The following is a 49650-nucleotide window of genomic DNA, read 5'->3' on the forward strand; positions in this document are numbered from 1 at the left end:
TATATGCAGGTGCTTGACGAGCTTTATTTGAAAGCCTGCTCTACTCACAAGCTTGTTGCGGTCGGTGAGATAGGGCTTGACTATCATTATGAGGGATATGACAAAGAAAGACAGATAAAGCTTTTTGACAAGCAGGTGGAATATGCTGTGAAGAAAAGTCTGCCTGTTATAGTTCACTGCCGTGAAGCCACTCAGGACTGCCTTGACGTGCTGAACAAATATGCGCCGTCAGGTGTAGTTCACTGCTTTTCAGGCTCGGCGGAGACCGCAGAGATAGTGCTTGGGCTTGGTATGTACATCGGGTTTACAGGTGCGCTTGCTTTTAAAAATGCTAAAAAAGCCAGACGTGCTCTTGAAGTTGTCCCAATGGACAGGCTTCTTCTTGAAACGGACTGCCCTTACATGGCGCCCCCTCCTTACAGAGGACAGAGGTGCGAAAGCCCTATGATAGAAGAAGTGGCAAAGGTCGTGGCTGAGATAAAAAAACTTGATCCGCAGGAAGTGCTTGACATTACAAATAGAAACGCTTGCCGCCTGTTCGGGATCGAATATGAGAAAGGATAAGAGAACAAAATGACAGAAACTATGTATGTAGTAATACCATGCTACAATGAGGAACAAATGTTGCCTATCACAGCGGAAGCGCTTATAAAAAAGTTCGATGAGCTGAAGGCAGAAGGTCGCATCGCACAGAACAGCAAGGTCATGTTCGTTGACGACGGCTCAAAGGACAAAACGTGGGAGATAATACAGAAGCTCCACGAAGCAAGCCCTGTTTTCACAGGTCTTAAGCTCTCAAGAAACAAAGGTCATCAGAACGCACTGCTGGCCGGTCTTATGACGGCGAGAAACTATGCTGATATCGTTGTTTCCATGGACGCTGACTTGCAGGACGATATAAACGCTATTGACGGCTTCCTTGATAAGAGGGCAGAGGGCTGTGATATTGTTTACGGCGTTCGTTCATCGAGAGAAAAGGATACCGCTTTCAAACGTGGAACTGCTCAGGCATATTACAAGCTTTTGGAGCATATGGGCGTTGAGATAACATATAATCACGCTGATTACAGACTTATGAGTAAAAGGGCTATAGACGCTCTGGCAGAGTTTAAGGAAGTAAATCTGTTTCTGAGAGGTCTTGTGCCTATGGTCGGCTTCAAGAGCGACATCGTTAAGTATGTAAGAAACGAGCGTGTGGCGGGCGAATCTAAATATCCGCTGAAAAAAATGCTTTCCTTTGCAGTTGAGGGAATAACCTCACTTTCTGTAAAGCCTATAAGATTTATCACCACTATCGGTATAATAGTATTTTTAGTATCACTTATAATGCTTATATATTTCCTTATAACATGGGCAGTGGGACACACTGTTCAGGGCTGGGCTTCAACTATCACGTCTATATGGGCGATAGGCGGACTTCAGCTTTTGGCTATAGGCATTATCGGAGAATATATAGGCAAGATCTATTTGGAAACAAAGGCTAGACCTAAATTTATAATCGAAACAAATCTTGAAGAAACAGACAAGGAGTAATTAAAAATGGCAGAACTCAAGGCTAACAATCAGAAACCAAATTTCGACAACAACCCTAAGCTTATAGAAGCTATCGCAGAAATGAGAAAGAATTTCTGTGCCGAAACTCAAAACAAGGTAATAAACACAGCACTTGCCTGCACATTTCTCGTGCCTGCAATGGTAGAAAAGACAACAGAGCTTGTTGCCGACGCTGAAAACCATGTTAATTTTGAGGACAAGAGCAAGGCTAAGTTCATTCTTCTCAACAACAACAAAACAAACGGCACATTTTTCCCTGTTTTCACTTCCCCTGAGGAGGCTAAAAAACTTCAGTATGACAAGCCATTCCAGAGCTTTGCAATGAGATTTCAGGATATAGCTGCTCTCACTGAGCAGACGCCAAAGGTACAGGGATTTGTTGTAAACCCATTTGGCGAGAACCTTCCTTTCACTCAGGAAATGCTTGAGTCTATCAAGCAGACTCTCATAAGAGTAGCAAAGGAGCGCAAGGCGGCTAAAGAAGCTGCTGAAAATGGCGAAGCTCCTGACATTGCTGTTACAAACAACGAAACAGCAGAGTAAGATACTTAAGCATATCGGAGGACGGACTGTGTCCGTCCTCTTTTTTTACCTGTCTATAAAAATCTAATTACAGAAGTCCGTGTCTTATTTTTACGAAAACTATGCTTAATATAGTTGACAAAGATCATGCCGTGTGTTATAATTGTAGTAATATGGTGGGAAATAAAGCGTGTTATTTGTGCAGTGTTCACTATCACGCACCACGCAAAAGACTAAAAGATTCTGCTTTTAGAAATTTTTTTCGTGATCTGAGGGAGTATATATGGCTAACGAAACTGAGCTTGAAAAAATTGACCGTGCTGCCGAATACTTTGAAAGATATTTTGAGTTTGAGGACGCTGTAACGGTCAGCAAGGAAAACAAGGAATATCTCAAAACCTATATCCATGACAACGACTATGTTGTCAAAAACTTCAATATAAAAAATAAGATCGTTAAGGCTGTGGGCATAAGTGCGGCTATCGGCGTGGCGGCTTTCCTGCTGCTGTGGCTGCTCCTTGGCACAAAGCTTATTATAGTGGGCATTATTGCAGGTGCACTTATTTTTATCGGTGTAGGCGTTTTCGGTATCGCTCTCAACAAATACAGACTTACTGCTGCTGAACAGAAGCAGGTTGAAGTGAACGAGGGCATAAACGAACAGATAATAATGCTTGATGACAGAATAAAGCAGGTAGAACGTCAGAGAGATGATTATTACAAGGCTCTTGAAAAGAGAGTGCCTTTCATGTCACTTGACTATATGAAGAACGTTCAGCAGATAAAACAGTTTCTTGTGGACGGCAAGGCTGACACCTGCGAGGAAGCTGTGGATATGTTCGAGGAGTCCATGCTTTTACAGCAGATGACGGATATCATGACAAAGAGCGAAACTATCGAACCTGTCAAGGACGATAAGGAACGTTTCGGCGACCCTTTGAAGATAATAAAGGAAAACAAGAAGAAACGCAAAAAGGAAAAGAAAGCAAAAAAATACAAAAAGTAACTTTCGACCGCAGCAGCATTTTACGCCGCTGCGGTCTTTCTGTGAAGATCCACAATTTGCTATAGATAGGATAATGTATGAACGAGAAAAAAGATATTCTGACAAAAACATGGGTAGTGGCTGTCCTTGCGTCCATATGCTGTATGCTGTGGGGAAGTGCATTTTCCTGCGTGAAAATAGGCTACAGCCTTATGAACATAACCACCAATGACAGCGGCTCTCAGCTTGTGTTTGGGGGCATAAGATTTTTTGTGGCAGGGCTAATGGCTCTTGCCATGGGAAGCGGAGCGGAGAGAAAAATTCTCCTGCCAACAAAGACTTCCATACCAAAGATCATGATAATAAGCCTTTTTCAGACAATTTTGCAGTATTTTTTCTACTACATAGGTCTTGCCCACACAACGGGGGTAAAGGCAGCGATAATAGTTGGGGCGAACGTTTTTATTGCGATACTTGTGTCATCGCTTTTATACAAGCTTGAAAAGCTCACCGCTGTGAAAATAGCAGGCTGTATACTTGGATTTTCGGGTATCATTGTTATAAATCTCGGGGGACTTTCTGGGGTAAGCTTTAACTTTCTCGGGGACGGATTTATTTTTCTTTGCACCTGTGCATACGCTTTTTCATCGGTATATATGAAGCGCTATTCCGAAACAGAAGACCCTGTTATGCTTAGCGGCTGGCAGTTCGTTTTCGGTGGAGCAGTTCTCACTGTCATAGGCTTTTTAATGGGCGGCAGGCTTGGTCACATGAGCGCAAAGGCTTTTTTGATGCTTTTGTATCTTGCCTTTGTATCAGCGGCGGCATATTCTCTGTGGGCAGTGCTTTTGAAGCACAACCCTGTTTCAAAGGTGGCGATTTTCGGCTTTATGAACCCTGTGTGCGGAGTGCTGCTTTCAACTATCCTGCTTGGTGAAAAAGGCATTTTTGGCGTTCAGGGGATAGCCGCACTTATCCTTGTATGCTCGGGTATCTTTATTGTTCAGAGAAAAGGGAACAAATAATATTGTAACTATGCTCATATGCTTTTGCATATGAGCTTTTTTATTCAAAATCGTTCTAAAGACTGTTTAAAATGTTGATTTTTATATGTAGCTGTGTTATAATGAATTGTGTATGGTTTTTTACCAATATATTATCAGTAAAGAAAAAGAGGACAAGACAATGTTTAAGAAAAACGGACTTCTAAAAAGCCCTGACAGCAAGCCAAAAGAAAAGTATCTGCTGCTGTTTGCGGTGGCTTTTATCGGCATGATGATCTCGTTCATACCGTCAATGATAGTGAACAAGGGCATCTTTCTCTACTATGGCGACTTCAACTCACAGCAGATGATGTTCTATCAGCACTGTCATGACGCTGTTCGCAGCGGAAACATGGGCTGGGACTGGGGAACGGACTTAGGCTCGAGCTTTGTTGGCTCATATGCTTTCTATCTCCTTGGCTCGCCATTTTTCTGGCTCACTACACTTTTCCCGTCAGGTGCAGTGCCTTATCTGATACCATGGCTCCTTGCGCTGAAAACGGCTATCGCCGCAATAACAGCCTACGCTTACATCAGATTTTTTGTTGACAATACAAGCGCCTGCTTTATAGGTGGTCTGCTTTACGCTTTCTCAGGCTTCCAGACCTACAACGTTTTCTTCAACCACTTCCACGACGCAACTGCGTTCTTCCCTCTCATGCTTTTAGGATTTGAACTGTTGGTTCAAAAGAACAAGAAGGGTCCGTTTGCGGTAGCGGTAGCTATATGTGCGACCATAAGCTATTTCTTCTTTGCCTGCGAGGTCGTATTCGTTATTATCTACTTCTTCCTGAGATGCCTTGACAAGGACTTTGAAATTGACATGAAGAAGTTCGGTCTGCTTATCCTTGAGGCTGTTATCGGTGTGATGATATCCGCTGTTATCTTCCTGCCGTCAGCGCTGAGCGTAATGGGCAACTACCGTGTAAACGAAAGACTTTATGGACTTGACCTTGTTATATACGGTGAAAATGTAAGAATACCAAGAATTATCCAATCGTTCTTTATGCTTTCCGATATGCCTGCAAGAATAAATATCCTTAACTCAGACAAGGCAAGATGGGCTTCAATGGCAGGCTATCTGCCTATGTTCTCAATGGCAGGCGTTATAGCGTTTATGAGAACGAGAAAGAAAGGCAAAGACAGTTGGCTTACAAAGGCTATTATCGTATTCGGCATAATGGCTTGCGTGCCTATATTGAACTCCTCTTTCGTCCTTTTCAATGCGTCATATTATGCAAGATGGTATTATATGCCTATACTGCTTATGTGCCTTATGACAGCAAAGGTCATCGCAGAAAACAAGGACGATCTGAAAAAGGGATTTGTGCCTGTTTGTGTAGTATGTGCGATATTTATTGGCATCGGTCTGCTTCCGACAAACGAAAACGGCGTTGTATCCTATGGCAAAGTTCCTGAATATATTGAACTCTACTACATTCAGGCTATCGTTACCATAGTAATGATAATAATGCTTGGCACGCTTATATATGTGGTCGCAGAGAAGAAGCTCGACTACATGAAGATCGCTTCTGCAATGACGGCGGTTGCTGTGGTCATCTGCATGACTTCTTCTATCGTATACGGCGTAACCCAGGGTACTGACAACACCGACTACATCAACAGAGCAATAAACGGTGGCGACAACATCAACATGGATAAGCTGGAGTCTGGATCAGAGAACTACAATGCTGACAACAATTTCTACAGAATAGATACCTCAGAAAATGTTGACAACTGGTGTATGTTCTGGGAGCTTTCATCAATGAGATGCTTCCACAGCGTTGTTTCAACATCTATCATGGATTTCTACAGCTCTATCGGACAAACGAGAGATGTTGCATCAAGAATGGAAACTAAGGTCTATCCACTAAGAAGCCTGTTTTCCGTAAAATACTATTTCAATGAACTTACTGAAAGTGAGAGAAAAGGTATCACAGAGGTATCGAAGCCTGAAACTCTTGCAAATCTCTACGGCTTTGAATATGTTGATACTCAGAATGGTTTCAACATTTACGAAAACAAATATTATGTACCAATGGGCTTCACATATGATTACTACTGCCTTGACAGCGACATTCAGAAGGCTTCAGAGGTAGACAAGACATCAATGCTCATGAAAGCCCTTGTGCTTACCCCTGAGCAGGCTGCAAAATACAATAATATCCTCAGCTACTACAGCTTTAAGGGTACTGACTACTCAACAGATCAGTATTATCAGAACTGCCTTGACAGACGTGCAAACAGTTGTTCATCATTCAGTTATGATTCTTACGGCTTCAACGCCAAGATCGACCTTGACAAGGATAACCTTGTGTTCTTCTCAGTTCCATATGATGACGGCTGGAGCGCAAAGGTGAATGGTCAGGACGTGGAAATAGAAAAGGTGGATTACGGCTTTATGGCTGTTCTTTGTCCTGCGGGTTCAAACGATATCCAGTTCACCTACGAAACAAAGGGTCTTTTCTGGGGCAAGGTAATAACAGCCGTTGGCTTCGGCTCGCTTATCGTTTACCTTGGCGCAGTGAGATTTACAAGCAGGAAGAAAAAAGAAGAAGCTCAGCCTGTTGAAAAGAACGCATAAACCTGAAAGGGAGGATATAAAATGTATCAGAACGAAAAAACTATCAGTGAAAAAGAGATATACAAGGGCAGGGTCGTTCACCTGACTTGTGATGAAGTGGAGCTTGAAAACGGCTACAAGACGCTTAGAGAGGTCATTCATCACCCTGGCGGAGTTTGCATCGTTGCTCTTGACGAGAACGAGAATGTTTATTTTGTGAAGCAGTTCCGCTATCCTTTCAAGACCGCACTTATGGAGATACCTGCAGGAAAGCTTGAATACGGTGAAGATCATTTGGAGTGCGGAAAGCGTGAGCTTAAAGAGGAGATAGGTGCAACCGCAGAAAAAATGACTTATCTTGGCTGTATTTATCCTACAGTGGCTTATGATACCGAGATAATCCATATGTATATGGCAGAGGGACTTGATTTCGGTGAGCAGCACCTTGACGAGGGCGAGTTCCTTGACGTAACAAAAATGCCTCTTGAAGAAGCTTACAAAATGGTCATGGAAAACAAGCTCCCTGACGCAAAGACAACTGCGGCTATACTGAAAACTTATCTCATCAAAAAGGATATGTAGTCCATAATATTTTAACCATGCGATAAAAGAAACGGTCGAACGCTGTTCGCCACTGCATATAAAAAGGGTACTGTCAACGTGGCAGTACCTTTTTTTGTGGTGAAAAAAAAGATCACCCACGCACCGAAGTGCATGAGCGTCTTTTTTATAGTAACTTAGATTACTTTTCCTCAGTATTGTAAAGCTTAGCGTATCTGAGCAGATAATCATATCTGTCCTTAGCGTTCTGAACAGCCTTACCAAAGAGCTTCTCAGCTCTCTCAGGATTCTGTCTAGCAAGTGCGTTGTAACGTACCTCGCCCATGATGAAGTCCTTATAGTCAGCTGTTGGAGCCTTAGAATCAAGGATAAATGGATTCTTGCCCTCTGCCTTAAGACGTGGGTCGAATCTGTACAGATGCCAGTAACCAGCCTGAACAGCCTTCTTCTCCTCTGTCTGAGCAATTGACATACCACCCTTGATACCATGGTTGATACATGGAGCATAACCGATGATGATTGAAGGACCGTGATAAGACTCAGCCTCGTGGATAGCCTTGATGCACTGATTGTAATCAGCACCCATTGCAACGTGAGCTACATATACATAGCCGTAAGACATTGCGATACCTGCGAGATCCTTCTTCTTAACTTCCTTACCAGCTGCTGCGAACTGAGCGATAGCACCTGTTGGAGTTGACTTAGAGGACTGTCCGCCTGTATTTGAGTAAACCTCAGTATCGAATACGAAGATGTTTACGTCCTGACCCTGAGCGATAACGTGGTCAACGCCTGAGAATCCGATATCGTAAGCCCAGCCGTCACCGCCGAAGATCCACATTGACTTCTTTCTCAGATAGTCAGCGTCCTTAAGGATCTCCTCAGTAGCCTTATTCTTTGTCTTCTTAAGAGCAGCGATAAGGTTATCTGTAGCTGGTGAGTTCTTCTCGCCGTCGTCTACTGTTTCAAGATACTCTTCGCAAGCCTTCTTGAGAGCTGCTGCCTTAGTTGTCTTAGACAGTTCAAGAACCTTAGCGATAGTTCTGTTTCTGATAGTTGACTGTGCAAGGTACATACCGTAACCATACTCAGCGTTATCCTCGAACAGTGAGTTAGCCCAAGCTGGACCCTTGCCGTCCTTGTTTACTGTGTATGGAGTTGAAGGAGCAGAACCACCCCAAATTGATGAGCAGCCTGTTGCGTTAGCAATGTACATTCTGTCACCAAAGAGCTGTGTGATGAGCTTAGCATAAGGTGTTTCACCGCAGCCTGCGCAAGCGCCTGAGAATTCAAGCAGTGGCTGCTTGAACTGTGAGCCCTTAACTGTTGTTGCCTTGAACTTCTCGAATACTTCTGGCTTTTCAGCAAGTGTAAGACCATAGTTGAATACTTCCTGCTCAGCGAGCTGAGTTTCAAGTGGCATCATGCTGAGAGCCTTGTTGCCCTTCTTACCAGGACAAACATTTACGCAAGAACCGCAGCCTGTGCAGTCCAGAGCAGACATTGTCATTACGAAGTTGTAACCAGGCATACCTGTCATAGCTACTGCCTTCTCCTGAGCAAGCTTAGGAGCCTTCTTCAGCTCAGCGTCTGTCATTACAACAGGTCTGATAACTGCGTGTGGACATACATATGAACAGAAGTTACACTGGATACAGTTGTCGCCATTCCATGCAGGAACGTCAACAGCGATACCTCTCTTCTCAAATGCAGCAGAGCCCTGTGGGAATGTGCCGTCTGCCATACCTGTGAATGTTGAAACAGGGAGCTTGTCGCCCTCCTGAGCGTTGCAAGGGATCTGAATGTTGTTTACGAAGTCCTGAAGTGTCTTATCTGCGCACTTAGCGGCAGGCATACCCATTGGAGTATCCTTGCACTTCTTCCAAGATGCAGGAACCTTAACTTCGTGAACCTGCTGACATCCAGCGTCGATAGCGTCATGGTTCATCTTAACGATAGCGTCGCCCTTCTTAGAATAAGAAGCTGTAGCAGCGTCCTTCATGTACTTGATAGCGTCGTCGATAGGAATGATGTTAGCAAGCTTGAAGAATGCAGACTGAAGAACAGTGTTTATTCTGTTGCCCAGACCGATCTCCTTACCGATCTTAACGCCGTTGATAGTATAGAACTTGATGTTGTTCTCAGCGATATATCTCTTTACCTGACCTGGGAGGTGCTTATCCAGCTCTTCATGCTCCCACTGGCAGTTCAGAAGGAATGTTCCGCCTGGCTTGATATCCTGTACCATGTTGTACTTAGTGATATAAGACTCGTTATGACAAGCAACAAAGTCAGCCTGATTGATAAGGTATGTTGACTTGATAGGTGTCTTACCGAATCTCAGGTGAGAAACTGTTACACCGCCTGACTTCTTAGAGTCATATGCAAAGTATGCCTGAGCATACAGATCTGTATGGTCACCAATGATCTTGATAGAGTTCTTGTTTGCACCAACAGTACCGTCAGCGCCAAGACCCCAGAACTTACAAGCAGTTGTGCCTGCTGGAGCAGAGTCAAGCTTGCCCTCAGTTTCGAGAGAGAGGTTTGTAACGTCGTCTTCGATACCGATAGTAAATCTTGGCTTATATGTATCCTTCCAGCTTGCATTCCAGTAAACAGCCTTGATCTGTGCAGGAGTTGTATCCTTAGAACCAAGACCATATCTGCCTGAAGCGATAGCTACATCATGGAACTGTGTACCCTTAAGAGCAGCAACAACGTCAAGATAAAGAGGCTCGCCCTCAGAACCTGGCTCCTTAGTTCTGTCAAGAACTGAGATCTGCTCACAAGTTGAAGGGATAGCTTCAACGAGCTTGTCAGCACGGAAAGGTCTGTAAAGTCTAACCTTAACAAGACCGAGCTTTGTGCCTTCCTTCTCGTTGAGGTAATCAATTGTTTCTTCGATAGTGTCACAAACAGAACCCATAGCTACGATAACGTGTGTAGCGTCTGGTGCGCCGTAGTAGTTGAACAGCTTGTAGTTTGTGCCGATCTTTTCGTTTACCTTGTTCATGTAATCCTCTACGATACCAGGGATAGCGTCATAGTATGGGTTACAAGCTTCTCTTGCCTGGAAGAAGATATCAGGGTTCTGAGCTGTACCTCTAAGTACAGGATGCTCAGGGTTAAGAGCTCTCTTTCTGAACTCCTCCACCTTCTCGAAGTCAACCATATCTCTTACGTCTTCCATATCCCATGTCTCGATCTTCTGGATCTCGTGAGATGTTCTGAATCCGTCAAAGAAGTGGATGAATGGTACTCTGCCCTCGATAGTTGAGAGGTGAGCAACTGTACCCAGGTCCATTACCTCCTGTACATTTGAAGAACAAAGCATAGCAAAACCTGTCTGACGGCAAGCATAGATGTCAGAATGGTCGCCGAAAATATTAAGTGCGTGTGAAGCTACACATCTTGCAGATACATGGATAACGCAAGGGAGAAGCTCACCTGCGATCTTATACAGGTTAGGGATCATAAGAAGAAGTCCCTGTGATGCTGTATATGTTGTTGTGAGCGCACCGGCTGCAAGTGAGCCGTGTACTGTACCTGAAGCACCTGCCTCAGACTGCATTTCTGCAAGCTTTACAGGAGTGCCAAACAGGTTTTCCTTACCCTTGGCAGCCCACTGGTCTGTTACTTCTGCCATAACAGATGATGGTGTGATTGGATAGATAGCAGCAACTTCTGTAAATGGGTATGACGCCCAAGCAGCAGCGTTGTTTCCGTCCATGGTTTTCATTTTTCTTGCCATTTTAGAATCATTCCTTTCTCGATATTTCAAGCAAAAGCTCAAAACTCAAATTTCCTTTTTAGCGTACTTTTTCAAGCACGTCTGTTTAAGGACAGCAGATATTTTCTTCAAAAGTAAGCTGTAACAAACTTTCTCAGGATACATCTGTTTTAACTCTTATAGTATACCACTTATTTTTCAATTTGTAAAGACCTTTTACCACATTTTTTCTTGATTTATACGCTGTAAACCCCCTATTTTCGGTTAGTTATGACTTCCTCATATTTCAGACGTGCTGTATTACATAGATAAAAAAAATGCCTGCCGAAACAGACATTTTTCATATATTTAAATTATAAAACTAGCAGTTCATAAGAAGTTCGGCGAGGGCATTGAGTATCTTATCCACGTCAACATCAGAACTGAATTTTACATCAAGCTTTGAGCCGCCTTTTTTATCCTCGCTTAAACTTACACGAAGCTTATCAGTGGCCTGATTTACTCTTATCTCAAACTCAGTGTACATAGGATTTGTGATAGTACGCTTTATTTTCTTTTCAGCTTTTTTATTTGTTTCCAAAGCGGCGATAGCTTTTTCAAGCTCTCTTACCGTCCAGCCATTTTCTATACACTCTGTAGCAAGCTTCTCCTGAGTATCCTTATCCGCAACGCCTGCAAGCACCTTTGCGTGACCCTCGGTGAGCTTTTGGTCACGGAGCATTTCCTGCACACTTTCGCTAAGGGAAAGAAGTCTGATAGAGTTTGCCACAGCGGAACGTGAACGTCCAACAGCTTCTGCCACCTGCTGCTGAGTAAGACCATAGGTTTCCATAAGAGTCTGATAAGCGGTGGCCTCCTCAAGAGGTGTAAGGTCTTTACGCTGGATATTTTCAATAAGGGATATCTCAGCGGCTTCAAGATCTGTAAGCTCCTTTATATAAACAGGTATCTCATCAAGTCCAGCCAGACGTGCCGCACGCCACCTACGCTCGCCTGCAACTATCTTATATCCTCCATTGTCAAGAGGTCTTACAAGTATAGGCTGCAAAACACCATGCTGTCTGATATTTTCCGCAAGCTCATTAAGAGCGTCCTCATCAAACTCAGAACGCGGCTGATTTTTGTCAGGCTCAATAAGAGATATCCTTACTGTGGAAATGCCATTTTCGCCATCATCATTTTTTTCCGATTTACTATCAGATCGTGTGACCTCATCTATAGAATTATCAAAGAACAGGCTATCCAAGCCTCTGTCCATTTTGCTTTTTTTAGCCATTGTATTTTCCTTTCACATTATAAGATACAATGTTCCATGTGGAACATTATTTTTCTTTATTCTTTGCTACTTTTTTCTTTTCTCTTTTAGCTATTTCTTTTGCAAGATTTTCATATGCCTTTGAGCCTTTTGCCTTCTTATCATAATAAATAGCCGGCTCACCAAAGCTTGGGGCTTCCGACAAGGCAACGTTTCTCGGTATGGTAGTTTCAAAGACTTCCTTTGCAAAGTGCTTTTTGACCTCGCTTATTATCTGACCTGTTATCTTGTATCTTTCAACGCACATTGTAAACAAAATGCCCTCAATATCAAGGTCAGGATTGAAAGAAACTTTTACTCTGTTGATAGTATTGTGAAGCTCAACAAGACCCTCCAAAGAAAGAAACTCGCATTGGAGAGGGATAAGTACAGAATCAGCCGCCGCAAGTGCATTTATTGTGAGCATATCGAGAGTTGGGGGACAATCTATAAATATGTAGTCATAAAATTCTTTTGCAGGCATAAGAGCGTTGCGAAGCTTCATTGCTCTGTCCTTTTCATTCACAAGTGACACAGATGCGCCTGAAAGATCCTGAGTTGTCGGCACAACTGAAACTCCACGGCAGGAAGTTGGCACGACAGCCTCAAATATCGAACATTCTTCAAATATTACATCAAACACTGTATTTCTGATACTTTTTTTCTTTATACCAAAGCTTGTGGTAGTATTGCCCTGTGGGTCAAAGTCAACGATCAGAACTTTTTTGCCCTTTAGTCCAAAAACCGCTGCAAGATTTACAACAGTAGTAGATTTTCCAACGCCGCCTTTCTGATTTGAAACGGCAATTATTTTCCCCATATTCTTGACCTCTTTTCTTAGTAGAATTATATCATATTTATTATACTACAATTTTTCACTTTTGAAAAGACCCTTTTACAAATTTTCTTGAAAATGTTCCACATGGAACAAATCAGATTTTTACTTTATCCGACAAAGCCCATGACAATTTAGAAAACAATACAAAGAATAAAGTACCAATATCAAAATCAAGGTCATAAAGAGCAGAAAAGTTTTCTGAATAAAATATAGCATTGAGTTTCGTGAAGTGTTATGATTATTTTAAAACGAAACGGAGGTATAAAAAATGAGCATTTTCCCAAAAACATTAACAAAAGCTTTCAGCGAAGAAACTGACGAATCACAGAGGGCTTCACCCTATCAGACGTTAGGCAAAATAATCGACATTTCCATAGGAGAGATAAGGCCGAACCCTGTTCAGCCAAGGCGATATTTCTCACCTGCCGAACTAACAAGCCTTGCAAAAAGCATTTCTCAGGACGGGATCATACAACCTCTCACAGTGCGGCGTGTAAAAGGCACTTTTGAGCTTGTGTCAGGCGAACGGCGTTTGCGTGCGGCAAAGCTTGCAGGACTAAGGTCAGTGCCGTGTATACTTATCAATGCCACAGAGGAACGTTCGCAGGTCATTGCACTTATAGAGAATATCCAACGTTGTGACCTGAACTTTTTTGAAGAAGCCGAAGCGATCTCTCAGCTCATCACAAAATATGGCATGACTCAGGAATCTGCGGCTATTCGTCTGGGACTTGCTCAATCCACAGTTGCAAACAAGCTTCGTATTCTGAAACTTAACGCTGAGGAACGCAAAATAATTCTCGATAACAATATGTCAGAACGTCACGCAAGGGCTTTGCTAAAGATCACAGATAATGACCGCAGGCTTGCTGTGTTGAACAAAGCGGCTGAAAGTGGGTGGACAGTTGACACATTGGAAAAATATATTGCCAAGCTTCTGAAAGATGATGAAAAGCGTGCAAGCTATCACAAAAGAGCGGCTATGTTAAAAGATGTTAGATTGTTTTTCAACAGTGTCAATAAGGCGATAGATGTTATGAGACTGGCAGGAGTGAACGCTGATGCAAAACGTATCGATCACGAGGATTATATCGAATATATTATAAAGATACCATCGGAAAAGCAGGCAGAATAAAATGTTCCACATGGAACAAAAAAAATTGGACAGGCTCAAAAGTCTGTCCAATTTTTTTATATATCGCTGTAAAAAAGCTGTTCCCAATAGGTGTATTCCCCGTTGTCCGACTTTACAGCTTTTGCGCACGCCATGTAACGCACATCAGGGTTGAGGATATTTTCTCTATGAGGCGGTGAGTTCATCCATGCGTCGAAAGCTTCTTTTACTGTGGTCATGCTGTTCATACCATATGCGATATTTTCAGCTGCCGCACGCCATTCAGGAAGGTCAGTTTCTTCTATAGCTGTGATGTATGAATTGCCGTCAGGTCTGTCATGAGAATAATTTCCTAGAAGTTCGTTTGCTCGCACATCTGCCGCAGAGTCAAGAAGTTCAAGTCCCTCAAGCTCTCTTAAACCATACTGTTTTCTAACCTCATTTACATAGCCAAGCATTTCAGATGTTTCAGCAGAAAGATTTCTATTTGACATATTCGTGCTTGAATCAGGTTCAGTAGGTTCGGCAGGCTGAGGAGCAGAGGGCTGTTCTTCCTGCATAGGCTCGGTAACAGTTTCAGTTTGCGTTTCTGTTTTCTTTTCAGTTTTCTTTGAAGTCGTTGTGGTAGTAGTAGCCGTTGTCGTCGTTGTAGTTACAGTTGTAGTCACAGCTTTTATATCTGCACTGTGAGGTGGCCGCATGGTCTTTCCGTTTATGATAACCTTATCCCCTGACACGCTTATGTAGTTATTGCCTACCACTATGGATTCCATAAGCTCATTATCAGTGTTTGTTATCTCCATGCCCTTATCCATGGTTTCAAGCACATACTTTGAGCCGTTCACATCTTTTACAGTAGCTTTCTTTACTGTCTTGCCGTCTTTTACAATCTCAAACTTATTCTCTGCGATACACCTTATAGTCACCTTGTCAGTTACGTTAAAGCTGCTGAAGCTTTCATCAACATATGTCACCTTTGTGTTTGCATAGTAGACCTCGTTGGCTGATATTATTATCCTTGTACCTTTATAACTGAACGAGTTGACCTTTTTTCCGTTCTTAGTGATAGTGACAGTATTTCCGTCACAGGTCAGTACAAGCTTATCACCGTTATCATCAGTTATCTCAAAAGAGTTCACTATCTCATTTGAACTGTTTATAAGAGTATATCCCCCCTGCACATTTGCAAAAAGGGTATAGCCACCATCAAAAACTATCTTTGTACAAGTCGCTGCTGTTTGTATAGTAGTCACTGAACCCGTGATAATTTCGGCAGACTTTTTATTTGTGGTCACAGTTGTGGTGACTCCTGTGCTGACGCTTGAAAGCTTTTTGGGCTTTTCTTCCCCTGTGCTTCCGCAAGAGGAAAGACAACAGCCTGCCGCACAGACAACACATAATATTTTAACTAACCTATTGCTTTCCATAATATCTTAGCTCTCCTGTTTTATCAAATGTTCCACATGGAACAATACAAAAAAGGCAGCCCTGGGACTGCCTTTGTGAGTTTATTTTGTGTTTGAAAGTGTCCATCTGAAAGGTGCTATTCTCTTTGCCCTTGTGTTGTCTATGTTCCAGTTGTTGAATGTGATAGATGGGTCAAAATAGCGATAATCAGTTTTCATCTTACCTTTGTTGATGCTTAGTCCCATTCCAGGTGATTTCTGGATAACTGCACCTATGCGGTGATGTTCCTTTTCATAATCAATTATCTCTTTTGCCGTTATCAGCCTTGAATCAGCAAGATTGTAGATTCCCTCATATCTTCCTGACGGTACATTGATAATACCATTTATAAAGTCGATAAGATTGAATACACAACAGAATGAAAAACCGTATTCTCCATCATTGAATATGTATGCAACATTTTCCTTTGCGTCAAATACTCTGTCTCTAAGATTTTGTGTATACTCAGCGTCATAAATAGGAGCTACTCTGGCAATAACAGGTATAGTTTCAGACTTTTTAAATTCCTTCTGCATTATCTTCTCAGATGTCATCTTAAGATCCGCATAGTTTGAATTTCCCTTTTCAGGAGCAGTTTCCCTTATTGGTTCTCTGCCTTTCTGTACACCATATATTGCTGTTGTGCTGAGCAGGATAAAGCTCCTTACCTCAGCCTTGTTTGCAGCCGCATATATGAACTTATCACATATCTTGCTCTTTTTCATCTCAGCGTCTGTTACATATGGATCTATATCGTTATCTACAGAATTTGCCAGATGCACGACAACGTCGATCTTGTTACTATCGATTACATTTGTAATAGCGTCCTTATCTGTAATATCACACTGGATAAAAGTATAGTTTGGATCAGTTCCAATAAACTCATTTTTGCGTGTATCTATACCGAATACACGATGCTTTTTGTGCAGTAAGCTGGATGTAAGGTACAAGCCTATCATTCCGCTTGCTCCTGTAACTAAAATTGAAGCCAACTCTGCCACTCCTTCCCCAAGTAGAATTGCACATTTATTTACTATAATTATACCACAGTTTTTATTAATTGCAAATACTTTTTGAAGAAAACTGAAAAATTTAGATTTTCTTTATAATTTTGCTTGCTATATTTAGTGAATTGTGATAAAATTATAGGTATAAATCATAAACAAAAAAATATAAAAAATATTTTACATATAAAAATATTAAGGAGCAATTTATTTTGGTTTATTCCGATCTTATATTTATACTGGGAATGTTCCCGATAATGACCATTATTTCGCTTTTCGACAGAAGTGCAGAATATAAAAACCTCATTCTGATAGTTTGTTCCCTGCTGTTTTTCAGTTGGGGCAGACCTTTTGTGTTCTGTCTTATTTTCCTGTCAGTTATCCTCGATTGGATATTTGGTCTTATTATTTCAAAAAACCGTGAGAACAAAGCCCTTTGCGGGATAGTTTTGGCGCTGGATATTATAATGAATGTATCTCTTATGCTAATATTCGGTCAGAATATCCTTTATAATAAGGTAAAAAAGCTCAGTTTTGACGCCGCCATACTTCCACTTGGTATGGGTTATTATATGCTCAGAGGAATTTCTTATGTCTATGACGTTTTCAAGGGCAACTGCAAAGCAGAAAAAAACATTTTCTGCCTTTTGACTTATATGGTGTCACTGCATTTCATGCTTGTGGGACCTCTTGTGAGATACGGTGATATTGAGCCACAGATAAGGCATCGTGAGATCACAGGAGCAAAGCTCAACCAGGGGCTTAATAAGATAGTTTTTGGTTTTGGCAAGGTGGTGCTTCTTGCAGGCGTTTTTGAACAGATAAAGCTTGCAGGACTTAACGGCAAAGAGATAACTACCCTTGGCTGTTGGCTTGGTATGCTGTCATTCTTGGCTCAGTATTATTTTCTTTTCACAGGACTTTCGGATATGGCAAAGGGTCTTGGTCTTACAAACGGCTTTGTTTATCCTGACAACTACACAAACATTGAGGCTGACGGACTTTTCACTGGTATGATAAAAAGCTTCAATACAACTGTTGTTGACTTTTTCAGCGAGGTTTTCTGCTGCAAAAAAAACATGAACAAGGTCTTTACTTTTGTGTGCTATATACTTTGCGGTCTGGCTCTTTCTATATGGTATCAGGCAAAGGTGAATTTCATTATCGTCGGACTTTGTGCGGCTGTGCTTTGTATCCTTGAAAAGCTGTTTCTTGAAAGACCGCTTTCAAAACTGCCTGACCTTGTGAAGTATATCTATCTTGTACTCACTGCTCTCGTTATTTTTGGCGGACTTTATTTTGACAGCTTCTATGGCTACAAAAAATGGCTCTTTGCACTTGCAGGAGTAAATGTGAAATACACCTTGAGCGTGTCTGTAAAAAGTGCAGTGCTGAAAAATATCACCCTTATAGTAATATCGTTCTTTATTGTCTGCCCACCTGCAAAAAGGGCTTTCTGCAAGATTTTTAAAAAGCTTTCACAGAAGTCTCAGGCGGCTTATGGCAGAGTTATGATAACAAAGACCATTATGACAGTGCTTGTTTTTGCAGTGAGCGTTATAACACTTGCGGCGGAATATGCGGCATAAAAAGAGGAAAATACTAATGGATAAGAAAACTACACGATTCAATATCGTTCACGGTGACGATGAATATGAGATACCGGAGGAATGCGAGGCTGCGGAGGAAGCGGCTGAAGAGCTTGCCAAAACGAATTTGGAGGAGCATTACAGCTTTATAAATCTTCTTTCCATAGCGGTCATAATGCTATTTGCCTGCATATTCTTTATTTCAGTTTCAGGAAGCGACATTGTGGAGGACAACAATCTGTCTTTAACATTCAAGACTTTCTTTTCAGGGGATTACACTCAGGCTTTGGAGGACTCTTATAATAATAGTATACCTTTTCCTGACGCCATGAAAGCTGTTGAGGAGCGTATCTCTCTTATTTATGGTATCGGCAATAAGGTCACTGACCCTATAAAAGAAACGCCTGACAATACTGATTCTAACCACAACAGCTTCGATCATCCGACTAATAATGACAGTGATGATCCTGACGAAAATGTTATCACCACCACTGCAAAACCGCAGGACGGTGAAGTAACTACCACAAAGAAAAAAGAGGACAAGAAAAAAACAACAACTACCACTGCTATTGACAGACCAGAGGAAACTAAAAGCACCACAACGACTTCAACGGCTTCCACTACCACAAATAATGACAAGCCTTACTATACTGTCACCGAAACTGAGCCTATAGTACAGCCTGGTCCTACTACTACCACGACCACAACAAAGGCAACTGAAACCACAACTCAGCCACCAGAAACTACAGAACCTACCACTGAGCAAACTGAGGGACCGTCAGATGAATAGCAGATTTGATAACCCTTTTCCCTATTCTGATGACAATAAAAGATATCATACCTACAATTATTATCTAAGGCACAAGTTCGGCACTAAGGTTTTCAAGATACCGCTTAATATTGACCTTGGCTGTCCGAACAGAGACGGCACAAAAGGTGTGGGGGGCTGTGTGTTCTGCTCGGCAAAAATGAGCGGAGATTTTGCAGGCGACCCTCATGAGGATATCCTTACTCAGTACAGAGAGATAAGGGAGAAAATGAGCAAAAAGTGGAGCAATGGTCTGTGCATACCGTATTTTCAGGCAGGCTCAAACACCTATGCTGACGTTGAAACGCTGAGAAAAATGTTTTATACAGCCCTGTCATTTGAAAATACGGCAGGGCTTTCTATCGCAACAAGGGCGGATTGCATCAACGAAGAAAAAGCCGACCTGCTCGGTGAGCTTGCGGAAAAGACTTTTCTTACTGTAGAGCTTGGCTTGCAGACTATCCATGACGAAACGGCTTTGAAAATGAACCGCTGTCATACTTTTGCGGATTTTCTCAAAGGCTATGAAATGCTGAGAAAACGCAATGTGAATGTGTGCGTGCATATCATCGACGGGCTTCCCGGTGAGGATAGGAATATGATGCTTGAAACGGCTAAAACTCTCGGTCAGTTTGATATACAAAGCATTAAGATACATCTTCTGCACGTTTTAAAAGGCACTGTGCTTGCGCAGATGTATGAGCGTGGAGAGTTCAGAGCGCTTGAAATGTACGAGTATGTTAATATCGTCTGCGACCAGTTGGAGCTTCTGCCTGCGGAGATAGTAATACAGCGTGTCACAGGTGACGGTGCAAAGGACGACCTTGTTGCACCTTTGTGGAGTTTGAAAAAATTCTGCGTTATGAACGAGATAGACAAGGAAATGGGAAGAAGAAATTCATGGCAGGGAAAGGCTCTGTCGGAGTAAAAAGAGGTAAAAATGAAAGATATATGTGCAGTTTCGACACCACTCGCTGAGGGCGGTATATCAGTCATAAGAATAAGCGGAGAAAACGCCATAAGCATAGGTGCAAAGGTTTTTAAACCGCTGTCATGCAAAAGTGTTGAAAACATGGCAGGCTATACCTGTGCATACGGAAAAATAGTTGACAAAAACGGCAGAGAAGTCGATGACGGCGTTCTGACGGTTTTCCGTGCGCCTAAGTCATACACCGGTGAAAACGTCTGCGAGATATCATGCCATGGCGGAATATATGTTACAAAAAAAGTTCTCAGGCTTTGTATTGAGCAGGGTGCAGAGCTTGCTCAGAGGGGCGAGTTCACAAAAAGGGCTTTTCTCAACGGAAAGCTTTCACTTACTCAGGCTGAGGGCGTAATGGAAACTATCTCCGCTCAGGGAGAATATGCACTTAATTCTGCAAATCTCACAAAAGAGGGCAGGCTTTTCAGGCTGATCTCTGATATGTCAAGAAAGTTTGTCACAATACTAGGTGAACTTGCGGCATGGGTTGATTATCCAGAGGAGGACTTGCCTGAGATATCTGAGGATAATCTCAGAGAGAGCCTTAAAAACGCTTTGGCAGGGCTTGATAAAATAATAGCAGATCATGACAGCGGTATGATACTGAAAAACGGTGTTGACACTGTTATCGCAGGCAAGCCGAACGTTGGAAAATCGACACTTATGAATATGCTGTTGGGATATGACCGCTCCATAGTCACAAATGTGGCAGGCACTACACGAGATGTTATTGAAGAAAGTGCAAAGCTTGGCGAGCTTATTTTGAAGCTTTCCGACACTGCAGGTATACATGAAACTGATGATGAAGTTGAAAAAATAGGCGTTGATATCGCAAAGAAAAAGCTTAAAAACGCTATGCTTGTGATAGAAGTTTTCGACATTTCAAGAGAGCTTGACGAGGAAGACTTGGAGCTTCTTGAATATGTGAAAAAGCTTGGAAAGAAAGTTATCATAGTTCTCAACAAGTCTGACCTTGAAAATGTTGTTGAAAGGTCTCTGCTTGAAAAATATTCAGACTATGTGATAGAGATTTCTGCGAAGCTTGACGAGGGCAGAGAAGAACTGCAAAAAGCCACAGAGAAGCTTTTGGGCATTGGCGGATATGACGCTGACAGCACGATTTTTGCAAACGAGCGTCAAATAGCCTGTGCAGAACGTGCAAGAAAATATCTTGCCATGGCTCTTGAAAGCCTTGATATGGGAGAGACTTTGGACGCTGTTACTGTGATGATAGACAATGGCGCAAATGCACTTTTGGAGCTGACAGGAGAAAAAGCTACAGAAGCGGTGGTAGACGAGGTATTTTCAAAATTCTGCGTAGGAAAGTAATTTATATGGTCTTATTTTCAGACAGGTGGTTTTATTATGCAAAAGGACTATTTTGATATTATTGTGGTAGGTGCAGGTCACGCAGGCTGTGAAGCGGCTTTGGCGGCGGCACGCCTTGGACTAAAGACGGCACTTTTTACCATAACACTTGACGGTGTTGCCAATATGCCATGCAACCCCTCTATAGGCGGAACTGCAAAGGGACATCTTGTTCGTGAGATAGACGCTTTGGGCGGAGAAATGGGCAAGGCGGCGGATAAAACTTTTCTGCAAAGCAGGATACTCAACCGTGGAAAAGGTCCTGCCGTTCATAGTCTGAGGGCGCAGATAGACCGTGTTGAATATCATAAGCTTATGAAAAAGACTATCGAAGATACTGACGGGCTTTATCTGAAGCAGGCTGAGATAACTGATATTTTATTTGAGGAGGACGGCAAAACTGTCCGTGGTGTGCGTACAAAGCTTGGCACTGAGTATGACTGCAAGGCTGTTGTGATCTCAACGGGAACTTACCTTAGCGGCACTGTCCATGTAGGTGCAGTATCATATTCAAGCGGCCCTGACGCAACTTTGCCTGCACTCAGTCTGACAGAATGTCTTAAAAAGGCAGGAATGACAATAAGACGTTTCAAAACAGGCACTCCTGCCCGTGTACACAAGCGTTCCATAGATTTTGACAAGCTTGAAGTTCAGTGCGGTGACGATGATATAACACCATTTTCTTTTGATAATCATGAAAAACTTGAAAATAAAGTAAAATGTTATGTGGCTTATACAAATGAAGAAACACACAAGGTAATAAGAGATAACATACATCTTTCACCTATATATTCGGGTAGGATACACGCTATTGGTCCTAGATACTGTCCGTCTATCGAGGACAAAATAATGAGATTTTCGGATAAGCCAAGGCATCAGCTTTTTATTGAGCCAATGGGTCTTGACACTGACGAATATTATCTGCAAGGTATGTCGTCATCACTGCCTGAGTTCGTTCAGCTTCAATTTTTGCACACTATAAAAGGACTTGAACACGTTGAGATAATGCGAAATGCCTATGCCATAGAATATGATTGCTGCGACCCTACAGAGCTTTCTGCTACGCTGGAGTTCAAGGCTTTTGACGGTCTTTACGGCGCAGGTCAGTTCAACGGCACTTCGGGATATGAAGAAGCCGCCGCACAAGGTCTTATCGCAGGCATAAATGCCGCACTGAAAATTCTCGGCAGAAAACAGCTTATTCTTGACAGAGCGTCATCATACATAGGCACTCTTATCGATGACCTTGTTACAAAGGGCTGTTCAGACCCTTACAGAATGCTCACATCAAGAAGCGAATACAGACTTTTGCTAAGACAAGATAACGCTGACATAAGGCTCACGCCTATAGGTCATGAGATAGGGCTTATCTCAGACGAAAGATATCAGCATTTGCTTGACAAAAATGCACAGATAGCCGCTGAGATAAAGCGTGTTTCAAAGATAAATATTGCGCCAAATCCTGAGATAAATGCCTATCTTGAATCTGTAGGCACTGACCCTCTCAACAACGGCATAAAGCTTGCTCAGCTTATCCGCAGACCACAGGTGTCATATGACGGTCTTGCTCCTTTCGATAAGGAACGACCTGAGCTTTCAGCAGAAGTAAAAGAACAGGTAGAATTGCAGATAAAATATGACGGCTATATAAAGATACAGCTTGAACAGGTAGAGGCTATGCGAAAGCTGGAGAAAAAGGCTTTGCCTGCGGATATTGACTATAATGATATAAAAAGTCTTAGACTTGAAGCAATTGAAAAGCTCAATAAAATAAAGCCTGTATCAGTTGGTCAGGCAAGCCGAATCAGCGGAGTAAACCCTGCGGACGTGGGTGTGCTTTTGGTATGGCTCTCATCAAAGAATGACCATAGGGAGGAATAGTATGTCAAAGCTTATTTCTAAGGACGATTTTATAAAGCTTTTTGATAATTATGATATAACAATATCTGACAGTGATTATTCACGCTTTGAAGCTTATGCAGATCTGCTTTGTGAATGGAACGAGAAAATAAATCTTACTGCTATCACTGACCCTGAGGGAATTTCAATAAAGCATTTTTTTGACAGCGTTTATCCTTTCACACTTTTCGAGGTAAAAGAAAATGCAACGGTAATAGATGTCGGCACAGGGGCAGGATTTCCGTCCTGTCCACTGAAAATCGTCCGTGACGATATAAAGCTTACACTTTTGGATAGCCTTAATAAGAGGATAAATTTTCTTGCACAGCTTTCAGACAGTCTTGACCTTGGTGCGACTTGTATACATGGCAGAGCAGAGGAGCTTGGCAGAAGCATGGAGTGCCGTGAACAATTTGATATTGCCACAGCAAGAGCAGTAGCAAACCTCAGCGACCTTTGTGAATACTGTCTGCCTTTTGTAAAAGTCGGAGGATATTTCGTTGCATTGAAAGGCTCAGGAGGAAATGACGAGCTGAAAGAGGCTAAAAATGCTATTAAGATACTGGGAGGAAAGGTCGAAGAGGTTTTTGACTATGAACTTCCAACAGGTGACGGCAGAACGCTTATCCTCATAAGAAAAGTATCTGAAACACCTGAGAAATATCCACGCAACAAGGGTCAAATGAAAAAGAAAAAATTATAATACGAACTAAAGCAAAATACATAGCGGTGTCGGAGAACAAATCTCTGCACCGCTTTTGTAGTTTCTTATACAAAGTAAAATCCGCAAAGAGCGACAGCGATTTTGCAGCGGACAAACTGTAGACACAAATGTGTAGGGGCTGGCGCCCTCGACAGCCCGACATCGAAGCGGCTAGACTTGGATTGGTCACGAATGAAAAGAAGCAGACAATGTTATAAATTTTTGCACCAAACATTTTGTAAAAAAATACAAATGATATTGAAACCGAAACATCGATAAGCGGGACGTCGGGGGCGCCGTCCCCTACAATAAAAACAAGCAAAATAGCAAAAAAACACGCTGAATTTTTGTTCAGCGTGTTTTCTTATTGTCATTTTTAATTTAGAACTCTATCTTTGAGTAAAGACCTGAATCCTTCATTGTGTCCTCAGGCTTTGGCTTCTTGTAGTCCTTTTCAAAGCTTGTTGTGATGTCAAAACCCTTTGAGCGGCGATTGTTGTTTCTTCTTCTGCCGCCGTTCTTCTTGTAGCCGCCTCTGTTGTCATATTTTCTAGGTGTTGTAGAGCTGATTATTACCTTTCTCCATGGCTCTTCACCCTTTGACTGAGATGTTACACCCTCGATCTCTGATACAGCAGCGTGAATGATTCTTCTCTCATATGGATTCATTGGCTCGAGAGCTGATGAACGACCGCTTCTCTTTACGTTGTTTGCTATCTTTCTTGCAAGCTCTTCAAGCTGGGTCTTTCTTCTTGCCCTGAAACCATTGCAATCTGTGGATATTCTGAAATATTCTCTGTCTATCCTGTTGCATACAAGTGATGCAAGATACTGAAGTGAATCGAGGATATCGCCCTTCTTGCCGATAAGCTTCTCGAACTCTTCGCTCTTTATCTCAAAAAGTGCACCGTTTTCAAGCTTTGTTACCTCGATCTCTGTGTCTTCTATGCCCATTGCCTTTATAACATTGAGTATATATTCCTTTGCACAGTCAGCCTTTTTCTGCAAAGTGTCGCTCCACTCTGCCTCTGCCTTGACTTCTTCTTGAACTTCTGCCTTTTCTTCAACAGCCTCTGTTTTTTCAGTTACAGTTTCTACCTTTGTTTCAGGCTCATATTCAGCTTCTACCTTTGCCTCACCCTTAATCTTTCCGAAAAAGCCCTTTTTAGGCTCTTCAAGAACTGTGAAAGTGATCTTTTCTACTTCTGTTCCAAATTCAACTGCCGCCTTGTTCTTTGCTTCGTCTACAGTTGCGGCTGTAAAGATCTGTTTCATTTTTTTCTGCTCCTCTCGCTAAAAAAGTTTAGTCAACAACAGGTCAATCCTGTGAATCGTCATATTCGTCGCCATATTTTTCAGCCATTCTCTTTCTGGCTTCGTTAAGACGTCTTCTCTGCTCATCTTTAAGCTCCGTCTTTGTTTTCTTCTTAGGCTCATCGTAATCCTCATCGTCAGAAAGTGACTTTCTGATCTCAGCAGGATCCTTACCAGCCTGTATCATCTGAGCCTCAGCCATTTTCTCCATAAGAGTAGGCTTGCCCTTCTTTTTCTGCTTTGCTATATCCTTCTGAACAAGCTCTGCAACGTGTTCAGGTGTGTAGATCTTATTGAGTACGATAGTCTGTCCAAGTGCAAACAGTGAAGAATAGCACCAGTAAAGACCAAGACCTGCCGGATAGCTGAAACCGATCCACAGTGAGAAGATAGGCATACCATAAAGCATTATCTTCATTCCCATTCCGCCCATATTAGCAGCGTCAGGATTGTTTTTCTTTGCAAAATGCTGTGAAACGAATGTCACTATAAGCTGCAAAAGTGCTGATACAATAGGGATAATGCAGGAAAGATCCTTCATTGTTGGTATCTTTCCAAGGAAAAGTCCGAAAATGCTGTAGTTGAAATCTTCAGCCGCAGCCTTTACGCTTGTTGGAAGCACATCTGCATACTGTCCGCCCTCTTTTTCAGTGAAAACGAAAGTCATAAGCTCAGGTCTTGACTGAATGAGGTTTGTGGAGAAGTAATTCTCGTTAAGAATAAAAGTATCTATATCATTATGAGCCTTAATAGCATCCATAACGTTCGATATCTTGTTGTCATTAGAAAGTGCCTTTGCAGACTTTGGATACTTGTCCTTATCTGTTAAAAGCTTTTCAAGCTTATCATAAGCTTCGTCCTCAGTAGCACCGTCTTTCTCAAACTTTTCAATAAGCTTTTCTATTGTAGTATCCTTGCTTTTTACCTCAGCACTGACAACATAAAGATTTGATATCATGTTGTTTGAGTCTGTAAGCTCCTCTTTATCTGCGTTTGAAACGTAGGTAAGAGGTCCGTAAATAACAGGGATAAGAGCAAACAGAATAACCATTGTGATGACCATTGGCAAACAGCTTGCCATAGGGTTTACGCCAGCCTTGGCGTAAAGGTTCATCTGCTCTTCCTGCATCTTCTGCTGGTTTTTAGCGTATTTCTTCTTTATCTTTTCAAGCTCAGGCTGAAGCATGGTCATTCTTGCCATGCTCTTCTGCTGCTTGACGTTAAGCGGAAATACTATAAGTCTTGTAAGGATAGTGAAAAGCAGCAGTGCTATTCCGTAGTTCTTGCATACAAAATAGCAGCCCTTCATTATCCAGCCCAAAGGGGTCGCAATAATACCCATTTAATATCCTCCAGATCAATTATTTGTCATATTGATAACCTATATATCTGATTAAGCTCTCAGGCTTATTTTTTTCTGATTTTAAAATACTCAGTGGTAAGCTTGTCAGGAACATAGTCAACCCCTCCCAGACTCCACGGGTTGCACCTAAGCAGTCTCCATACAGTGAGCAGCGTGCCTTTAAAAAAGCCGTGTTTTCTGTAAGCCTCCAGCGCATATGCCGAACAGCTTGGATAATACTTGCACCTTGGTCCGAAAAGAGGACTTATAAATCGCTGATAAAACCTTATCAGCAGCTGAGCCAGTTTACTCATTTTACTTTCTCTTTGCCCTGCCTGACCTGTTATTCTTTGGAACAGGCTTATTCATCTCTTTTATGAGTCTTTTTTTTATAAATCTTTCAATATCCTGAGTTTTCTTTTCCCCTATATCGTTTCTTCCCACAAAAACTATATCATAGCCCAGCGGAAATTCCGCCTCGTTAAGTCTGTAGGCGGCTCTAACTATTCTCTTTATCCTGTTTCTCGTTACTGCACAGCCCTGCTTTTTGCCCGCCGTTATGCCAAGCCTGTTGTATGGGCTGCCGTTGGGATAAAAATATGCTGCTACAAAACTGTCTGCACAAAATCTTCCCTTTTTATAGCACCTTAAAAATGCCTTGTTATCCTTTAAAACCGTTGTGAACAGCATCTTCATTTCCCCATTGTGTACTGTTTTTACTCTTTTCGCCTTTTCACGGCAATTTTGCCAAAAAAAGATAAAGACCCAATACCATGCAAATCAATGAATGGTATATAGGTCATCTGAGGCAGCGTCCAACGACGCTTAAATACAACTGCCTAGGGACATCGATTCAGGCGTAACTAACCGCCTGAATAATGCCTGTCAGACTTATCATCAGAAACTGCCTGTATCTCTTAGTAGCTGAGTCTAGCTCTGCCCTTTGCTCTTCTTCTTGCGAGTACCTTTCTGCCGTTAGCAGTAGACATTCTCTTCATGAAGCCGTGAACTTTCTTTCTCTGAAGCTTTTTAGGCTGATATGTTCTTTTCATCGAATTCTCCTCCTTCCGCTTTCAACACTCCGTCATTTTATACAAAAAAAACGTCCTCGGAGATGTTTAAACTTATAGGGTCACAGCAAATTACAATATCGCTATGAAAAAAGCCCTTGTAATTTAATATTATAGCTCATTCACACACCATTTGTCAAGCCTGTTCATAATATTTTTATATTTTTTTTGATATTATTTTTCTTTGCTTTGAGGGGCTTACTGTCCGAAAAACCTGCCGCTTACGTCCTCCTTTTTTATGAGCATACAATATATTGTGTGCCAAATATAAATTTTATCTGTATTAAGTGTTTTTTCTTATCTTTGAAAAACATACTTTTTATTCTTATTTCTTTCCTTATATATAATATATAGGACTTGAAATTTTAAGTCAAGTGTGCTATAATAGTATAGAATTGATTAATTATGCCTGTTTATATTTTTTTTAAAACTCTGACCTGCCGTCTGTTTGACAGGGGTCACGGCGGACAGCGGAAACACCGCACAGGCAGAGCTATTTTCTAGGAGGTTATGGAGAAACAATGGATTCCTTTAATGACGTATTTCAGGAGGTCCTGAAATATTGCCGAAACTGCAAAAGTATCAGCGAGCCGGGATATAACAAATGGATAAAGATACTTGAACCGATGAAGCTTGAAAACAATGTGGCTTATTTGCTCACTGATTCTGATTTTTCAAGAGATATCACTATGAACGCCTATGAGAATCTTTTAAAAGAAGCTTTTCTCAATACTTTGGGCTTTGAGGTAGATATAAAAATACTTGTTAAAGACAAAGAAGAAGTTAATGAAACTGAGGAAAAGGATATAGAAGTCAAGGTGGCTGACTTTTCTGATGAAGAAAACAACAATCTTACCTTTGATAACTTTATCAAAGGTAAATCGAATGATCTTGCCTATGCTTTCAGCACGGCTGTCGCACATAAGTATGACGAAGATCAGAAAACGCCGTCTAACACAAATACTATATTCAACCCTCTCATCATATATGGTGATTCGGGACTTGGAAAAACTCACCTTATGAAAGCTATCGAGCATGAGGTAAAGAAAAATCACCCTGAGCTGAAAATTATTTACACCACAGGTGAATCCTTTATAAACCAGCTCGTTAAAGCTATCGAGTCAAAGGAAACTAATAAATTTCATGATAAATACAGGAATGCCGACTATCTTATGGTAGACGATATACAGACCATTGCAGGCAAGGAGCGTATGCAGGAGGAATTTTTCCATACCTTCAACGATCTTTACAATGCGGGCAAGCAGATAGTTCTCACATCGGATATTGCACCGTCAAAGATATCGAAGCTTCAAAACAGGATACTTACCAGATTTTCACTGGGCGTTCAGGTAGACGTTACGCCGCCTGATTTTGAAACAAGAATGGCTATCGTAAAGAAAAAGGCTGATATGCTGGACTTACAGCTTTCTGACAATGTCGTAAGGATAATAGCAGAGAAGATAAAGACGAACATACGTCAGCTTGAGGGAACTGTAAACAAAATAAAGGCTCTTACCATTTATACGAATGAAAGCCCGTCCATATCTATGGCTCAGAGGATAATCAAGGAAATAATCATTGAAAATCACCCTGCTGAGATAACGGTTGACAGGATACTTCAGGAGGTAGCAGCGGCATTTGACGTTACTGCTGACGACATAAAGTCAACAAACAGACGTGCAAACGTATCCCTTGCAAGAAAAATAGCGATCTATCTCTTCAAGGACGTAAAGGGCATGACCTTTATACAGATAGGAAATGAGCTTAACAAAAATCATTCAACTATGACCATACACTATCAGGACGTTGTTAAAAATCTTAAAGAGAATAAACAGCTAAAAGATACCGTTGACGACATAATCAAAAACCTCAAGGACAATTAAACGGACTATTTCAACATTTTCAACATAGTTTTCAACAATTTTGTTGAATATCCGGACTTGGATATATAAAGCTTTGCGGAATGTTTTTCAAAACTTTGCACAATGAAGTTTAAACAATGGTGTTATAAAATAAAACACCGATTTTCAGGTTTCAACATTTTTTGCGATAATAATAAACATTCAACAAACATTTTTTCAACTTTTCAAACACAAAAAAAGTTTTTGAAAACACAGTTGAAGTGATGTTAAAATAAACTTGAAAAGCAAAACAAGTCTGCAAAAGGTTTTGAATGACTTTTCAACCATTTCAACACACTCTACTACTAATACTAATTTAATATTGATTTATTTATATATTATCAGAGCAAAAAAATATAAGTTTGAGAAATCCATATGTTGAAAAAACAAAAGTCAGATAAATGTAATTTTTTTAGAAAGGAAATTGCTATGAAAATTCTGTGTAATAATGCTTCACTTTGCGGAGCAGTAACAAATGTTTCAAAAGCAGTGTCAGAACGTGCTGCACTTAAATCTCTTGAGGGAATAAAATTCAAGCTTGAAAACTCAATGCTGGAGCTTACCGGCTATGACCTTGAGATAGGTATAAAAACTGTTATACCAGTAAAGAGCGACGATTCGGGAGAATTTATACTTAATGCAAGACTTTTTGCTGAAATGATAAGGAAAATGCCTTCTGAAGAGATCCTGATAGAGGTTTCTGAAAATTTTCAGGTGACGATCTCAGGAGGAGTTACCACATTCAATATCCCTGCAACATCAGCAGAGGAATATCCTGCACTACCTAAGAAAGAGGAAGAAAACAAGATAACTATCTCTCAGCCTGTTCTTAAGGATATGATAAATCAGACAAAGTTTGCCGTGGCTGTTACAGACCTTAAGCCTGTTCTTAAGGGCGAGCTTTTTGAGATCGAAAACGGTACTCTTACTCTTGTTGCCCTTGACGGATATAGACTTGCTGTGAGATATGAGCCTATAAAGTATGACGGAAGTCTTAAATTCGTCGTTCCTGCAAAAACTCTCTCTGAAATAGCAGCACTTCTGGGAGATAATGACGAAGAAACAGCCTCCGTTTATCTCTCAAAAAATCATGTTGTGTTTGAATTAAACGGCTATCTTGTTTATTCAAGACTTATCGAGGGCGAGTTCCACCCTTATAAGTCAGCTATACCGACTACTTGCACAACTGAGGTCATTGTTGACAGGAAAGAGCTTATTGCCGCTCTTGAAAGAAGTTTGATACTTATAAGTGACAGAACACCGTCACCTGCAAGATGCTATTTTGAAAATAATTCTATAAAAATAAACTGCTCAACAAGCGTTGGAAAGATAACAGACGAGATAAAGGCTGATATAGCAGGTCCTGTTATCGAGATAGGCTTCAAGTGCAAATATCTTCTTGACCCTCTGAAGGTCATAAAGGAAGATAAGGTCAAATTGCAGATGAGCGGAAGTCTGCTGCCTATGAAGATAGTTCCGTGTGAGGGCGACGCTTATACTTACCTCGTTCTCCCTGTAAGACTAGCAAAGGAATAAGAATATGAAATATCAACAGATAGATGTAAATATAAAATCAGAGTTTATAAAGCTCGATTCTCTGCTTAAATATGCAGGCGTTGTGGAAACAGGCGGCATTGGCAAGGAGATAATCCTCGAGGAGAGAATTAAAGTAAACGGTGAGGTCTGCACAATGAGGGGAAAGAAGATCCGCCCCGGAGATAAGGTGCAGATAGACGAGATAGCTACAGAGATAGTGGTAAAATAAAATGGTGATAACCAAAATTTCCGCAGACGGATTTAAAAATCTCAAAAAAGTCGAGATATATCCTCATGAGAAAATGAATATTTTCTGCGGAAAGAATGCTCAGGGCAAAACAAATCTTATAGAAGCTATATGGCTTTGCAGCGGAGTGAGGTCTTTTCGCAACACAAAAGACAGAGAAATGATAGATATAAACGGACAGTTCATGAATATCGACATTTCATTTAAAAACAGCTTTCGCAGTCAGGATATACATTTTGCAATGGCTAGACCTAATGTGAGAGAAAAAAACGTCACCTTGAACGGCGTAAAACTGAAAACTCCCTCAAAGCTTTTCGGAAGCCTTGATTGTGTTATCTTTACTCCTGAGGATCTGGAGCTTTCAAAAGGCTCTCCCGAAAACAGACGGCAGTTTCTTGACCTTTCAGTGTCACAGATAAAAAATTCCTACAGCTCTGTTATCTCAAAATATGATGATCTTATAGAGCAGAGAAATATATTGTTAAAAAATATCTGTTACGGCAGATCAAAAAGAGAAGAGCTTGAAGTGTGGGATATCCAGCTTGCTCAGCTTGGGGCTTATATCTCGCTTTTAAGATATAATTATACCAAAAAGCTCGATATGTTCGCAAAAAAGCTTTATGAGGATATATCAGAGGGCAGAGAAAGGCTGGAGCTTGAATATTATTCCACTGTGTATTCAAATCTGGAGGGCAGAAAAGATTATGCAGGAGAAATGGCTGAAGAGTATCTGAACTGCCTGCAAAATAATCTTGAGGACGATATAAGAGCAGGATTTACACAGAAAGGTGTTCACAGAGACGATCTTGCGGGAAAAATAAACGGACTGGCAGTTAGACAATTCGCTTCTCAGGGACAGCACCGCTCTCTTGCTCTTATTTTGAAGCTTTCGCAGGCTTATATACTTGCCGAGGAGATAGATGACAGCCCGTGTATACTTCTCGATGATGTTTTGAGCGAGCTTGACCTATCAAGGCAGAAGTTCGTTATCTCGAAAATACACGATATGCAGGTCTTTATAACCTGCTGTGACAGGAATATTCCCTTTGACGAGAAAAGCCATGGAAAGATATTCAATATAGAAAACGGAATGATAGTTCAGGAGAATAAGTGATGTTTCTGCATTTAGGAAATAACTATTTAGTCAATACTAAAGATATCATAGGGATCTTCGATATAGAGAACACCTCTGTTTCTGCCAACACAAAGGAATTTCTTAATTTTGCGGCAAAAAACAGACGTGTTGTGAACTGCACATATGAGATGCCTAAAAGCTTTGTGGTGTGCCTTGATAAAGACTTTACGGAAACTGTGTATATAAGTCAGATGAGCTGTGCCACACTTTTGAAAAGAAGCAAAAGAATTCCTGAATGATGAATCAAAGAAATAAGATGATAAGATAAAAAACAAGTGATGAGGGGGTTATTTTTTGGAAAATAACAACGAGATCGAGATCCAGAACACCGAGGAAATATCCATGGTGGATAAGCAAAATGATTATAATGAAAATCAGATACAGGTGCTGGAGGGTCTTGAAGCGGTAAGAAAAAGACCTGGTATGTATATCGGATCAACAGGTCCAAAGGGACTTCACCACCTTGTCTACGAGATAGTTGACAACGCTATCGATGAGGCATTGGCAGGATATTGCACTGAGATAGAAGTAGAGATACTTCCCGGGGACATTATCAGAGTTACCGATAACGGACGTGGTATCCCTACAGGTATACACCCAAAGGAGAAAATATCTGCTGCAACGGTAGTTTATACCATTCTCCACGCAGGCGGAAAGTTCGGCGGCGGCGGATATAAGGTAGCAGGCGGACTTCACGGCGTTGGTGCGTCTGTAGTAAACGCCCTCTCAGAATATCTTGAGCTTACAGTTTATGACGGAAAACATATTCATTTTCAGAGATTTGACAGAGGTAATTATTCAGAGCCGCTGAAAATAATCGGCGATACTGATAAAACAGGTACTTCCGTTCTCTTTAAGCCTGACCCTGAGATCTTTCAGGAAACAACAGTGTTTGACTATGAAACACTGCTTAAAAGACTTAGAGAACAGGCATTCCTTAATGCTGGTATAAAGATAATATTCACTGATAAGAGAAATGAATCAGAGCCTGTGGGCGAAACTCTCCATTATGAGGGCGGTATAAGACAGTTTGTGGAGCATATCCACAAAACAAGAGGCGTTACTCCGCTTTCTGAGGAAGTTATCTATGTCAACGGCATGGAGGGCGATACTTTTGCCGAGATAGCTTTGCAGTATAACGATACTTATAATGACCTTATATTGTCATTTGCTAATAATATCCATACTCCTGACGGCGGTACTCATGAAACAGGCTTCAAAAATGCTCTTACAAAGGTAATAAATAACTACGGTAAGAAGTTCGGCTATCTTAAAGACGACGATAAGCTTCTTGGCGACGATGTAAGAGAGGGTCTGACGGCTATAGTATCCGTTAAGCTCACAAACTGTGAGTTTGAGGGACAGACAAAGGGCAGACTTGGCAATCCTGAAGTAAGACCTTTCGTTGACAAGATAGTTACCGAAAAGCTTATGAACTACTTTGAGGAAAACCCTACTGTGGCAAAGGCTATTTTTGATAAATCCGTTCAGGCACAAAAGGCAAGAGAAGCCGCAAAGAAAGCAAGAGAACTTACAAGAAGAAAATCTGCTCTTGAATCCTCTTCATTGCCTGGCAAACTTGCAGATTGCTCAGAGAGAGATGCTTCACTCACCGAGATCTATATCGTCGAGGGAGATTCTGCGGGCGGTTCTGCAAAGGAAGGCAGAGATAGAAAATATCAGGCTATACTTCCTTTGTGGGGAAAAATGCTCAACGTTGAAAAAGCTAGGATAGATAAGGTATACGGCAATGAAAAGCTTATGCCTGTTGTTACCGCACTTGGAACATCAATAGGCGAGGACTTTGACCTTTCAAAGCTTCGTTACGGCAAAGTTATAATCATGGCCGATGCCGATGTGGACGGTTCTCATATCAGAACGCTTCTGCTTACATTCTTCTTTAGATTTATGCGTCCTCTTATCGAGGATGGTCATATCTATCTTGCTCAGCCACCGCTTTTCAAGGTTGCAAGGGGCAAGCAGGTCAGATATGCTTTTTCAGACGCAGAAAGAGATCAGTATATTTCTGAGCTTTCAGGAGAGAACAACCTGAAGGTAAACGTTCAGAGATATAAAGGTCTTGGTGAGATGGACCCTGAACAGCTTTGGGAAACAACCATGGATCCTGAAAGAAGAACTATGATAAAGGTGACAATGGAGGACGCTGTTAAGGCGGACGAGATATTCACTATTCTTATGGGCGATAAGGTCGCACCGAGAAAAGAATTTATAGAGAAAAATGCAGAGTATGTAAAGGATCTTGACGTTTAAAGAAAGGATACTGCTTTGGATAACAACGAAAATAAAAATCAGGAAACAGAGCTTGAAGAGGTAAAGACAGAGGAAACTGTTGAAACGGCTGAGAAAGCTGTGGATAATGCTGATGAGGTGGAAGAAGCAAAGATAGAAAAAGAGCCTGTTTTGAGCTTTGAGTATGATGTGAAAAACGAGGAAGAGGAAAGAGCTTTTTTAGCCTTTCAGAGAAAATTCGTTTATGCGCATAACTGGAAGATAACAGCGGCTTTCGGCGTTGTTGCGGTGCTTTTTATAGTGTCCATAGTGAGAAACCCTTCGGGATATCTTAACTGGGTGCTGGCGTTCATATGCCTTGCAATAATCGTTCTCACATGGTATAACACCAGAAGAATAAGAAAATATCTTATGCAGGCACTTAAACCTCTTGAGGACGACAAGTATGTTTTCACCCTCTATGATGACAGCTTCAAAATAGAAACGCTGCCGACAGAGGAGGAAAAGCAGGAGGAGGACTTTACCCCTGTTCCACCGAGGATAGTTGGTTTTGAGGATATCTCACTGAACGTTTTGGAAAATGACGAAATGTTTATTATAATACTCAAAAAGGAAACTATTTATGTGCTTGCAAAAAGAGTTATGAACGAGCAGCAGCAGGAAACACTGAGAAAAACTTTTTCAGAGCTGCTTGATAGCGATTATGAAATGATAGATAATAAATAAGAACAGGATATGTTCTTTTCAAAGTAAACCGAAAGGTTAAAAAGGAGTGGATAAAGTGAGCGATTATAACGTTATTGACACTGATGTTGAAGCGATAATGAAAGAATCTTTCATTCAATATTCAATGGCGGTAATTGTATCCAGAGCCTTACCTGATGTAAGGGACGGACTTAAACCTGTTCACAGAAGAATTTTATATACCATGTATGAAAATGGTCTTACACCTGATCAAGCTTACAGAAAATGTGCTGACACAGTAGGTTCTGTGCTTGGTAAATATCACCCACACGGTGACGCATCAGTTTATGACGCACTTGTAAGACTTGCTCAGAAGTTCTCAATGAGATATCCTCTTGTTGACGGTCACGGAAACTTTGGTTCCGTTGACGGCGACCCTCCGGCTGCCTACCGTTATACTGAGGCTAAAATGGCTAAGATGTCAGTAAATATGCTGACAGATATAAACAAAACAACTGTTGATTTTCAGTCAAACTATGATGACAGACTGAAAGAGCCTGTTGTGCTGCCGTCAAGATTTCCAAATCTTCTTTGTAACGGCTCAGTAGGTATCGCTGTGGGCATGGCAACGAATATCCCTCCTCATAACCTCCATGAAGTTATCGAGGGAATGAAAACTGTCATGAAAAACCCTGATTGCACACTTGATGAGCTTATGCAGAGCATAAAGGGTCCTGACTTCCCTACAGGCGGTATCATCATGGGCAGGTCTGGTATCAGAGCGGCTTACGGTACTGGTCGAGGAAAGATAACACTGCGTTCAAAGACCTCTATCGAGGAGATAAAGGGCAGAAACTGCATTATTGTCACTGAGATACCTTACATGGTAAACAAGGCAAGACTTGTTGAGTCTATCGCTGACCTTGTTAAGGAAAAGCGTATCGACGGAATACATTATATCAACGATGAATCCGGCAAGGACGGAATGAGGATCGTTATCGAACTGAAAAAGGACGCTAATCCGCAGGTAGTTCTCAACAAGCTGTTCAGCTATACACAGCTTCAGGATACTGTGGGCGTTATAATGCTTGCTCTTGTGAACGGTATCCCTAAGGTGCTGACCCTCAAGGAAATGCTTGAGCAGTATATAGACTTTCAGGTCGATGTTATCACAAGAAGAACTAAGTTCGATCTTAACAAGGCTAAGGAAAGAGAGCATATCTTAAAGGGTCTTGTTATCGCACTTGACAATATCGACGAAGTTATCGAGATAATGAAAACTTCAAAGAATATCCCTGAGGCTAAACAAAGACTTAATCAGCGTTTTGGTCTTACAGATATTCAGGCTGACCATATCGCAAATATGACCCTCGGCCGTCTGACCGGTATGGAAAGACAGAAGATAATCGACGAGTTGGCTGAGATCGAAGTTAAGATAGCTGACCTTGAAGATATCCTTGCAAATCATCAGAGAATACTTGATATAATCATTGAAGAGGTCGAGGCTATTCAGGATAAGTTCGGTGACGAGAGAAGAACTCAGATAGAAAATGTCAGCGGTGAAGTTGATATCGAAGATCTTATCCCTGTTGAGGAAAGCGTTGTTACCTATACAAATGCAGGATATATAAAGAGAATGCCTGTTTCAGAGTATAAGGCTCAGAAGCGTGGCGGACGTGGCGTAACGGGTATGAAACAGCGTGAGGACGATTATATCGACGAGCTTCAGACCTGTTCTTCACATGACAATATACTCTTTATCTCCAATAAGGGCATAATGTATAAGCTCAAATGCTATGAGCTTCCGGAGGGTTCAAAGGCTTCAAGAGGCACAAATATAGTAAATCTTCTTGAACTGGGCGAGGGAGAGAAGATAGCCGCAATGATAAAAACTGCCGACTTTGACGAGGGCAAGTATATAGTCATGGTAACAAAGAACGGCAAGATAAAGAGAACTCCGCTGACTTCCTACAGAAATGTAAGAAAGAACGGTCTTATTGCAATCGGTCTTGATGAGGGCGATGAGATAGCAGGAGTAAGAATGACCTTTGGCGACAATGAGGTTATCGTTGCAACGCATAATGGTTATGCTATCAGGATAAGAGAAACTGACATAAGAGAGATGTCAAGAGTTGCACACGGCGTAAAGGCTATTAAACTCAGGGGCAGCGATTATGTTGTATCAATGGCAAGAGTAAGAGAGGGTGCAAGCGTTCTCACTGTTGCTGAAAATGGTCTTGGCAGACGTGTTCCGCTGGAGTCTTATAAGGTACAGAACAGAGGCGGCTACGGTCTTATGAACTATAAGAGCGGCGGAGTATGCGGAATAAAGGTCGTTGATGATGAAGATGATATCATCATGATATCCACAGACGGCATTGTTATCAGAATAAGAGCCTGCGATATCAGCATGATGAGCAGATATTCCCGTGGCGTAAGACTTATGAGAGTCGGCGAGGACGGCAGAGTGGTTTCATTCACAAGAACCGAGCATGACGATGATGTTGAAACGGCAGAGGTAGAAAAGGCTACTGCCGAGGAGATAGCAGAGGCTCAGGCTGAGGAAAATGCTGAGGTCATTGAAGATAATACCGAAAGCGTTGAGAATGAGGATTCTGAGAACACGGAAGAATAAAGAATGAATAATATGACACAAATTTTTGACATTAGCGAAGTTGAGAATGGATTATCTTTATTTAAAGAAGACAAACCATTTAGTGATGAAAAAAAGCTAAAGGTATATTATATATCCGATATGCATTTAGAACATCATTTTAATTATGAGATATCCATTCAAAAGCAAATAAATAAAATAGTTAAAGATTTATTTAGTGATGATTTTAAATCAGATTTATCAATGAATAATTTAGTTGTTTTATTTAATGGAGATATCGCTGATAATGCAGAATTTGTGTCATTATTTTTTAATCAGTTTATCCTTAGGTGGAATTATGTACTTTATAAAAGATATAAAGTAAATCAATCTAATATATTACCTGATGAAGAAGTAAAAGCATATGAAAAAATTCGAGATCAGCAAATAGATAGATTAAATAAAATTGGAAAATTATATAAAAAGAAAAATCTATGTGAAAAACTTCTGTCATTAGACATTTCTGATCTTGATAAAAGTATCAAAAAAATGAAATTGCCTGAATATGTTATAAATATTATAGAAAAAATTACGAAATGTGATTATAAAATAAGGTTTATAAATAATTATATTATTCCATATGTTGAAAAAAGAGAAAAATTCACTTTTATTAAAACAAAACTTCCTATATTTGTAACGTTAGGAAATCATGAAATCTCAAACTTTGATACTTTAAGTCAAGCGTATAATTATTATAAATCTCTTTATGATTCACTTGGAATTAAGCTTTTGCATAATAATTCTTATGAAAATGATGATTATATTATTTTTGGTGGTATAGGTTTTGCTAAGTATAATGAAAGATATAATGCAGATAGTTTGTGTGGACCCAGATTATTTTCGAGAAAAGAAGAAATAAAAGAATCAGATTTGTTTTTTAAGGAGTATAAAAATAGATTAGATAATGCTATAAATCAAAAGAAAAAATTAATAGTAGTAAGTCATTATCCAGTAAGAGATTGGTCGCTAAACTATGTGACTGATTTGCATTGTTCTTATTTTACAGGACACACTCATCAAAATCAAAATTTATTGCAAAAGAATATTTATGCAGATAATCAAATAGGATACTATAATAATTGTTTTAAAATGAAATCAGTAAATTTAGGTGTAGCTAGCAATCCATTTTTTGACTATAAAGACGGGTATCATGTTATAACCACTGAAGATTATGCAAAATTTTATAATTATTCAAAAGAGCGTATTCAAGGAACAAGACTCATAGAAAATCAAATAAAAAACTATGGGGAAAAGTTTTATATGATAAAACACAAAGGTAAGTATGTATTTTTCCTCATAAGCCATATAAACACTAAAATTTGTATTGGTGGAAAAATAAAAACGATTAGTAATTGTAGTGATATCGAACATTTTGATAAAATTTTCGATAAAATGGTAAATAAATATATAGAACTATTTGCACCTTATTGGAAATATATAAATCAAATGGCGAGTGAAGTAAAATCCTTAGGTTATTGTGGAGATGTACATGGTTGTATTGTAGATTTAGATTTTTGCAATCATATTATGATAAATCCACTTGATCAAAAGGTGACATTTTATAATTCACCAACCATGGGGTTTGTAAAGATATTTGATAATTTAGAAAATTTAATAACCTATATGAATAATGGATATATTTTAAATATTGAAAAGAAAAAAATGTTAGAACTTAAAAATAATAATGCAATAATAAGTAAAACAAGCCAAGAAATTTCACAAGAAGTAGGTGAACTTATAAAAATAGATATAAAAAATAGTGTATATTCAATTTCAAATTATATGAGACAAATACAAAGATTATTTGATTCAAATATCCTTAGAGATTGGAACGAAGATATAATAAGCATACAAAAAAAGGTGAGCGGCACATGACCGTTCACCTTTTTGCATATCAAAATTACTTTGTTATCTTGTCCTTGCCACCCATGTACATTCTCAGTGGCTCAGGGATATTAACTGTTCCGTCAGCATTGAGATTGTTCTCGAGGAATGCGATAAGCATTCTTGGAGGTGCAACAACTGTGTTGTTAAGAGTGTGAGCAAAATACTTTGTGCCGTCCTCTGCCTTTATTCTTATGCCAAGACGTCTTGCCTGTGCGTCGCCAAGATTTGAGCAAGAACCAACTTCAAAATACTTCTTCTGTCTTGGACTCCATGCCTCAACGTCACAGCTCTTTACCTTGAGGTCTGCAAGGTCGCCTGAGCAGCACTCAAGTGTTCTTACAGGAATATCAAGTGAACGGAAGAAATCAACAGAATTCTGCCACAGCTTGTCATACCATGCCATGCTATCTTCAGGCTTGCAGACAACTATCATTTCCTGCTTTTCAAACTGATGTATTCTGTAAACGCCTCTCTCTTCGATGCCGTGTGCGCCAACTTCTTTTCTGAAGCATGGTGAATAGCTTGTGAGAGTCTTTGGAAGCTCGCCCTCTGGAATGATAGTGTCGATAAATCTGCCTATCATTGAATGCTCAGAAGTACCGATGAGATAAAGATCCTCTCCCTCTATCTTGTACATCATGCCTTCCATTTCAGAAAAGCTCATAACACCTGTAACAACGTCTGAACGTATCATGTAAGGAGGAATGAAATATGTGAAACCTCTGTCTATCATGAAATCTCTGGCATATGAAAGAATTGCAGAATGAAGTCTTGCAATGTCGCCCATAAGATAATAGAAGCCGTTTCCTGATGTTCTTCTTGCACTGTCAAGGTCGATGCCGTTAAAGCTTTCCATAATGTCAACGTGATATGGGATCTCATAATCAGGAACAACAGGCTCTCCGAATTTTTCAATCTCTACGTTCTCGCTGTCGTCCTTGCCTATAGGAACGCTTGGGTCGATAATGTTAGGGATAACGAGCATTCTCTCACGGATCTTGCCCTCAAGCTCCTTTTCCTTTTCAGCCATAGCGTCAAGCTCAGCACCGATAGCGGAAACCTCAGCTTTTACCTTCTCAGCTTCGTCCTTCTGACCCTTAGCCATAAGACCGCCTATCTGCTTGCTCATTACCTTTCTTTTATTTCTCAGCTCGTCAGCCTTTGTCTTGGCTGCTCTGTATTCCTCGTCAAACTGAGCTACCTCGTCAACAAGAACGAGCTTTTCGTCCTGAAACTTCTTTTTGATGTTTTCCTTGACAAGCTCAGGATTTGTACGGATAAGCTTAATATCTATCATTTTACATACTCCTTTTAGCTGACGCAAAAAAAATTCCTTACGTCGCAATATTTATCCTTTTAATAATATCACTAAAAGGAGATTTTGTCAAGACAAAGCCCCTTTAAAACAGGCTTTTGAAACAGGTTTTGAGAGAACTTATTTCATAGATGAAATACAATCAAGATATAAGTAACAGTGCGAATTTCATAAAAACTATTGACATTTTGTATCAAACGTTTTATAATTATAAGGTGAATGTGTTCGTTATGGGTGTATTGTGCCCTGACGGCAAAAAAGCCTCTGGGCTTAATAAATTTATCAGGAGGATTAAAGGTGCGAAAAGTTAAAAAACCCGTGTTTTTTATCGTGCTTTTGTGTATAATTGCATTTGGTTATCTCACTTATGCAGGAATACATACTCAGTACGGAGATATAAAAACAAGCTATATCAAGGGCGTTGAAGATATCCGCTGGGGTATCGATATTCAGGGTGGCGTAAATGCTACGTTTGAACCTGCCGATAATTACGACGCCACAAAGGAAGAAATGGACGCTGCAAAGGCTGTTATCGAGCAAAGACTTGTAAGCCTTAATATCACAGACAGCGAGGTCTATGTAGACTATAAGAAAAATAAGGTAATGGTTTCATTCCCATGGCAGGCTAACGAAGAAAGCTTTGACCCTGAGGCTGCCGTTTCTGAGCTTGGCGAAACTGCAAAGCTTGTATTCAGAAAGGGTAAAGAAGAAAAAGGCGAGCAGGTGCTTACAGGAAATGACGTTAAAAAGGCTGAGGTAAGACAAACTCAGGACGAAACTACAGGAAATATCAAGTATGTTGTAAGCCTGACACTCAATAACAGCGGTAAAAAAGCTTTTGCTGACGCTACAACTGAGCTTGCCGGAAAAGGCTTTATCTCTATCTGGATGGACGATAAGTGCATTTCTGCCCCAAGCGTAAATTCAGCTATCACTGACGGTGAGTGCGTTATCGAGGGCAAATTCACATATGATTCCGCAAAAGCTCTTGCAGATAAGATAAATGCAGGTTCTATCCCATTTGACCTTAAAACAACAAGCACAAACATCATTTCACCTACACTTGGTGAGGGTGCAAAGAACGCAATGGTGCTTGCAGGAATTATCGCATTTATCGTTATTGCTGCATATATCATCGTAATCTATAAGCTGCCGGGCTTTGTTGCGTCTATCGCACTTATAGGTCAGGTAATAGGTTCTATCGCCTGTATCACAGGCTTCTTTGGAAATATCGACAGCTTTACGCTGACTATCCCTGGTATCGCAGGTATTATCCTTTCTATCGGTATGGGCGTTGACGCTAACGTTATCACAGCCGAGAGAATAAAGGAAGAGCTTAACAACGGCAAGACCCTTAACGGAGCTATCGAGCTTGGCTATAAGAGAGCATGGAGCGCAGTATTTGACGGAAACATTACAGTAGTATTCGTTGCAATAATCCTTATGGGTGCCTTCGGACCTACAGACAGCGTTTTCGGAACACTTCTCAGCCCTGTATTCTCAGTATTCGGCGCAAGTACAGCAGGTACTATCTATTCACTTGGATATACTCTCCTTGTAGGTATCCTCCTGAACTTTGTATTCGGTATCTTCTGTTCAAGACTTATGCTTTCGTCCCTCTCAAAGTTCAAGTGCTTTAAGAAACGCAAGCTTTACGGAGGTGCTGAAATAAATGAGTAAAGAAAAAAAGACCCTGAATGTTGTGGGTCACAGCAAATTATTCTATTCCATATCATGCGCACTTATCGCAATTTTTATCATTCTTACATTCGTTATAGGTCTTAACGTGGCTATCGAGTTCAAAGGCGGTACAGTTTTGACTTATACATATGAGGGCGATATAAAAACATCTGACGTTTCAAATACCGTTTCTGACAGTATCGGAGATAAATGTACAGTAACTCTTGGCGAAAACACAGGAAACGCAGGAAAGACAGTAGAAATAAAATTCTCATCAACAAAGGGTATAAGCGATGATAAGCAGAATACCCTGAAAACAGCTCTTGAAAAGGACTTTCCTGATAATAACATAGAAGTTTACGAGTCAAACGACGTTGCAGCGTCAAGCGGTATGAACTTCTTCTTCAAGTGCCTTGCTGCTTGCGCACTGGCAATGGTCATCACTATCATCTATATCGGTTTCAGATTTAAAAAGATAGGCGGTATCTCAGCAGGTGTGTTCTCAGTAGTTGCTCTTGCACACGATATGTGCATGGTCTATGGCTGCTTTGTAATATGCAGATTTGACATCAACGCAAACTTTATGGCAGTTTTGCTGACTATCCTTGGATATTCTATCAACGCAACTATCATCATTTACGATAGAATCAGAGAGAATGAAAATCTCCTTGGCAATAAAATGGAGCTTGAGGATCTTGTAAACCTCTCTATCACACAGACAATGGGACGTTCTATCCATACAACTGTTACAACAGTTCTTGCTATGGCTACAGTTTGTATCGTCTGCATAATCTGCGGAGTAACATCTATCCTGAGCTTTGCTTTCCCACTTATCATCGGTATGATATCAGGTGTTTATTCTTCTAACTGTATCGCACCTACACTGTGGGTACATTGGAAAAAACATCAGGCAAAGAAGTCACATTCAGGTTCAAAAACAGGCAGCACAAAGAAAAAGGCTTCAAGAAGATAAAATTTTATGGACGGTATGTTAAACATATCGTCCGTTTTTTTATGTGATATTCTATTTTTAACACTCCATATCATGGATAAGTCCGCAGTTTCGCATGGAGATAGTTCCGTTATTGCCTGTTATATAATGGTCAAGAACTGTCACGCCTAAACATCTCATATATCTCATGACCTCACGGGTGAGAGTAACGTCCTCCTGAGAGGGGGTGTTGGGTGAGTCAGGGTGATTGTGGGCAAGGATAACAATATCAGTGCCGCTGTTGAGAACGGCTTTTGTAAGCTCACGAAAATCAACAGGGGTAAATCTCGCACCGCCTGCGGATATGTCTGTTACGCTCTTTATGTGAAAGCCAGAGTCGATACAAATTACCTTGAACTTCTCCTGCTTTTCGTTTCTGAAACAATTATTTACAAAACTCAGCGCCGCAGATATGTTTCTAATGTCTATCCTGCTGTCTGTGACAGTGGAGCAGTAGTTTATAAGCTCTCTGAAAAATAAAAGTGAGTTTGCAGAGCTTTCGCCCATGTCCTTTACCGAAGAAAGCTCCTCCACAGAAGCGTTAAGAACGCTGTTTAAGCTTCCAAACTTTTTTATAAGCTCGTGCGCAATATCATTGGTGTTCTTTCTCGGCACAATGTAAAATAAAAGCATTTCAAGTATCTCATGCTCGGAAAAGCCTTTGAAATTTCCCGATTCTTTGAAACGCTTCCTCATTCTCTCTCTGTGACCGCCGTGGTCTGCTTGACTGCTCATTTTATCACCTCTTATACAAGTATAAAATATCCGCACTTTTTTGTCAATAAAAAAACATTGTGACTTTATTCTTTACAGATAATTTCAGCAAGAGGGTAAGCTAATAATATTTAGAAAATTTTATTAATAGATCACAAATAGCGTAAAATGCTAAAAAAACCTTCAGAAATATCAAAAGTGTCTGTGCGAAATGACGTTGAAAAAGGTTGTTTTTTTATGATATAATAAAATGGTAACTATTATATTATGGAGATGTTTTTATGACAGACCTGACGGTGGGAAAACCGTGGACAGTGCTGTGGAAATTTTCCCTGCCTATGTTCGTGAGCGTGATATTTCAGCAGATGTATTCCATTTTCGACAGTATCATAGCAGGAAAATTCGCAGGCGAGGACGCTCTTGCAGCAGTTGGTGCGTCTTATCCTATAACAATGATATTTATGGCGTTTGCAGTGGGAAGCAATGTTGGCTGTTGTGTGGTCATATCTCAATTCTTTGGTGGAAAAGAGTTCTCAAAGGTAAAAACTGCGTCAACTACTACTATAATTTCATGTACGATACTTGCAACAGTGCTTACAGTTTTTGGACTTGCGTTCTCTACTCCTCTTATGAGAATGATAAACACGCCCGATAATATCTTCCGTGACGGTGAGCTTTATCTGAAGATCTATATCGCAGGACTTATCTTCCTGTTTCTTTATAACGTGGGTACAGGTATTTATAACGCAATGGGCGACTCGAAAACACCATTGTATCTCCTTATCGGCTCATCAGTTGGAAACGTTGTTCTCGACTATGTGTTCGTGAAGTTCTTTAAATGGGGTGTGGCAGGCGTTGCATGGGCTACTTTTATCGCTCAGGGAGTAGCTTGCGTGTTCTCACTGCTTATTTTGGTGAAGAAAACCGCAGAAATTAAAACAGAGGATAAACCACCGCTGTTTTCAGGAAAAATACTTAAAAAGATAACCCTTTATTCTATACCTAGTATTTTACAGCAGAGTTTTATCTCAGTGGGAAATATCTTTGTGCAGTATCTTGTAAACAGCTTCGGCTCGTCTTGTATCGCAGGATATTCTTCTGCAATAAAGTTAAATACCTTTGCTATAACAAGCTTTACAACGCTTTCTAACGGGCTTTCAAGCTTTGTTGCACAGAATTACGGTGCAGGCAGAAACGATAGGATAAAAAGCGGATATAAGGCAGGACTTGTTATCTCGGCTATCGTGGCAGTGCCTTTTATACTCTGTTTTTTCTGTATGCCAAAAACTATGATAAATCTGTTTCTTGACGACGGCGGAACAAAAGCCGTTGAGATAGGCACAACATTTTTGAGAATAATATCGCCTTTCTATGTGTTTGTTGGCATAAAAATAATGTCAGACGGAGCACTCCGTGGTAAGGGCGCAATGCAGTATTTTATGATATCAACTTTTACGGACTTGATACTCAGAGTAGTGCTTGCGTTCGTGTTGGCAAGACCATATGGGTCAACGGGAATATGGCTGTCATGGCCGATAGGTTGGCTTGTGTCAACAGTGCTGTCAGTGGTGTTTGCGAGAGTGAAAGTGATGAAAAACGAATCGAATGAGGAATGAGGAGTGAGGAATGAGGAATGGCAAAGCCAACCGAACAAATCACAAGTATTAAGTAAAATAAAGAGCCGAGCGCAGCGATTTTGCGGCATAACAAACCATGGCGTAAACCTTGGCTAAAACAACGTAACTCCGATTAGCAAAGACTAAATTAAAAAAAAGTTCTCAATAATGATGTTGACAAGTTTAATTAAATGTTGTATGATTATAAGAATAATAAATTAAGAATTCAAAATGTTTGCGGGAGGTTAATTTATGCTGGATACTAATGTAAACAATAAGTTTGGTAAAGAGGGTCTTACCTTTGATGACGTTCTCCTTATCCCAGGCGAGTCGGATTGTACACCTGATATGGTGGATATCCATACACACCTTACTAAGGATATAGTTCTCAATACACCTATAATGACATCTGCCATGGATACAGTCACAGAATCAAAAATGGCTATCGCTATCGCAAGAGAGGGCGGTATTGGTATTATCCATAAGAATATGACTATCGCTCAGCAGGCAGAAGAGGTGGATAAGGTAAAGCGTTCTGAAAACGGCGTTATCGTTAATCCTTTCTCTCTTACAGCCGATAAAACTGTTGCTGAAGCTGATAAGCTCATGGGCAAGTATAAGATCTCCGGCGTGCCTATAGTCGATAAGGATGGCAAGCTCGAGGGTATCCTCACTAACAGAGATCTTAGATTTATCACTGATTTTGAAAATATCAAGATCGGTGACGTTATGACTAAGGAAAACCTCGTTACTGCTCCTGTTGATACGGATCTTGAAGGCGCTCAGAAGATACTTATGAAGCATAAGATCGAGAAGCTTCCTCTTGTTGATGCAAACGGCGTTCTTAAGGGTCTTATCACTATCAAGGATATTGAAAAGGCTGTTCAGTATCCAAATTCCGCAAGAGATAAAAAGGGCAGACTTCTTTGCGGTGCTACTATCGGCATGACTAACGATATTCTTGAAAGAGTTGCCGCTCTCGTTGAAGCTCAGGTAGACGTCCTCGTTCTTGACTCTGCTCACGGCCATTCTATGAACGTTATAAATTGTCTTAAAAAAGTTAAGGCCGCTTTCCCTGATACACCGGTTATTGCAGGTAATATCGCTACTGCCGAAGCTGCCAGAGCGCTCTGCGAAGCAGGTGCTGACGCTATAAAGGTCGGAATCGGACCTGGTTCTATCTGTACTACCCGTGTAGTCGCTGGTATAGGTGTTCCTCAGGTCACTGCAGTTTATGACGCTGCTTGCGCTGCTGCTGAGTATGGCATTCCTGTTATTGCTGACGGCGGTATCAAGTATTCAGGCGATATCGTTAAGGCTCTTGCTGCCGGTGCAAACGTTGTAATGCTTGGTTCACTCCTCGCAGGCTGTGACGAAGCTCCAGGCGAAACTGAGATCTATCAGGGCAGACAGTTCAAGGTATACAGAGGCATGGGTTCTCTTGCCGCTATGAATAAAGGCTCAAAGGACAGATATTTCCAGACAAACTCAAAGAAGCTCGTTCCAGAGGGCGTTGAGGGTCGTGTGGCTTATAAGGGTCCAGTTTCAGATACTATCTTCCAGCTTGTTGGCGGTATCCGTTCAGGTATGGGCTATTGCGGTTGTCATACTATTGCAGAGCTTGGCGAAAAGGCTAAGTTCATCAGGATAACAGGCGCAGGTCTTAAGGAGTCACACCCACACGATATTTATATCACAAAGGAAGCTCCAAACTATTCCGCAGGTATCTAACAGAATTTATATACAAAAAAAGAGCAGAGATCTCGTTTCTCTGCTCTTTTTTGCGTTGTTTTGCAAAAATATTACTCCATAAATTCTCCCAAAAGACCACTTGCAATTGCTACAGTTTCAGGACATGGACGCTTCTGATAGTATTCTTTTGTGCGCTTTGCAGGGTCAGGGTCACTAGGTCCGCTCAGACCGAGAAGCTCACGGCAGATGATAGTGTCAGAGCCAAGCTCTTCCTTGAAACGCTTTGCAAAAAGCTGAACACGCTCATAATCCTTGCCCTTTGCCGCCCTGTCACTGCCTATGGTGTTGCCGAATTTCAATCCAAGCACCATGACTGCACCTGTAAATGCTCCGCAGACCTCTCTCATTCTGCCTATTCCGCCGCCAAAGCCCGAAGCTATCTTGTATGCAGTTTCGCTGTCAAGGCCGATATCCTCAGCCCATGCGCCTACTACCGCCTGTGAACAGTTGTAGCCCTCCATGAAAAGAGCCTTTGCTGCCGCTGCTTTTTCCTTATTCATTTAAAAAGAACTCCTTTTTTGTCATATATTGATTTTCATTATAGCACAGCTTTAAGTTTTTTTCAAGACGTATTATTGGTTAGTATAGTCTACGTCAAATTGCATAAAAAATTGCCATAAAATTTTGCAATATTTTTATATTGTTAGACAAAACTAACCTATTGACAAATGTACACTAATGTGGTATACTTTAATCACAGCAAGGGAAAAGCTGCAAAGAATAACGCAGATAAAGCGAAAACGCTGGTCTGTGGAAAAGTAAAAAAATGATATTCAAATAAGGAGGACAAAGATTATGTCAAAGTTTGTATGTTCAGTATGCGGTTACGTTTATGAGGGCGAGGCTGCTCCAAAGGAGTGTCCTATCTGCCACGCACCAGCAGAAAAGTTCAATAAAGTAGAAGAAACAGCTATCACATGGGCTGACGAGCATAAGGTAGGCGTTGCAGAGGGTCTTGATGAGGAAGTTGTTGCAGGTCTTAGAGAGAACTTCAACGGCGAGTGCTCTGAGGTAGGTATGTATCTTGCAATGGCAAGAGTTGCTTACAGAGAAGGCTATCCTGAGGTAGGTATGTACTATGAGAAGGCAGCCTACGAAGAGGCAGAGCATGCTGCTAAGTTCGCAGAGCTTCTGGGCGAGGTTGTAACACCTTCTACAAAGAAAAATCTCGAGATGAGATATATGGCTGAGAATGGTGCTTGTGAGGGCAAGATGAAGCTTGCTAAGAGAGCAAAGGAGCTTGGCTATGACGCTATCCATGACACTGTTCATGAAATGGCTAAGGACGAAGCAAGACATGGATGCGGATTCAAGGGTCTGCTTGACAGATATTTCGCTAACAAGTAATTTATCTTAAAATAGTATAAATTAAAGATTACGACGAATTTTTCCCGAAAAAGGCGGAGGTATTTGAAAAAATACTTCTGCCTTTTTGTTTTATAAAGCCGTTATAAAGGCTCAAATGTAGGTTTGTCAATCATATTGGACACTATTATTAAGAAATTCGATAGGCGAAAACCATTTGAGGGGACGCATAGGACGGTTGTTTGTTCGACTTAA

General features: G+C 40.8%; 41 protein-coding genes (1 of these 41 cut by a window edge). 28 read left to right on the forward strand and 13 right to left on the reverse strand.

What is annotated here, in order from left to right:
• The 7 genes from OCV57_RS08315 to OCV57_RS08345 all read left to right on the forward strand — a co-directional run.
• A protein-coding gene (locus tag OCV57_RS08315) for a TatD family hydrolase (RefSeq protein ID WP_317245356.1) crosses the window boundary here: on the forward strand, window positions 1-564 show its 3' portion. It extends 225 nt beyond the left edge of the window; only the last 564 of its 789 coding nucleotides appear in the window; the start codon falls outside the window, past its left edge; its stop codon occupies window positions 562-564.
• 9 nt (window positions 565-573) lie between these two features.
• Window positions 574-1533 (forward strand): glycosyltransferase family 2 protein, encoded by a 960-nt coding sequence (locus tag OCV57_RS08320; protein WP_117892096.1) that lies wholly within the window; start codon window positions 574-576, stop codon window positions 1531-1533.
• Window positions 1534-1539: 6 nt separating this feature from the next.
• Window positions 1540-2097 (forward strand): SseB family protein, encoded by a 558-nt coding sequence (locus tag OCV57_RS08325; protein ID WP_022287165.1) that lies wholly within the window; start codon window positions 1540-1542, stop codon window positions 2095-2097.
• A gap of 262 nt (window positions 2098-2359) precedes the next feature.
• Complete coding sequence (locus OCV57_RS08330; protein ID WP_267301125.1) at window positions 2360-3082, forward strand: hypothetical protein; 723 nt, start codon at window positions 2360-2362, stop codon at window positions 3080-3082.
• Window positions 3083-3159: 77 nt separating this feature from the next.
• Window positions 3160-4086, forward strand: coding sequence for a DMT family transporter (locus OCV57_RS08335; RefSeq protein WP_267301127.1), 927 nt, complete (start codon window positions 3160-3162; stop codon window positions 4084-4086).
• 160 nt (window positions 4087-4246) lie between these two features.
• Window positions 4247-6688, forward strand: a complete 2442-nt coding sequence (locus OCV57_RS08340) for a YfhO family protein (protein ID WP_267301129.1) — start codon at window positions 4247-4249, stop codon at window positions 6686-6688.
• A gap of 21 nt (window positions 6689-6709) precedes the next feature.
• Window positions 6710-7249 carry an NUDIX domain-containing protein gene (locus OCV57_RS08345; protein ID WP_267301130.1) on the forward strand — a complete coding sequence of 180 codons (540 nt, stop codon included), beginning with the start codon at window positions 6710-6712 and terminating at the stop codon, window positions 7247-7249.
• A 160-nt stretch (window positions 7250-7409) separates the two neighbouring features.
• On the opposite strand, the gene nifJ is transcribed toward OCV57_RS08345, so the two are convergent.
• From nifJ to OCV57_RS08360, 3 genes are all read right to left on the reverse strand, one after another.
• Window positions 7410-10979 (reverse strand): pyruvate:ferredoxin (flavodoxin) oxidoreductase, encoded by a 3570-nt coding sequence (nifJ, locus tag OCV57_RS08350; protein ID WP_046439572.1) that lies wholly within the window; start codon window positions 10977-10979, stop codon window positions 7410-7412.
• A gap of 340 nt (window positions 10980-11319) precedes the next feature.
• Window positions 11320-12234: a ParB/RepB/Spo0J family partition protein gene (locus OCV57_RS08355; protein WP_267301131.1), complete on the reverse strand. Its 915-nt coding sequence runs from the start codon at window positions 12232-12234 to the stop codon at window positions 11320-11322.
• Window positions 12235-12280: 46 nt separating this feature from the next.
• Entirely contained in the window at window positions 12281-13072 is a 792-nt protein-coding gene (locus OCV57_RS08360; protein WP_117957404.1) for a ParA family protein, read from the reverse strand.
• A gap of 286 nt (window positions 13073-13358) precedes the next feature.
• Here OCV57_RS08360 and OCV57_RS08365 point away from each other — a divergent pair, with 286 nt between their 5' ends.
• The gene (locus tag OCV57_RS08365; protein WP_118158939.1) at window positions 13359-14225 is read left to right on the forward strand and encodes a ParB/RepB/Spo0J family partition protein; all 867 of its coding nucleotides are present in this window, start codon (window positions 13359-13361) and stop codon (window positions 14223-14225) included.
• A 56-nt stretch (window positions 14226-14281) separates the two neighbouring features.
• Here OCV57_RS08365 and OCV57_RS08370 read toward each other — a convergent pair whose 3' ends face one another.
• Both OCV57_RS08370 and OCV57_RS08375 read right to left on the reverse strand, forming a co-directional pair.
• Complete coding sequence (locus OCV57_RS08370; RefSeq protein ID WP_267301133.1) at window positions 14282-15631, reverse strand: CAP domain-containing protein; 1350 nt, start codon at window positions 15629-15631, stop codon at window positions 14282-14284.
• An 81-nt stretch (window positions 15632-15712) separates the two neighbouring features.
• Window positions 15713-16642: an NAD-dependent epimerase/dehydratase family protein gene (locus tag OCV57_RS08375; protein WP_038672779.1), complete on the reverse strand. Its 930-nt coding sequence runs from the start codon at window positions 16640-16642 to the stop codon at window positions 15713-15715.
• Between the two features lie 224 nt (window positions 16643-16866).
• On the opposite strand from OCV57_RS08375, the gene OCV57_RS08380 reads away from it, so the two are divergent.
• Genes OCV57_RS08380 through rsmG form a run of 6 tightly spaced genes read left to right on the forward strand, consistent with a single transcriptional unit; the run spans window position 16867 to window position 24003 of the window.
• Window positions 16867-18243 carry an MBOAT family O-acyltransferase gene (locus tag OCV57_RS08380; RefSeq protein WP_267301135.1) on the forward strand — a complete coding sequence of 459 codons (1377 nt, stop codon included), beginning with the start codon at window positions 16867-16869 and terminating at the stop codon, window positions 18241-18243.
• 16 nt (window positions 18244-18259) lie between these two features.
• Window positions 18260-19033: a hypothetical protein gene (locus tag OCV57_RS08385; protein WP_267301136.1), complete on the forward strand. Its 774-nt coding sequence runs from the start codon at window positions 18260-18262 to the stop codon at window positions 19031-19033.
• On the forward strand, window positions 19026-19979 hold the full coding sequence (locus OCV57_RS08390) for a tRNA modification radical SAM protein MnmL/YtqA (protein ID WP_267301137.1): 954 nt from the start codon (window positions 19026-19028) through the stop codon (window positions 19977-19979). Before OCV57_RS08385 ends, OCV57_RS08390 begins: the two co-directional genes overlap by 8 nt.
• A gap of 12 nt (window positions 19980-19991) precedes the next feature.
• A complete protein-coding gene (gene mnmE, locus OCV57_RS08395; RefSeq protein WP_267301139.1) occupies window positions 19992-21362 on the forward strand; it encodes a tRNA uridine-5-carboxymethylaminomethyl(34) synthesis GTPase MnmE in 1371 nt (456 codons plus the stop codon).
• Between the two features lie 36 nt (window positions 21363-21398).
• Window positions 21399-23282, forward strand: a complete 1884-nt coding sequence (gene mnmG, locus OCV57_RS08400; protein WP_267301141.1) for a tRNA uridine-5-carboxymethylaminomethyl(34) synthesis enzyme MnmG — start codon at window positions 21399-21401, stop codon at window positions 23280-23282.
• A gap of 1 nt (window position 23283) precedes the next feature.
• Entirely contained in the window at window positions 23284-24003 is a 720-nt protein-coding gene (gene rsmG, locus OCV57_RS08405) for a 16S rRNA (guanine(527)-N(7))-methyltransferase RsmG (protein ID WP_117857002.1), read from the forward strand.
• Window positions 24004-24384: 381 nt separating this feature from the next.
• Here rsmG and jag read toward each other — a convergent pair whose 3' ends face one another.
• From jag to rpmH, 5 genes are all read right to left on the reverse strand, one after another.
• Window positions 24385-25278, reverse strand: a complete 894-nt coding sequence (jag, locus tag OCV57_RS08410; RefSeq protein WP_267301142.1) for an RNA-binding cell elongation regulator Jag/EloR — start codon at window positions 25276-25278, stop codon at window positions 24385-24387.
• A 43-nt stretch (window positions 25279-25321) separates the two neighbouring features.
• Window positions 25322-26659, reverse strand: coding sequence for a YidC/Oxa1 family membrane protein insertase (locus OCV57_RS08415; RefSeq protein ID WP_117957384.1), 1338 nt, complete (start codon window positions 26657-26659; stop codon window positions 25322-25324).
• Between the two features lie 65 nt (window positions 26660-26724).
• Window positions 26725-26973, reverse strand: a complete 249-nt coding sequence (gene yidD / locus OCV57_RS08420; RefSeq protein ID WP_022287185.1) for a membrane protein insertion efficiency factor YidD — start codon at window positions 26971-26973, stop codon at window positions 26725-26727.
• A gap of 1 nt (window position 26974) precedes the next feature.
• On the reverse strand, window positions 26975-27349 hold the full coding sequence (gene rnpA / locus OCV57_RS08425; protein ID WP_038672794.1) for a ribonuclease P protein component: 375 nt from the start codon (window positions 27347-27349) through the stop codon (window positions 26975-26977).
• Between the two features lie 227 nt (window positions 27350-27576).
• Window positions 27577-27711, reverse strand: coding sequence for a 50S ribosomal protein L34 (gene rpmH / locus OCV57_RS08430; protein WP_022287187.1), 135 nt, complete (start codon window positions 27709-27711; stop codon window positions 27577-27579).
• Between the two features lie 539 nt (window positions 27712-28250).
• Here rpmH and dnaA point away from each other — a divergent pair.
• The 9 genes from dnaA (at window position 28251) to OCV57_RS08475 (ending at window position 40010) form a co-directional block, all read left to right on the forward strand.
• Window positions 28251-29612 carry a chromosomal replication initiator protein DnaA gene (gene dnaA / locus OCV57_RS08435; RefSeq protein WP_022287188.1) on the forward strand — a complete coding sequence of 454 codons (1362 nt, stop codon included), beginning with the start codon at window positions 28251-28253 and terminating at the stop codon, window positions 29610-29612.
• 447 nt (window positions 29613-30059) lie between these two features.
• The gene (gene dnaN / locus OCV57_RS08440) at window positions 30060-31166 is read left to right on the forward strand and encodes a DNA polymerase III subunit beta (RefSeq protein WP_022287189.1); all 1107 of its coding nucleotides are present in this window, start codon (window positions 30060-30062) and stop codon (window positions 31164-31166) included.
• Between the two features lie 4 nt (window positions 31167-31170).
• A complete protein-coding gene (locus OCV57_RS08445; RefSeq protein ID WP_022287190.1) occupies window positions 31171-31395 on the forward strand; it encodes an RNA-binding S4 domain-containing protein in 225 nt (74 codons plus the stop codon).
• Window position 31396: 1 nt separating this feature from the next.
• Window positions 31397-32527 (forward strand): DNA replication/repair protein RecF, encoded by a 1131-nt coding sequence (gene recF, locus OCV57_RS08450; RefSeq protein WP_267301148.1) that lies wholly within the window; start codon window positions 31397-31399, stop codon window positions 32525-32527.
• Entirely contained in the window at window positions 32527-32787 is a 261-nt protein-coding gene (gene remB / locus OCV57_RS08455; protein WP_267301149.1) for an extracellular matrix regulator RemB, read from the forward strand. The genes recF and remB overlap by 1 nt, the downstream gene beginning before the upstream one ends.
• Window positions 32788-32890: 103 nt before the next feature.
• The gene (gene gyrB / locus OCV57_RS08460) at window positions 32891-34819 is read left to right on the forward strand and encodes a DNA topoisomerase (ATP-hydrolyzing) subunit B (RefSeq protein ID WP_081856017.1); all 1929 of its coding nucleotides are present in this window, start codon (window positions 32891-32893) and stop codon (window positions 34817-34819) included.
• Window positions 34820-34834: 15 nt separating this feature from the next.
• The gene (locus tag OCV57_RS08465) at window positions 34835-35524 is read left to right on the forward strand and encodes a hypothetical protein (protein WP_267301150.1); all 690 of its coding nucleotides are present in this window, start codon (window positions 34835-34837) and stop codon (window positions 35522-35524) included.
• Between the two features lie 55 nt (window positions 35525-35579).
• Window positions 35580-38117 (forward strand): DNA gyrase subunit A, encoded by a 2538-nt coding sequence (gene gyrA / locus OCV57_RS08470; protein WP_022287195.1) that lies wholly within the window; start codon window positions 35580-35582, stop codon window positions 38115-38117.
• Window positions 38118-38120: 3 nt separating this feature from the next.
• Window positions 38121-40010, forward strand: a complete 1890-nt coding sequence (locus OCV57_RS08475) for a metallophosphoesterase (protein WP_267301151.1) — start codon at window positions 38121-38123, stop codon at window positions 40008-40010.
• A 25-nt stretch (window positions 40011-40035) separates the two neighbouring features.
• Here OCV57_RS08475 and serS read toward each other — a convergent pair whose 3' ends face one another.
• The gene (gene serS, locus OCV57_RS08480; RefSeq protein ID WP_117856987.1) at window positions 40036-41319 is read right to left on the reverse strand and encodes a serine--tRNA ligase; all 1284 of its coding nucleotides are present in this window, start codon (window positions 41317-41319) and stop codon (window positions 40036-40038) included.
• A gap of 315 nt (window positions 41320-41634) precedes the next feature.
• Here serS and OCV57_RS08485 point away from each other — a divergent pair, with 315 nt between their 5' ends.
• The gene (locus OCV57_RS08485) at window positions 41635-43017 is read left to right on the forward strand and encodes a preprotein translocase subunit SecD (protein WP_267301152.1); all 1383 of its coding nucleotides are present in this window, start codon (window positions 41635-41637) and stop codon (window positions 43015-43017) included.
• Entirely contained in the window at window positions 43010-43990 is a 981-nt protein-coding gene (secF, locus tag OCV57_RS08490) for a protein translocase subunit SecF (protein ID WP_038670150.1), read from the forward strand. Before OCV57_RS08485 ends, secF begins: the two co-directional genes overlap by 8 nt.
• Before the next feature lie 57 nt (window positions 43991-44047).
• Here secF and OCV57_RS08495 read toward each other — a convergent pair whose 3' ends face one another.
• Window positions 44048-44743, reverse strand: coding sequence for a JAB domain-containing protein (locus tag OCV57_RS08495; protein WP_022287199.1), 696 nt, complete (start codon window positions 44741-44743; stop codon window positions 44048-44050).
• Window positions 44744-45003: 260 nt separating this feature from the next.
• Here OCV57_RS08495 and OCV57_RS08500 point away from each other — a divergent pair, with 260 nt between their 5' ends.
• Together OCV57_RS08500 and guaB are read left to right on the forward strand one after the other, a co-directional pair.
• On the forward strand, window positions 45004-46338 hold the full coding sequence (locus OCV57_RS08500; RefSeq protein WP_267301154.1) for an MATE family efflux transporter: 1335 nt from the start codon (window positions 45004-45006) through the stop codon (window positions 46336-46338).
• 252 nt (window positions 46339-46590) lie between these two features.
• The gene (gene guaB, locus OCV57_RS08505; RefSeq protein ID WP_171028772.1) at window positions 46591-48069 is read left to right on the forward strand and encodes an IMP dehydrogenase; all 1479 of its coding nucleotides are present in this window, start codon (window positions 46591-46593) and stop codon (window positions 48067-48069) included.
• Window positions 48070-48140: 71 nt separating this feature from the next.
• Here the strand turns inward: guaB and OCV57_RS08510 are convergent, their stop codons facing one another.
• Window positions 48141-48590, reverse strand: a complete 450-nt coding sequence (locus OCV57_RS08510) for a C-GCAxxG-C-C family protein (protein ID WP_022287214.1) — start codon at window positions 48588-48590, stop codon at window positions 48141-48143.
• A 295-nt stretch (window positions 48591-48885) separates the two neighbouring features.
• Here OCV57_RS08510 and OCV57_RS08515 point away from each other — a divergent pair, with 295 nt between their 5' ends.
• The gene (locus OCV57_RS08515; protein ID WP_022287215.1) at window positions 48886-49437 is read left to right on the forward strand and encodes an NADH peroxidase; all 552 of its coding nucleotides are present in this window, start codon (window positions 48886-48888) and stop codon (window positions 49435-49437) included.
• The last annotated feature ends 213 nt before the right edge of the window (window positions 49438-49650 follow it).

It is taken from the genome of Hominimerdicola aceti (assembly GCF_025567495.1).
GTDB classification, from domain to species: Bacteria; Bacillota; Clostridia; order Oscillospirales; family Ruminococcaceae; genus Hominimerdicola; species Hominimerdicola aceti.

Coding starts and splice junctions, on each gene's coding strand:
- dnaN (WP_022287189.1), top strand. CDS start 30,060: ATGAAAATTCTGTGTAATAATGCTTCACTTTGCGGAGCAGTAACAAAT.
- yidD (WP_022287185.1), bottom strand. CDS start 26,973: ATGAGTAAACTGGCTCAGCTGCTGATAAGGTTTTATCAGCGATTTATA.
- rnpA (WP_038672794.1), bottom strand. CDS start 27,349: ATGCTGTTCACAACGGTTTTAAAGGATAACAAGGCATTTTTAAGGTGC.
- OCV57_RS08495 (WP_022287199.1), bottom strand. CDS start 44,743: ATGAGCAGTCAAGCAGACCACGGCGGTCACAGAGAGAGAATGAGGAAG.
- OCV57_RS08320 (WP_117892096.1), top strand. CDS start 574: ATGACAGAAACTATGTATGTAGTAATACCATGCTACAATGAGGAACAA.
- OCV57_RS08330 (WP_267301125.1), top strand. CDS start 2,360: ATGGCTAACGAAACTGAGCTTGAAAAAATTGACCGTGCTGCCGAATAC.
- OCV57_RS08475 (WP_267301151.1), top strand. CDS start 38,121: ATGAATAATATGACACAAATTTTTGACATTAGCGAAGTTGAGAATGGA.
- OCV57_RS08370 (WP_267301133.1), bottom strand. CDS start 15,631: ATGGAAAGCAATAGGTTAGTTAAAATATTATGTGTTGTCTGTGCGGCA.
- OCV57_RS08510 (WP_022287214.1), bottom strand. CDS start 48,590: ATGAATAAGGAAAAAGCAGCGGCAGCAAAGGCTCTTTTCATGGAGGGC.
- rsmG (WP_117857002.1), top strand. CDS start 23,284: ATGTCAAAGCTTATTTCTAAGGACGATTTTATAAAGCTTTTTGATAAT.
- nifJ (WP_046439572.1), bottom strand. CDS start 10,979: ATGGCAAGAAAAATGAAAACCATGGACGGAAACAACGCTGCTGCTTGG.
- mnmE (WP_267301139.1), top strand. CDS start 19,992: ATGAAAGATATATGTGCAGTTTCGACACCACTCGCTGAGGGCGGTATA.
- OCV57_RS08415 (WP_117957384.1), bottom strand. CDS start 26,659: ATGGGTATTATTGCGACCCCTTTGGGCTGGATAATGAAGGGCTGCTAT.
- OCV57_RS08325 (WP_022287165.1), top strand. CDS start 1,540: ATGGCAGAACTCAAGGCTAACAATCAGAAACCAAATTTCGACAACAAC.
- OCV57_RS08335 (WP_267301127.1), top strand. CDS start 3,160: ATGAACGAGAAAAAAGATATTCTGACAAAAACATGGGTAGTGGCTGTC.
- secF (WP_038670150.1), top strand. CDS start 43,010: ATGAGTAAAGAAAAAAAGACCCTGAATGTTGTGGGTCACAGCAAATTA.
- OCV57_RS08385 (WP_267301136.1), top strand. CDS start 18,260: ATGGATAAGAAAACTACACGATTCAATATCGTTCACGGTGACGATGAA.
- OCV57_RS08445 (WP_022287190.1), top strand. CDS start 31,171: ATGAAATATCAACAGATAGATGTAAATATAAAATCAGAGTTTATAAAG.
- guaB (WP_171028772.1), top strand. CDS start 46,591: ATGCTGGATACTAATGTAAACAATAAGTTTGGTAAAGAGGGTCTTACC.
- mnmG (WP_267301141.1), top strand. CDS start 21,399: ATGCAAAAGGACTATTTTGATATTATTGTGGTAGGTGCAGGTCACGCA.
- OCV57_RS08500 (WP_267301154.1), top strand. CDS start 45,004: ATGACAGACCTGACGGTGGGAAAACCGTGGACAGTGCTGTGGAAATTT.
- rpmH (WP_022287187.1), bottom strand. CDS start 27,711: ATGAAAAGAACATATCAGCCTAAAAAGCTTCAGAGAAAGAAAGTTCAC.
- serS (WP_117856987.1), bottom strand. CDS start 41,319: ATGATAGATATTAAGCTTATCCGTACAAATCCTGAGCTTGTCAAGGAA.
- OCV57_RS08515 (WP_022287215.1), top strand. CDS start 48,886: ATGTCAAAGTTTGTATGTTCAGTATGCGGTTACGTTTATGAGGGCGAG.
- OCV57_RS08365 (WP_118158939.1), top strand. CDS start 13,359: ATGAGCATTTTCCCAAAAACATTAACAAAAGCTTTCAGCGAAGAAACT.
- remB (WP_267301149.1), top strand. CDS start 32,527: ATGTTTCTGCATTTAGGAAATAACTATTTAGTCAATACTAAAGATATC.
- OCV57_RS08345 (WP_267301130.1), top strand. CDS start 6,710: ATGTATCAGAACGAAAAAACTATCAGTGAAAAAGAGATATACAAGGGC.
- OCV57_RS08355 (WP_267301131.1), bottom strand. CDS start 12,234: ATGGCTAAAAAAAGCAAAATGGACAGAGGCTTGGATAGCCTGTTCTTT.
- recF (WP_267301148.1), top strand. CDS start 31,397: ATGGTGATAACCAAAATTTCCGCAGACGGATTTAAAAATCTCAAAAAA.
- dnaA (WP_022287188.1), top strand. CDS start 28,251: ATGGATTCCTTTAATGACGTATTTCAGGAGGTCCTGAAATATTGCCGA.
- OCV57_RS08340 (WP_267301129.1), top strand. CDS start 4,247: ATGTTTAAGAAAAACGGACTTCTAAAAAGCCCTGACAGCAAGCCAAAA.
- OCV57_RS08390 (WP_267301137.1), top strand. CDS start 19,026: ATGAATAGCAGATTTGATAACCCTTTTCCCTATTCTGATGACAATAAA.
- gyrB (WP_081856017.1), top strand. CDS start 32,891: ATGGTGGATAAGCAAAATGATTATAATGAAAATCAGATACAGGTGCTG.
- OCV57_RS08360 (WP_117957404.1), bottom strand. CDS start 13,072: ATGGGGAAAATAATTGCCGTTTCAAATCAGAAAGGCGGCGTTGGAAAA.
- jag (WP_267301142.1), bottom strand. CDS start 25,278: ATGAAACAGATCTTTACAGCCGCAACTGTAGACGAAGCAAAGAACAAG.